The sequence below is a fragment of the Streptomyces kanamyceticus genome, assembly GCF_008704495.1.
Taxonomy (GTDB): Bacteria; Actinomycetota; Actinomycetes; order Streptomycetales; family Streptomycetaceae; genus Streptomyces; species Streptomyces kanamyceticus.
This window is the reverse complement of the sequence record NZ_CP023699.1, coordinates 8,390,448-8,448,118: the sequence shown is the minus strand read 5'-3', so window position 1 is coordinate 8,448,118 and position 57,671 is coordinate 8,390,448. Positions and strand designations below refer to the sequence as shown.

The 57,671-nt window shown below is 71.3% G+C and carries 20 protein-coding genes and 3 pseudogenes (2 of these 23 cut by a window edge); 10 read left to right on the top strand and 13 right to left on the bottom strand.

The features are described 5' to 3' along the window. Together CP970_RS36710 and CP970_RS36705 are read right to left on the bottom strand one after the other, a co-directional pair. On the bottom strand, positions 1 to 514 hold the 5' portion of the coding sequence (locus CP970_RS36710) for a VOC family protein (RefSeq protein WP_055547757.1). Its footprint begins 8 nt before the window's first position; 514 of the gene's 522 nt are visible here — the first part of the coding sequence; it begins with the start codon at positions 512 to 514; its stop codon lies beyond the left edge, outside the window. Continuing rightward, positions 514 to 1,353, bottom strand: coding sequence for an SDR family NAD(P)-dependent oxidoreductase (locus CP970_RS36705; protein ID WP_063806093.1), 840 nt, complete (start codon positions 1,351 to 1,353; stop codon positions 514 to 516). Before CP970_RS36705 ends, CP970_RS36710 begins: the two co-directional genes overlap by 1 nt. Positions 1,354 to 1,452: 99 nt before the next feature. On the opposite strand from CP970_RS36705, the gene CP970_RS36700 reads away from it, so the two are divergent. Next, the gene (locus CP970_RS36700; protein WP_055547761.1) at positions 1,453 to 2,067 is read left to right on the top strand and encodes a TetR/AcrR family transcriptional regulator; all 615 of its coding nucleotides are present in this window, start codon (positions 1,453 to 1,455) and stop codon (positions 2,065 to 2,067) included. 15 nt (positions 2,068 to 2,082) lie between these two features. On the opposite strand, the gene CP970_RS36695 is transcribed toward CP970_RS36700, so the two are convergent. Next, positions 2,083 to 3,609, bottom strand: coding sequence for an FAD-binding oxidoreductase (locus CP970_RS36695; protein WP_063806094.1), 1,527 nt, complete (start codon positions 3,607 to 3,609; stop codon positions 2,083 to 2,085). A 197-nt stretch (positions 3,610 to 3,806) separates the two neighbouring features. Here CP970_RS36695 and CP970_RS36690 point away from each other — a divergent pair, with 197 nt between their 5' ends. Continuing rightward, positions 3,807 to 4,901 (top strand): alpha/beta hydrolase, encoded by a 1,095-nt coding sequence (locus CP970_RS36690; RefSeq protein ID WP_055547765.1) that lies wholly within the window; start codon positions 3,807 to 3,809, stop codon positions 4,899 to 4,901. 101 nt (positions 4,902 to 5,002) lie between these two features. On the opposite strand, the gene CP970_RS45840 is transcribed toward CP970_RS36690, so the two are convergent. The 7 genes and pseudogenes from CP970_RS45840 to CP970_RS46055 form a co-directional block, all read right to left on the bottom strand. Beyond that, on the bottom strand, positions 5,003 to 9,823 hold the full coding sequence (locus tag CP970_RS45840; protein WP_055547767.1) for a type I polyketide synthase: 4,821 nt from the start codon (positions 9,821 to 9,823) through the stop codon (positions 5,003 to 5,005). A gap of 78 nt (positions 9,824 to 9,901) precedes the next feature. Next, entirely contained in the window at positions 9,902 to 12,838 is a 2,937-nt protein-coding gene (locus tag CP970_RS36680; protein ID WP_150494454.1) for a type I polyketide synthase, read from the bottom strand. A 187-nt stretch (positions 12,839 to 13,025) separates the two neighbouring features. Then, positions 13,026 to 18,680, bottom strand: a complete 5,655-nt coding sequence (locus tag CP970_RS36675) for an SDR family NAD(P)-dependent oxidoreductase (protein ID WP_398657021.1) — start codon at positions 18,678 to 18,680, stop codon at positions 13,026 to 13,028. Between the two features lie 29 nt (positions 18,681 to 18,709). Continuing rightward, complete coding sequence (locus tag CP970_RS36665; RefSeq protein WP_398656424.1) at positions 18,710 to 21,898, bottom strand: type I polyketide synthase; 3,189 nt, start codon at positions 21,896 to 21,898, stop codon at positions 18,710 to 18,712. A 55-nt stretch (positions 21,899 to 21,953) separates the two neighbouring features. Continuing rightward, positions 21,954 to 33,077, bottom strand: a complete 11,124-nt coding sequence (locus tag CP970_RS45610; RefSeq protein WP_398657019.1) for an SDR family NAD(P)-dependent oxidoreductase — start codon at positions 33,075 to 33,077, stop codon at positions 21,954 to 21,956. A gap of 90 nt (positions 33,078 to 33,167) precedes the next feature. After that, positions 33,168 to 35,524: pseudogene (locus CP970_RS46060) on the bottom strand (type I polyketide synthase); the annotation flags it as partial. A 231-nt stretch (positions 35,525 to 35,755) separates the two neighbouring features. Further along, a pseudogene (locus tag CP970_RS46055) lies at positions 35,756 to 39,303 on the bottom strand (type I polyketide synthase); the annotation flags it as partial. Positions 39,304 to 39,552: 249 nt separating this feature from the next. On the opposite strand from CP970_RS46055, the gene CP970_RS36615 reads away from it, so the two are divergent. The 5 genes from CP970_RS36615 to CP970_RS36595 are packed head-to-tail and all read left to right on the top strand — an operon-like array spanning position 39,553 to position 45,110. Beyond that, positions 39,553 to 40,581 carry a 3-oxoacyl-ACP synthase III family protein gene (locus CP970_RS36615; RefSeq protein ID WP_055554369.1) on the top strand — a complete coding sequence of 343 codons (1,029 nt, stop codon included), beginning with the start codon at positions 39,553 to 39,555 and terminating at the stop codon, positions 40,579 to 40,581. A gap of 5 nt (positions 40,582 to 40,586) precedes the next feature. Continuing rightward, positions 40,587 to 42,527 carry an HAD-IIIC family phosphatase gene (locus tag CP970_RS36610; protein ID WP_107099083.1) on the top strand — a complete coding sequence of 647 codons (1,941 nt, stop codon included), beginning with the start codon at positions 40,587 to 40,589 and terminating at the stop codon, positions 42,525 to 42,527. Next, on the top strand, positions 42,527 to 42,754 hold the full coding sequence (locus tag CP970_RS36605; RefSeq protein WP_055554367.1) for a phosphopantetheine-binding protein: 228 nt from the start codon (positions 42,527 to 42,529) through the stop codon (positions 42,752 to 42,754). Before CP970_RS36610 ends, CP970_RS36605 begins: the two co-directional genes overlap by 1 nt. A gap of 50 nt (positions 42,755 to 42,804) precedes the next feature. Continuing rightward, positions 42,805 to 43,584, top strand: coding sequence for a thioesterase II family protein (locus tag CP970_RS36600; RefSeq protein ID WP_157877809.1), 780 nt, complete (start codon positions 42,805 to 42,807; stop codon positions 43,582 to 43,584). Beyond that, positions 43,581 to 45,110, top strand: coding sequence for an FAD-dependent monooxygenase (locus CP970_RS36595; RefSeq protein ID WP_079043927.1), 1,530 nt, complete (start codon positions 43,581 to 43,583; stop codon positions 45,108 to 45,110). Before CP970_RS36600 ends, CP970_RS36595 begins: the two co-directional genes overlap by 4 nt. Here the strand turns inward: CP970_RS36595 and CP970_RS36590 are convergent. Both CP970_RS36590 and CP970_RS36585 read right to left on the bottom strand, forming a co-directional pair. After that, positions 45,026 to 45,973 (bottom strand): AfsR/SARP family transcriptional regulator, encoded by a 948-nt coding sequence (locus tag CP970_RS36590; RefSeq protein WP_055554366.1) that lies wholly within the window; start codon positions 45,971 to 45,973, stop codon positions 45,026 to 45,028. The two genes, CP970_RS36595 and CP970_RS36590, sit on opposite strands and share 85 nt — an antisense overlap. A gap of 370 nt (positions 45,974 to 46,343) precedes the next feature. Next, the gene (locus tag CP970_RS36585) at positions 46,344 to 49,280 is read right to left on the bottom strand and encodes a helix-turn-helix transcriptional regulator (RefSeq protein ID WP_079043925.1); all 2,937 of its coding nucleotides are present in this window, start codon (positions 49,278 to 49,280) and stop codon (positions 46,344 to 46,346) included. Between the two features lie 442 nt (positions 49,281 to 49,722). Here CP970_RS36585 and CP970_RS36580 point away from each other — a divergent pair, with 442 nt between their 5' ends. Next, positions 49,723 to 56,202 carry a type I polyketide synthase gene (locus CP970_RS36580; protein ID WP_150494447.1) on the top strand — a complete coding sequence of 2,160 codons (6,480 nt, stop codon included), beginning with the start codon at positions 49,723 to 49,725 and terminating at the stop codon, positions 56,200 to 56,202. Then, positions 56,138 to 56,314: pseudogene (locus CP970_RS46050) on the top strand (hypothetical protein); the annotation flags it as partial. The gene CP970_RS36580 and the pseudogene CP970_RS46050, both read left to right, overlap by 65 nt. Positions 56,315 to 56,439: 125 nt before the next feature. On the opposite strand, the gene CP970_RS45600 reads toward CP970_RS46050, so the two are convergent. Further along, positions 56,440 to 56,562 carry a hypothetical protein gene (locus tag CP970_RS45600; protein ID WP_263406805.1) on the bottom strand — a complete coding sequence of 41 codons (123 nt, stop codon included), beginning with the start codon at positions 56,560 to 56,562 and terminating at the stop codon, positions 56,440 to 56,442. 122 nt (positions 56,563 to 56,684) lie between these two features. Here CP970_RS45600 and CP970_RS36575 point away from each other — a divergent pair, with 122 nt between their 5' ends. After that, positions 56,685 to 57,671: the beginning of a type I polyketide synthase gene (locus CP970_RS36575; protein ID WP_150494445.1), read on the top strand. The gene runs 4,863 nt beyond the window's last position; the window shows 987 of its 5,850 coding nt (coding positions 1-987); the start codon lies at positions 56,685 to 56,687; its stop codon lies beyond the right edge, outside the window.

Genomic DNA, 57,671 nt, shown 5'->3' with positions numbered 1-57,671 from the left:
CGCCGCTCTTGATCTTGTCGAAGGCGGCGAGGAACTCCGGCGGGCCATAGGCCAGTTCGGTGTAGACACCGAAGAGGTCGACAGTGTCCGCGTAGCTGAACCGGGCGTCTCCCGCCCGGCCGGACATGGCCACCGGGTGCCCGCGGTCCGCCATCGCCTGGACGGCGTCCGTGAAATGACCGCCGTCGGGCATGAGGAAGCACACGTGGTGCAGCCCGGGGCCTCGCTCGTTCAGCCAGTCCTTGAAAATGCTCTCGCCCGAGTCATGCTGGATCAGCTCCACCATGATGTCTCCGGAATAGCCGAAGGCGCAGGAGAACTGGAAATCGGCCTCATCACCGCGATACGTCTTCTCGGTCATTCCGGCCGCGAGGTCCCGCCAGATGTAGAAGCTGGGCACTCCGAGCGTTTCCTTGAATTTCTGCACGGCGTCGTCAAGGTTCTCGACGACGTAGCCGAGCTGCTGTAGCTGACCGTCCGGAAAAGCCGGTATCGCAGGCATGCCCGCCACCATTATCGCGTCCCCACCAGTTCTTCCGTCACCAGTTTGAGGCGGCGCGCATCGGCAAGGTCGAAGGCCTTGTTGCCCTGGAGCTTCACGGGCTTCTTCTTCCAGTGCGCCGTGAAGGTCTCGCGCGGCGGATTGTCGAGCAGCTCCACCATGGGGAGGACCGCCTTGCGCACCGGCGTGGCCGCGATGGCGAAGGTCGCCTTCGTCATGATCTTCAGCGGCAGCGGCAGCGAGTTCGGCATCCCCGTGGAGACCACTCCGGGGTTGTAGCCGATGTAGGAGACCGAACCGCTCGCGTTCTCCTCGGCGAAGGCGACGCCCAGCAGGTCGTTGGCCCGGAAGGACTGCAGCGTGGCCTTGTTGCCGTTGTAACCCCGCTCCAGCTGCAGGTCGTCCCATTGGATCTTGCCGAGGCCGATCCCGGGCGTGCCCACATTCATGATCACTGGCTGCTTGGTGCAGCGCAGCGCGTCCAGCAGGCCGTAACTGAGGACGAAGCGGCTGAGGTAGGCGAGGGCGAAGCTGTGCTCATAGCCCTCCGGGGTCACCGAACGCTTCCCGAAGAGGCGGTAGCGCTGCGCGCAGAGGATCAGCTTGTCCACCGACGCGTACGTGTTCTCGATCTCCTCGACCAGGCGGCGGGTCGAGGCGACCGAGGTCAGATCGGCCCGCAGGAAATGCACCTGCCCCTCCGCCGACAGCTTCTTGGCCTCGGCGACAAGAGCCTCACCCTTTTCGGGTGTACTCCCGATCGCGATCACCCTTGCACCCTCATTGAGGTAATGCAAAGCCAGGCCACGACCTAGGCCGTCAGTTCCACCTGTAATGACAACGGTCTGCATTCCGAACCCTTTCAGAATGGTAAGTCACCCGATGATGACTCGCTCAGCGTAGGAGCCCTGAGCTAGCATGTCAACAGTTGATGACATAAGGAGCCGACGATGGCAACCGACCAAGAGCCGACCGTGCAGAAGCGGGATCGCGCCAACACCCGCGCCGCACTCCTGAACGCGGCCCGCATCCGATTCGCACAGTTCGGCTACGACGGGACCACCGTGCGGGACATCGCCCACGACGCCCACGTCGATCCCGCTCTCGTGTTCCGGTACTTCGGCTCCAAGCGCGCCCTGTTCGAGGAGGCGTGCGTCGACCACGAGGTGCTCGGGCAGGTGATGTCGGGGCCGCTCAGCGAACTGCCCGCCGGCATGCTCGAATCAGTCGTCTTCCAGGACTGGTCCCAGTTCGCCGGCGAGCATCCGCTCGTCATGCTGTTGCGCTCGCCCTCGCACGGCCCGGCCCGGCAGAGCCTCGAACGCCAGGTGGACGCGGGCCACATCGAAGGACTCATCAAGCAGGTGCACGGCCAGGACGCGGCACTGCGCGCGGAGATGCTGGTGGCCTGTCTGCTCGGCATGGGCATCATGCGCACGGCTCTGCACTCGACCGCACTCACCTCGGCCACGCTGGAGGACGTGCTGCCCTACTTCAGCGGGATCACCAAGCTGCTGCTCGAAGGCGACGGCGTGCCGCCGCAGCAGCACCCGGAGCAGGGCTGAGCGGCCCCGACGGACTCACTGGATGGCCTGGGCGAAGCAGAAGAAGCCGTTCGGGTCGTAGGCCCGCTTGATGTCGGCGAGGCGCGCGTAGTTCTCCGCGTAGTACGAGGTCTTCCAGTCCCGCAGCTCCGGATCGATGTAGTTCTGGTACGTCTCGCGCAGCGAGAACGGGTCGACCGCGTCGAAGCCTCCCTTGATCCACGCGCGTGCCGCGTCCCGGTCCTCCTGCACGGGGGTCGCGTCCACCGTGCCGACGGTCCAGTTCAGGGTGAATTGGGCGGTGCGGTGAACGTACGCGGTGTCGGTGCGGCCCACCGTGTTGGCCTTGCCCCCGAGCGCAAGGGCCTGCACGAAACGCAGCTGGCCCGCGCGCGGCGAGGCGGTGAACGCCGCGAGCAGCTGGCTGATCGCGCTCTTCGACAGGCCCTGGGAGAAGAGCCTGCTGCGGTCCACGATGAAGTTGTTGCGCGGCATGACGGCGTCGGGCGAGTACCCCTCCGTGTGGCACTGCGCGACCGTCTTGCCCGAGCAGCCGAACCAGTCCAGCATCCCTTCCAGGAAGCTGAATCGGGTGCTGGAGCGGGTGTCGGGCGCCCGCCCCACCGCGGCCGCGAGATCGTCCAGGAGCGGCGCGAGCGCCTCCGGCGTGCCGAGGAACGAGCCGTCCACCCACACGATGGGCTCGGGCGCGCCCGGCGATGTGTCCAGCTGGGACACGATCCAGCGCGAGCCGAGCGTCCACGGCGTGGTCGGCGCCCACTGCTGCCAGGCCTCGATGACGCGCTCCACGTCGCTCCAGGCCCACGCCAGCTTGAAGTTGACCATGGTGGAGGCCTTGGCGGGCCGCCGTTCGTAACGGGTGACGATGCCGAAGTTGCCGCCGCCTCCGCCGCGCAGCGCCCAGAACAGATCGGGTTCGCTGTCCTTGGAACAGGTCACCACCCGGCCGTCGGCGAGCACGACCTGTGCCGAGACGAGCGCGTCGCTGGCCACGCCGAAGGAGCGGGTCTGCCAGCCTATGCCGCCGCCGTGCACGAACCCGCCGGCCGCGACGGAACCGTGCAGGCCACCGGCGAGCGCGAGGCCGTGCCCGGCCAAGGCGTCCAGGGCGTCGACCGTCTGGACTCCCGGGCCCAGGACGGTCGTCGAGCCGCCGACCTGGATGCCGTTGAGCCGGGACACGTCGATGACCAGGCCGGTGGTCGTGGAGAAGCCACCGAAGCTGTGGCCGCCGGAACGGGGCACCGCCGCGATGTCGTTCTGCTGCGCGAACGCCAGGCACAGCTGGACGTCGGCGGCGCCTTGGCAGTACGCCACCGCCGCCGGTGAGGTGCTGTCGTACATGCTGAAGTGCAGCTTCTTGGCCTGCGCGTAGCCGCTGTCCGAGGGCAGGATCAGATCTCCCTCGAGCCCGGCGGCCAGCTTGTTCCAGTCCACCGCCGTGACGGCGCTCGCACCGCCGGCCCATCCGAGCATGGGGGCGGTCGCCGCCAGAGTGATGCCCGCCGTCGCGCCGCGCAGGACTTGCCTTCGTGTTGCCATGTGCTGTGGTTCTCCCCTCGAAGACGTGGGGCCGCGGGTGCCGCCGGCCCCAAGTCGGGTGAACCTCTCACGCGTTGGTAAGTCCGCTCTAAACCCGCCGGAGGGGCCTGCGGTAAAGGGTGAGTCCAGCCCGGCTTTAGACGGGCGCCGGATGCTGGGGCGTTGACGGCCATCCCGGCGAGAAGAGGAGCGTACGGATGACACAGCAGCCCGGTCGGGGTGCGGCGCGGAACGACGTGGACGAGCTCAAGCAGTTCATCGGCGTCCACGCGCGCGCCCAAGGCCTGCCCGACGAGCTCTGTTCGCGGGTTCTGCGGCGCATCACGCACGACGGCGAGGGTCCCGGTTCGTGGAGCGGTGAATGGTCGGTGGCGGCAGCGGAGTTGGCGGCTCAGGGGCAGCTCCTGGCGGCCTGTCAGTGCTGGAACACGGCCCGCTTCCCGTTCGTCGACGGCCCGGCGCGCGCCGAGGCGCACGCCCGTTGCGTCGAGACGTTCGGACGCTGGAGCGCGGATCACCCGGGCATCGAACGCATCGAGATCACCGTGGACGGCGGACCGGGCGCCGAGACCCGGCCCGACGGCGGCAAAGGCACGTTCACCGCGCTGACCGCGGGCCTCTCGGCCACCGAGCCCCGGCCGTTGCTGCTCGTCATGGGCGGGATCGTCAGCCTCAAGGAGCAGTGGGCGCCGGCGCTGCTCGGCGCCGAGCAGCTGGGCATGGCGATGGCCGTCACCGAGATGCCCGGGGTCGGCGAGAACACCCTCACGTACGGGAACGACGGCGGGCGCATGCTGTCGGCGCTGCTCGACGCGCTCGCCGACCGCGCGGACGTGACCAAGACGTACGCGTCGGCGATGAGCTTCAGCGGACACATGGCACTGCGGTGCGCGCTGACGGACCCGCGCATTCGCGGCGTCGTCACGGCGGGCGCGCCCATCAGCGCGTTCTTCACCGACCGCGCGTGGTACGACGCGACGGTGCCGCGCATCACGAAGGACACGCTGGCGCAGCTGACGGGCCTCGGCGAGGACGCGCTCTTCGACGACATGCGCTCCTGGGGCTTCACGGCCCAGGAGCTGGCCGGGCTGGCCATCCCGGTCGGGTACACGGTGAGCCTGCGGGACGAGATCATCCCGCAGGAGGACGCGCGGTTCCTGCACCGGCACGGGCGCGACGTGGCGCTCAAGGAGAACGACGACGTGCACGGTTCGCCCTCGCACGTCGAGGAGACGCGCGCCTGGGCGGTGCAGTCGGTGCTCGCGATGCGGCAGCGGGCCGAGAGCACCTGACGCGCCCGGCCTCCGGCCGGCAAAGGATCGACGACGGCGGCCCGTGCCCCCCCTTCCGGGGTGCACGGGCCGCCGTTCTCGTACGGTCCCGCCGGTTGCGGTCAGCCGGTCAGCGCCTGCTTCAGGTAGCGCAGCAGGTCGCCCGGCGTCGGGTGGTCGAAGACCGCGGTGGCGGGCAGCGCGACGCCGGTGGCACGGTGCAGGCCGTTGCGCAGCTCCAGGGCCGTGAAGGACGAGAAGCCGATCTCCAGGAACGAGCTGGACTCGTCGAGGTGCTCGGCCGAGTCGTGGCCGAGGACCAGCATCATCTGGTCGCGCAGCAGCTCGGAGAGGAGGATGCCGCCCTCCTCCTCGGTCGACTCGGCCAGTTTGCGGCGGAGTTCGGCGGGCGCCTCGGCGTCGTCGTCGGACGCCTCGCGGTCCGCGCCGTGCGCCAGGTGGCTGCGGACGTCGGGCAGCGCCCGGTGCAGGGCGCCGGAGCGGATCCTGGCGTCGTGGGCGGTGCGGCGTTCCCAGTCCACGTCGGCGATGCCGAGCACCGGCACGGTCGGGTCGGATTCCGCCCGGGTGGAGAGCAGGTTCGGCAGGCAGGCCAGGGCGCGGATCGGGTCGAGGGCGCGCAGGCCGTGTGCCGGTTCAGCCGCTTCCGGGGTGCCGGTGGCCTCCGGGGCGAGCCGGCCCCAGGCGATGAGGGTGGCGGGCAGCCGGTGGGAGCGCCGGTAGCGGGTGAGGGTCTCCGCGTAGGCGGCGTGCACGACGCTCTCCCAGGAGGTGGCCCGCCCGCCGGTGAGGCCGTCGTACCCGGTGAAGACCGTGAACGCCGACAAGGGGAGATCCAAGGTGAGTTCGTGCAGGTTGTGCAGCGCGGCGGTGGCGTCACCAAGACCGGTGAGGCCCGCTGCCGCGTCACCGGCGTGCCACTGCGCGTGTACGACGGCGGTGAGCGGCGCGTCGTCGCCGAGGCCCGCGAGGACTTCGGCGAGCGCCTGCCGGTCGGCCGGGTCGGTCGCGCTGACCTCCACTTCCACGCCGAGCGCGACGAGTTCGGCGGTCAGGGTCGCCGCCGCGCCCGCCTCGCTCTCCGGCGCGAGGAGCAGCAGGCGCCGGACGCCCCCGCGAGCCAGGGAGAGGGCGGCGTGCCGGCCCGCGGTCGCGGTGGCCCCGGTCAGCAGGACGGTTCCGGCGAGCGTGGTGTCGTCCGGCTCCCGCGGGGTGGGCCAAGGGACGCGGACCAGGCGACGGACGTAGCGGCCCGAGGCGCGGACCGCGATCTCGTCCTCGCCCTGCGGGTCCGCGAGGAAGCGGGCCAGGTGCGTGGCCCAGCCGCCCTGGGACGCGCCCGCCTCGGTACCGGTCGCGGCAGTCCCGACGGCCTGGTCGAGGGCGGCCGGCAGGTCGACGAGTCCGCCCCAGGCCGCGGGGGCCTGCGCGGCGACCGTGCGACCGAGGCCCCACAAGTGCCCTTGTGCCGGATCGTGCGCCTCGGGGTCCTGGCCGACGGCCAGCGCGCCACGGGTCAGGCACCACAGCGGCAGCCGCATGCCGATGCCGCCCAGCGCCTCGACCAACTGTGTGGTGAGGGCGAACCCCAGGGAGATCGCGGGATGTTCGGGGTGCGCGCCCTTGACGAAGCCGAGGGCGGAGAGCACACCGGACGGCTGCGTGCCCGGGGCCCGTCCCGCCAGGGTGGACTCGATGCGCGCCGCGATCGCCTCGGCCGTGTCGTCGGACCGTACGCCGAGTGGCACGACGTCCAACCCGGCCGCTGTCAGGGCCCGTTCGAGGGCCGAACCCTCGGTCGGCTGCCCGTCGTCCGAGAGGTCGGGCTCCACGAGGAGCCAGCTCCCGCCGTCGGTGGTGGCCCCGGCGTGCAGACCGGTCCGGGTCTCGGGCAGCCGCTTCCACTCGACGCCGTAGGACCAACTGCGCTGCCTGCGCCAGGCGGTGAGCGCGGGCCGCAGTCGCAGCAGGAGCTGCTGCTCCTCGTCGGTCGCGCCGTACGCGCGGGCCAGGGTGTGCGGGGCGCCGAGCTCCAGGGCGGTCAGGAAGTCCTGGTCGTCGAGCGCCGATCCGCCCTGGACCAGGGCTACCGCCGTCCGTTCGGGGGTGCCGGGGGCGTCGTCGGCGTCGTGCAGCCAGTAGCCCTGGTGCTGGAAGGCGTACGGCGGCAGGGTGACGCGGCGCGTGTCGGATCCGGCGAGCAGGGCACGCCAGTCCACCTCCCGGCCGTGCGCCCACACTCCGGCGAGACCGAGCAGCAGCGTCGGGCACTCGGGCTTGTCGCGCCGGAGCGTGGGGGCGAGCAGGAGCGGCTCTTCGGTGAGGCAGTCGCGGGCCATCGCGGTGAGGACGGCGTCGGGCCCGATCTCGACGAACTGCCGTACGCCGTCGTCCTCCAGGGTGCGTACGCCGTCGTGGAAGCGGACGGCCTCGCGGATGTGCCGGGCCCAGTAGTCGGGCGACATCAGCTCGGCGGCGGTGGCCAGGCGTCCGGTCACGTTCGACACGACGTCGATGACGGGCTCGGCGTACGTCACCTTGGCGGCCACGGCGCGCAGTTGGGCGACCGCCTGCTCCATGTGCGGGGAGTGGAAGGCGTGGCTGACCCGCAGCCGCTTGGTGCGGTGCCCCTTCTCCCGCCAGCCCTTGGCGACCTCGGCCGCGGCATCCGCGTCACCTGAGACGACCGTCGCGACGGGTCCGTTGGCGGCGGCCACGACGACCCGGCCCGCGTGCGCGGCGAGCGACTCGACGACCTCGGCCTCCGGCGCCTGGATGGCGATCATGGCGCCGCCCGACGGCGCGGCCTGCATGAACGTGCCACGCGCGGCGACCAGCGCGACGGCGTCGTCGAGCCCGAAGACCCCCGCGACGTGCGCGGCGGCGAGCTCTCCGATGGAGTGGCCCATGACGATGTCGGGCCGCACACCGAAGTGTTCGACGAGCCGGAAGAGGGCGACCTCGACGGCGAACAGCGCGCACTGGGTGTACAGCGTCTCGTCGAGGAGCTTGGCCTCGGCGGAGCGCGGCTGCGCCATCACGACGCCGTGCAGCGGGTGCTCCAGATACCGGTCGAAGCGGGTGCACAGATCGGCCAGGGTCTGCGCGAACAGCGGGAAGGCCGCACTCAACTCACGGCCCATTCCCGCTCGTTGGCTGCCCTGCCCGGCGAAGAGGAAGGCGAGTCGGCCGCCTTCGGGGACGCCGCTGACGACGGCCCCCGCACCGGCATCACCGCGCGCCAGAGCGGCCAGGCCCCGCTCCAGGTCTTCGCGCCCCTCGGCGACGACGGCGGCCCGGTGACCGAAGGAAGTGCGCAGCGCCAGCGAGTGGGCGATGTCGGCGGGCCCGGCCGCCCGTGCCGCACCGTCCGCCGCCCGCAGGTGGTCGAGGAGGGTGCGCGCCTGTGCGCGCAGCGCCGCGGGACCGCGCCCGGACAGCACCCAGGGCACGGCGGGCAGCTCGGCCGCCGCCGCGACGGCGAAGGCCGGGCCCTCCTCCCCCTCACCCTCGCCACCGTCGATCAACTCGCCTGGTTCCGGAGCCTGTTCGAGGATGACGTGGGCGTTGGTGCCGCTGATGCCGAAGGAGGAGACCGCCGAGCGGCGCGGTCGGTCGAGCTCCGGCCACGGCGTGGTCTCCGTGAGGAGCGAGACGGCACCCGACTCCCAGTCGACGTGCGGGCTCGGCTCGTCGACGTGCAGCGTCTTGGGCAGCACGCCGTGCCGCATGGCCTGCACCATCTTGATGACGCCCGCGACTCCGGCGGCGGCCTGGGTGTGCCCGATGTTGGACTTCACCGAGCCGAGGTGCAGCGGCTGTCCGGCGCCGCGCTCCTGCCCGTACGTCGCCAGGAGCGCCTGTGCCTCGATGGGGTCGCCGAGGGTGGTGCCGGTGCCGTGCGCCTCGACCGCGTCCACGTCCGACGGGGTGAGCCCCGCACCGTCGAGTGCCTGCCGGATGACGCGTTCCTGCGCGGGGCCGTTGGGGGCGGTCAGGCCGTTGCTCGCACCGTCCTGGTTGACGGCGGTGCCGCGTACGACGGCCAGGACGGGATGTCCGTTGCGGCGCGCGTCGGAGAGCCGTTCCAGGACGAGGACGCCGACGCCCTCACCGAATCCGGTGCCGTCGGCCGCAGCGGCGAACGCCTTGCACCGTCCGTCGGCGGCGAGCCCGCGCTGCCTGCTGAACTCGACGAACACGCCCGGCGTGGACAGGACCGTCGCGCCGCCCGCGAGCGCCATGCCGCACTCCCCGCCGCGCAGCGCCCGCACCGCGAGGTGGAGCGCCACCAGCGACGACGAGCACGCCGTGTCGATGGAGACGGCGGGGCCGCGCAGCCCGAGCGCGTACGAGACGCGCCCCGAAGCGACGCTCGCCGCGCTGCCGTTGCCCAGGAACGGCTCGTATTCCTCCGGTACGGAATGCAGTCGCGCCGCGTAGTCGCTGTACATGATCCCGGCGAAGACGCCGGTGTCGCTGCCGCGCAGCTCGACCGGGTCAAGTCCGGCGTCCTCGAACGCCTCCCAGGAGGCTTCGAGGAGCAGCCGGTGCTGCGGGTCCATGGCGGTCGCCTCGCGCGGACTGATGCCGAAGAACGGGGCGTCGAACTGGTCCGCGTCGTGCAGGAATCCGCCGTGCCGGGTGTAGAAGGTCCCGGCCTTGTCCGGGTCCGCGTCGTACAGGTGGTCCAGGTCCCAGCCTCGGCCGACGGGAAAGTCACCGATCCCGTCCGCGCCGGAGCGGACCAGTTTCCACAGGTCGTCGGGGGTGCGCACGCCGCCGGGGTAGCGGCAGCCCATGCCGATGACGGCGATGGGCTCGCGGTCGGCGGCCTCGGCCTCGGCGAGCCGGCGCCGGGTCTTGTGAAGGTCGGCCGTCACCCACTTGAGGTACTCGGTGAGCTTCTCTTCGTTCGACATCCTGTTCTCTCCGTTCGCGGGCTCCCTTGCGGGCGATCCCGAATCCGTGTCCGTGACCGACGTCCGGTCGGAGCGGGGTCAGCCGGCGCTGCGGCCCAGTTCCTTGTCGATGAAGTCGAAGATCTCGGAGGCCGATGCCGTCTCGATGCGTTCGACGGCGTCCGCGTCACCGGCCCCGTCGTCGCCCGCCGCGTCCCCTCCTTGATCCGCGCTCTCCGCGCCCTCCCAGTCGGCTAGCAGCCCGCGCAACCGTTCGGTGACCGCCGAGCGGATCACGCCGTCCCCATCGGCCGCCCGCCCGAGGACGGCCTGCAGCCGGTCGAGCTCGACGAGCAGCGAAGACGAGCGCTCCCGCTCGGTCTCCGCCGTGACCTGGCCAAGGAGGTGGTCGGCGAGTTCGGACAGGGACGGGTGGTCGAAGACGAGGGTCGCGGTCAGCCGCAGTCCCGTCGCGGCGTTGAGCCGGTTGCGCAGTTCGACCGCGGTGAGCGAGTCGAAGCCCAGTTCCTTGAAGGACTGGTGCACATCGAGCTCGTCCGGCGTGCCGTGGCCGAGGACGGCCGCGACGGCTCCCCGCACGAGGTCGAGGACCACGGTCCGGTGCTCGGACTCGGGCCGGGCCGCGAGCCTGGCCACGAGCGACTGCTCGGCTCCGCCGCCCGTTTCCCGGCGCCGCACCGTCCGCACGAGCCCCCGCAGCACCGGGTTGAGCAGTCCGGCACGGTCCTGTGTCCGCAGCTCCGCCGCGTCGGTGCGCAGTGCCCCCAGTACGGGATGCCGCTCCGTCGCGGCCAGCGCGGCGTCGAAGAGGGCGAGCCCCTCCTCTTCCGCCAGCGCCACGAGCCCGCTCCGGCTCAGCCGGTTCGACTCCGCCTGGGACGTGACGTGCTGGGTCATGGTGCTGGTGGTGTTCCAGAGTCCCCAGGCGAGGCTGGTGGCGGGTTGGTTGTGGGTGTGGCGGTGGTGGGCGAGTGCGTCGAGGAAGGTGTTGGCGGCGGCGTAGTTGGCTTGTCCGGCGTTGCCGGTGAGGCCTGCTGCGGAGGAGTAGAGGATGAAGTGGGTGAGGGGGAGGTGGCGGGTGAGTTCGTGGAGGTTCCAGGCGGCGTCGGCTTTGGGTCGTAGGACGTCGGTGAGGGTGTCTGGGGTGAGGGTGGTCAGGGTGGCGTCGTGGAGTGTGCCGGCGGTGTGGATGACTGCGGTGAGGGGGTGGTTGGTGGGGATGGTGTTGAGGAGGTTGCTGAGGTCGGTGCGGTTGGTGGTGTCGCAGGCGGCGATGTGTACGTCCGCTCCGGCGTGGGTGAGTTCGGTGGCCAGTTCCGCTGCGCCGGGGGCTGCTTGACCGTGGCGGCTGGTGAGGAGGAGGTGGCGTACGCCGTGGTGGGTGATGAGGTGGCGGGCGATGATGCGGCCGAGGGTGCCGGTGCCGCCGGTGATGAGGATGGTGGTGTTGGGGTCGAAGGGGGTGGGTGAGGTGGTGGGTTGGGTGATGGGAGAGGTGGTGGGGGTGAGTTGGGGGGTGTGGAGGGTGTTGTTGTGGTGGGCGAGTTGGGGTTGGTGGGTGTGGTGGGTGGTGTTGAGGAGGGTGGTGGTGAGGAGGGTGGTGGGGTTGAGGTCGAGGAGGGTGATGCGGTCGGGGTGTTCGGTTTGTGCGGTGCGGGTGAGGCCCCAGATGGTGGCGTGGGGGAGGTTGGGGGGTGTGTGGGTGGTGGTGGCGTCGCGGGTGATGAGGGTGAGGTGGGTGTGGGTGAATTCTTCGTTGGTGAGCCAGTGTTGGAGGAAGGTGAGGGTGTGGGTGGTCAGGGTGTGGGTGGCGGGGATGGGTGAGTCGTCGTCACCGTCATCGGTGGTGGGCAGGATCAGGGCGACGTGGTCGGGTGCGGGGGCGCCGTCGGCGAGGGCGGCGCGGAGGGCATCCAGGTCCGGGTGTACGGGGATGTCTGCCGGGAGCGTGCCGGCTGGCTGCGGGGTGGGACTGATGAAGGCCCATACGGGATCGGTCCCCACCACCGTGGGTTCCGGCAGCGGAACCCACTCGACCGCGAGCAGCGGGGCGCGGGTCGCCGACACCCGGCTGAGGGCGGCGAGTTGGCCTTCGTCGACCGGGCGCGTGGTGAGCGCGTCGATGGTCGCGAGCAGCTTGCCCGAGTCGTTCGTCAGGGTCAGCCGGGCACTTCCGTCCGCGGCGGGTGAGGCGATGACACGGGCCGCCGGTGCGCCCGTCTCGTGCAGGCGTACGCCGCTGAAGTCGAACGGCAGCCGCAGCTCGGCGCCGTCGGACGGGCCGTCAGGGCCGATCGCTCCCGAGGCCGCCGCCAGGGTGTGCAGGGCGGCGTCGAGGAGTGCGGGGTGGATGCCGTATCCGGTGACGTCGGTGTCCTGGGGCAGGGCGACCTCCGCGTACACGTCGTCGCCGACGCGCCAGGCGGCCTCCAGGCCCTGGAACAGCGGCCCGTACTCATAGCCGAGGTCCGCGAAGGCGTCGTAGAAGCCGTCCAGGTCGAGCGGTTCGCCGCCGACGGGTGGCCAGGCCACCGCGGCCTCGGGCACCGCGGAGGCACCCGCCGCCGTGGGGTCGGCACTGAGCGTGCCGGTCGCGTGCCGCACCCAGGGGCCGGGGGTGTCCTCGCTGTCGTACGCCCGTGAGTGGAGTTTCAGTTGACGCCGTCCGGCCTCGTCGGGCTCGCCGACGGACAGCTGGATACGGACGGATTGCTCGTCGGTGAGGGTGAGCGGCGCCTCCAGGGTGAGGCCTTCGAGGTGCTCACTGTTCACGTACTCCCCCGCGTGCAGGGCGAGTTCGACGAAGGCGGTGCCGGGGACCAGGACGGTGCCGTTCACCGCGTGATCGGCCAGCCACGGATGCGAGGCCAGGGAGAGACGTCCGGTGAAGACCGTCGCCGCGTCGTCCGCGAGCGTGACCGCCGCGCCGAGCAGGCCGTGCCCGGTGGGGGTCTGACCGAGGCTGGTCGCGTCGCCCGAGCCGCCTCCCGCGGGTGCGTCGAGCCAGTAACTCACCCGCTGGAAGGGGTAGGTGGGGAGGTCGATGTGGGTTTGTGGGGTGTCCCAGTGTGGGGTGAGGCCGTGGGTGTGGGCGGTGGCGAGGGCTTGTGTGAAGGTGTGGGTGTCTGTGGTGTCGCGGCGGAGGGTGGGGTGACGGTGTAGGGGGTGTTGTGGGGTTCGAGGGTGTTGTGGAGTCCGATGGTCAGGACGGGGTGGGGGCTGGTTTCGATGTAGTGGGTGTGTCCGTCGTTGTGGAGGGTTTCGGTGGTTTGTTGGAAGAGGACGGGGTGGCGGAGGTTGTTGATCCAGTAGTCGGTGGTGAGGGTGGTGGTGTCGGTGATGTGGGTGGCGTGGAGGGTGGAGTAGAAGGCGATGGTGGGGTCGGCGGGTTGGGGGTGATGTGGGCGAGGCGTTGGGTGAGTTCTTCGCGCAGGGTTTCGACGTGGTGGGTGTGTGAGGCGTAGTCGACGTCGATGGCGCGGGCGCGGATGTCCTGGGCGCGGCAGGCGGTGACCAGGGTGTGGATCTGGTGGTGGTTGCCGGCGATGACGGTGGTGGTGGGGCTGTTGTGGGCGGCGATGTGGACGTCGTCGAGGTGGTGTGTGGTGATGAGGTCGCGGGCCTGGTCGGCGTCCAGGGGCAGGGAGGCCATGGTGCCGGTGCCGGCCAGGCGGCGCAGGGTGCGGGCGCGCAGGGCGACGATGGCGGCGGAGTCCTCCAGGGTGAGGGCGCCGGCGATGTGGGCGGCGGCGATCTCGCCCTGGGAGTGGCCGATGACGGCGTCGGGGTGGATGCCGTGGTGCTGCCAGAGCCGGGCCAGGCTGATCATCATGGCCCACAGGGCGGGCTGGATGACGTCGACGCGGTCCAGGCCGGGGGCGCCGTCGTGCTGGTGGATGACGTCGATGAGGTCGAAGTCGGTGTGCGGGGCCAGGGCGGTGGCGCAGGCGTCCAGCTGGGCGGCGAAGACGGGGGAGGTGGTGTAGAGGTCGCGGCCCATGCCGGCCCATTGGGAGCCCTGGCCGGGGAAGACGAACACGGTCTTGCCGGGCAGGACGCTGCCGGTGGCCAGGGTGGGGTGTTCGGCGCCGGTGGCCAGGGCGTCCAGCCCGGCCAGCAGGTCCTGGCGGGTGGTGGCGGTCAGCGCGGCCCGCTCCTCGAAGTGGGTACGCGAGGTGGCCAGCGCCCGCGCCACATCCGGCAGGTCCACCTCCCCGGCCGACTCACGCACGAACACCGCCAACTGAACAGCCCGCTCCCGCAACGCGTCCACGGACTTGCCCGACAGCGGCCACACGACCACACCGTCACCGACCGAGCCGTCGACCGTGGTCCGTTCTCCGTCGAGCGGCGCTCCCGGCTCGCCCCGCGCCGCCGTCTCCTCGGCGGGAACCTCCGGCGCCTGCTCCAGGATCACGTGCGCGTTGGTGCCGCTGATGCCGAACGAGGAGACCGCCGAGCGGCGCGGCCGGTCGAGCTCGGGCCACGGGGTGGCCTCGGTCAGGAGGGAGACCGCGCCGGACTCCCAGTCGACGTGCGGGGTCGGCTCGTCGACGTGCAGCGTCCTGGGCAGCACGCCGTGCCGCATCGACTCGACCATCTTGATGACGCCCGCGACTCCGGCCGCGGCCAGCGTGTGGCCGATGTTGGACTTCAACGAACCGAGCCACAAGGGCTGTTCGGCGTCGCGGCTCTTGCCGTACGTGGCGAGCAGCGCCTGCGCCTCGATCGGGTCACCCAGCTTGGTCCCGGTACCGTGCGCCTCGACCGCGTCGACGCCGGAGCCGTCGAGCCCGGCGCTGGCGAGCGCCTGCCGGATCACGCGCTCCTGGGAGGGGCCGTTGGGGGCGGTCAGGCCGTTGCTCGCACCGTCCTGGTTGATGGCCGAGCCCCGCACCACGGCGAGGACTCGGTGGCCTCGGCGCCGCGCGTCGGAGAGCCGTTCCAGGACGAGGACACCGACTCCCTCGCCCCAGCCCGTGCCGTCGGCCGATGCCGCGAAGGCCTTGCAGCGGCCGTCCGGGGAGAGCGCGCGCTGTCGACTGAACTCGATGAAGTTCGTCGGCCCGGACATGATGGTCGCGCCGCCGACGAGGGCTTGTGAGCACTCCCCGTTGCGCAGCGCCTGCGCGGCGAGGTGGAGAGCCACCAGCGACGACGAGCAGGCCGTGTCGACGGTGACGGCCGGGCCTTCGAGACCGAAGGCGTAGGCGAGGCGGCCGGAGGCGACGCTGGTGGTGTTGCCGGTGGAGATGTAGCCCTCGTATCCCTCCGGGATCGCGCTGAGGCGCGAGGTGTAGTCGCCGAAGATGACGCCCGCGAAGACGCCGGTGTCACTGCCGCGCCGCGTCTCCGGATCGATGCCCGCGTGCTCGAACGCCTCCCACGTCGCTTCGAGCAGCAGTCGCTGCTGGGGGTCCGTGGCGATGGCCTCACGCGGGTTGATGCCGAAGAACGCGGCGTCGAAGCGGTCGGCACCCTCGATGAACCCGCCCTGTCGGACATAGGACGTGCCGGAGGTGTTCGGGTCCGGGTCGTAGAGACGGTCGAGGTCCCAGCCGCGGTCCGTAGGGAAGTCCCCGATGGCGTCGGCGCCTTCGGACAGGAGCCGCCACAGGCCCGCGGGCGAATCCACGCCGCCGGGCAGGCGGCAGCTCATGCCGACGATGGCGATCGGGTCGTCGGCCGTGGCGGTGGCGGATGCGGGAGGGGCCGCCGTGCCGGAGGCCGCGAGGTCGCCGCAGAGTTCCTTGCGCAAGTACGTGGCGAGTGCGCCCGGCGTCGGATGGTCGAAGACGAGGGTCGCGGGAAGCCGCAGACCCGAGACGGCGTTCACCCGGTTGCGGAGCTCGACGGCGGTGAGCGAGTCGAAGCCCAGGTCCTTGAAGGCGCGGGTGGGTTCGAGCGTGCCGTCGGCGCCGCGGCCGAGGACGGCGGCGACCTCGCCGCGCACCAGGTGGAGGAGGTGCCGCTGCTGTTCGTCGGCGGTGAGCGCGGCGAGCCGCTCCACCAGCGAGCCACCGGCCGCCGTGGCCCCGGCGGCGACGCGTCGCCCGCCACCGCTGCCGCCGCCCACCAACCCCTGCAGGACGGGCGGGAGTTCGGCTCGGTCGGCGCGGGCCAGCAGCGCCTTCACGTCGATGCGCGTCGGCACGAGGGCGCCGCGGCCCGACGCCACCGCGGCGTCGAACAAGGACAGGCCATCGTCGGCCGCGAGCGGCACGAAGCCGCTCCGGGCGATGCGTTCGAGGTCGGCCCGGTCGAGGGCGCCGCCCATGCCGGTGCCGCCCGACTGGTCCCACAGTCCCCACGCCAGCGACGACGCGGGCAAGCCGGACGCCCGCCGCCGCTCGGCCAGCGCGTCCAGGAAGGCGTTCGCCGCCGCGTAGTTGCCCTGCCCCGGACTGCCCACCACACCGGCCACCGACGAGAACACCACGAACGCTCCCACGTCCAGGCCGAGTTCGCCCGTCAGCTCGTGCAGGTTCCAGGCCGCGTCCACCTTCGGACGCAGCACCCGCGCCAGCCGCTCGGTGCTCAGCGCGTCCACCAGACCGTCGTCCACCACCCCCGCCGTGTGCACGATGGCGCCCAGCGGACCGTCCGCGGCGATCGACTCCAGCAACTCGCGCAGCGCCACGCGATCGGCCACATCGCACGCGGCCACCCGCACCGACTCCGCGCCCGCGGCCGACAGCTCCGCCACCAACTCGGCGGCCCCCGGGGCCGACTCGCCCTGACGACTCGTCAACACCAGACGGCGTACGCCGTGCTCGGTCACCAGGTGCCGGGCGAACAGACCGCCCAACGCACCCGTACCGCCCGTCACCAACACCCATGCGTCCGACGACACTTCGGCGAGTGACGTCGGGACGGTCAGGACGACCTTGCCGGTGTGCTTGGCCTGGCCGAGGTGGCGGAAGGCGTCGGGTGAGCGGCGGATGTCCCAGGCGGAGACGGGCAGCGGGCGCAGCGCGCCGCTCTCGAAGAGCGCGAGCAGTTCGACGAACATCTCCTGGATGCGGTCGTGTCCCGCGTCCATGAGGTCGAAGGCCCGGTAGTCGATGTCCGGGTGGTCGGCGCGCACCGCCTCGGGTTCGCGGATGTCGGTCTTGCCCATCTCCAGGAACCGGCCTCCCCGCGGCAGCAGCCGCAGAGAGGCGTCGACGAACTCGCCGGAAAGCGAGTCCAGGACGACGTCCATGCCACGCCCCCCGGTGCGCTCAAGGAACGCGGCCTCGAAGTCGAGGGTGCGGGAGTTGGCGAAGTGGGCGTCGTCGAGACCCTGTTGGCGCAGCACGTCCCACTTGCCGGGGCTCGCGGTGCCGTAGACCTCGGCACCCGCGTGCCGGGCCAGCTGGACGGCCGCCATGCCGACGCCGCCCGTCGCGGCGTGCACCAGTACGGACTCCCCCGACCGCAGACCGCCGAGGTCGAACAGGCCGTAGTAGGCGGTGAGGAAGACGATCGGCGTCGCGGCCGCCTGCGCATAGCTCCAGCCGCGCGGAACGCGGGCCAGATAGCGCTGATCGGTGATCGACACCGGGCCCGCACCCTCGGTGAGCAGACCCATGACGCGGTCGCCCGGCTTGAGTCCGGTGGCCCCCGCCACGTCCTGGCCGACCTCGATGACGACACCCGCGCCCTCGCTGCCGATGGGCGCGTCACCCGGGTACATGCCGAGCGCGATGAGGACGTCACGGAAGTTCAGCCCGGCGGCGCGCAACGCGACCCGGACCTCACCCGGCGCGAGGGGACGCTCCGCGCTCGGGTTGGCGACCAGGGCGAGGTTCTCCAGGGTGCCCTTCTCCGTGACGTCGACACGCCACGGCCCGGGACCGGACGGCAGCGCGAGCTCGGCCGTGGAGTCGGCGGAAGCCAGGCGCGCGAGGTGCACGGCACCGTCACGGAACGCCAACTGCGGTTCACCGGAGGCCAGTACGCCGGGCAGGTCACCGAGCGACCCGCCACCGTCCACGTCGAGGAGCGTGAAGGAATCGGGGCTCTCGGCCTGGGCCGCGCGGACCAGGCCCCACAACGCGGCCCCCGGCAGATCCCGCGCCGAGTCCCCCGCCCCGACGGCCACGGCACCGGAGGTGACGACGACCAGCCGGACCGCGGCCAGACGGCTGTCGGCACGCCAGCTCTGCAGCAGCGAGAGGAGGCCGGCCGTACGGGCGTGGGTAGCCTCGACCGCGTCCTCGGCCACGGCGATCGGCAGGCAGGGGAGGAAGACGGCCTCGGGCAGCTTCTCCCCCGCGTCGACGGCAGCGGCGAGGGCGACGAGGTCCGGGTAGGCGGGGAGCGTGTCCAGAGGGGCGGGGATGACAGCGGAGGCGTGCCCCAGCACGGCCCAATGCGGCGCCGCAGTGGTGGCTTCGACGGCCGGAGCGGGCTGCCAACTCAGCTGGAACAGCGCGTCGTTGACCGCGTTCTCGCCTGCCGCTGCCAGTTGCTCGGTTGTGAGGGTGCGCAGGGTGAGGGTGTCGATGTGGGCGACGGGGGCGCCGGTGGGGTCGGCGAGGGTGAGGGTGACGCTGTCGCCGGTACTGGTGTGGGGGGTGACGCGGACGCGGAGGCTGGTGGCGCCGGTGGCGTGGAGGGTGACGCCCGAGAAGTTGAAGGGCAGACGGACCTCCTGGACGCTCTCGTCGGCGGCACCCAGGGTGTGGAGGGCGGCGTCGAGGAGGGCGGGGTGGATGCCGTATGGGGTGACGTCGGTGTCGGGGGGCAGGGTGATGTCGGCGTAGAGGGTGTTGGTGTGGGGGTCGTGCCAGGCGGTGTGGAGGCCTTGGAAGAGGGGGCCGTAGTGGTAGCCGCCCTGGGCGAGGCGGTCGTAGAAGTCCTCGACGGGCAGGGGGGTGGTGTCGGTGGGTGGCCAGGTCGTCAGCTCGGGTTCAGGGGTTGTCCCGTGGGGGTGGGGGTGAGGGTGGCGGTGGCGTGGCGGGTCCAGCCGGTGCCCTCGCCGGTGTGGGAGTGGATGGTCAGGGAGCGGGAGCCGTCGGGATTATCGGCTCCGACCAGGACTTGGATGGTGGCGGGGTTGTCGTGGGTGAGGGTGAGGGGGGTTTCGATGGTGAGGTCGTCGAGGTGGGGGGTGTGGGTGTGGTGTCCGGCGTGCAGGGCCAGTTCCACGAAGGCGGTGCCGGGCACCAGGACGGTGTCGTTCACCGCGTGGTCGGCCAGCCACGGATGCGAGGCCAGCGAGAGGCGGCCGGTGAACACGGTGGTGCCGTCGGCGGCCAGGGAGACCGCGGCGCCCAGCAGGCCGTGCCCGGCCGGGACCTGCCCCAGACTGGCCACATCCCCCGCCGGCGGGTTGGCGTGCAGCCAGTAGCGGTCCTGCTGGAAGGGGTAGGTGGGCAGGTCCAGGTGGGCGGTCGCGGGTGGCCAGGTGAGGGGGATGCCGTGGGCGTGCGCGGTGGCCAGGGCCAGCGCGATGGCCTGGGGGTCGGGGGTGGTGCGGCGCAGCAGCGGGATCCGCACCGCGTCCTCGGGGGTGAGGGTGCTCAAAACCGCGTCCGGGCCCAGCTCCACGAACCGGGTCGCGCCGAGCTCCTGGGCGTGGCGGAGGCCGTCGGCGAAGCGGACGGTGCCCCGCAGCTGGCGCACCCAGTAACCCGGATCGGCCAGCTCCTCGTCCGTGGCGGTCTGGCCGGTGACGTTCGAGATCAGTGGCAGGGTCAGCGGCTGAGGGGTGACCTGGCGGGCCGCCTCCTGGAAGCCGGGCAGGGCGCTGTCCATGTGGGCGGAGTGGAAGGCGTGACTGACATGCAGGTGCTTGACCCGCCGTCCCAGCTGGGCGAAGTGTGCGGCGATCTCGGCCACCGCCTCCGCCTCCCCGGAAATCACCAGGGAGTCCGCACTGTTCACCGCCGCCAACCCCACATCGCCGCGCCCGGCCAGCAGCGCCAGCACCTCCTCCTCACTCGCCGCGATAGAGGCCATCGCGCCGCCGGTGGGGGCGGCCTGCATCAGCCGTCCGCGCGCCGCCACCAGCGTGCAGGCATCTTCCAGCGACCACAGCCCCGCCACATACGCCGCCGCCAGCTCCCCGATCGAATGCCCCAGCACCACATCCGGCCGCAGCCCGCGATGCTCCGATAGCCGGAACAACCCCACCTGCACCGCGAAGAGCCCGGCCTGGGCGTACTGGGTCTGCTCCAGCGCCTCCGCGTCGTCACCGAAGACGACCTCCTTCAACGGCCGCGGCAGACCCGCATCCAGCAGGACGCACACCTCATCGAACGCGGCCGCGAACACCGCCGAGGAGTCATACAACTCCCGGGCCATGCCGGGGCGCTGGCTGCCCTGCCCGGTGAACAAGAACACCGTCCGGCCCGGAGTATCGATACCCGTCACCAGACCCGGATGCGACTGGCCCGCGGCCAGTGCCTCCAGCGCCTCCGTCAGCTCCTGCGCATCCGATCCGACCACGACCGCGCGGTGCTCGAACTGTGAACGGGCCCCGGCCAGCACACCACTGACCACAGCAGCATCCAGACCCGCACCGGACTCCCGGACGAACGAGGCCAGCTGCGCGCCCTGCGCCCGTACCGCCTCCACCGACTTACCCGACACCGGCCACAACACCGGCCCCTCAACCGGAACAGCCTCAGCCCGGGTCTCGTTCTCGGTCTGCGGCGCCTGCTCCACAATCACATGCGCATTCGTCCCACTGATACCGAACGACGACACACCCGCCCGACGCGGCCGATCCCCCTCGACAACCCACTCCCGAGCCTCCGTCAGGAGAGAGACTGAGCCATCGGTCCAATCCACCTGGGACGTCGGTTCGTCGACGTGCAGTGTCTGGGGCAGCACCTCGTGCCGCATCGCCTGGACCATCTTGATGACACCCGCGACACCGGCCGCCGCGTTGGTGTGGCCGATGTTGGACTTCACCGACCCCAGCCACAACGGACGACCCGGCTCCCGCCCCTGCCCATACGTCGCAAGCAGCGCCTGCGCCTCGATCGGGTCACCCAACCTGGTGCCCGTGCCATGAGCCTCCACCGCATCCACATCCGCCGCCGACAACCGCGCACTCGCCAACGCCTGACGAATCACCCGCTCCTGCGAAGGACCGTTCGGAGCGGTCAGACCATTGCTCGCGCCGTCCTGATTGACCGCCGAACCCCGCACCACCGCCAGCACGCGATGACCTCGGCGCTGGGCGTCCGAGAGGCGTTCGACGACGAGGACGCCCGCGCCCTCGCCGAAGCCGGTGCCGTCCGCCGATGCCGCGAAGGCCTTGCACCGGCCGTCCATCGACAGTCCGCGCTGCTTGCTGAACTCCACGAAGAGGCGGGGGGTGGGCAGCACGGTGACGCCGCCCGCGAGGGCCAGCGAGCACTCGCCGTTGCGCAGTGCCTGCACTGCGAGGTGCAGGGCGACCAGTGAGGACGAGCAGGACGTGTCGACCGTGACCGCAGGGCCCTCGAAGCCGAAGGTGTAGGCGAGTCGGCCGGAGGCGACGCTGGTGGTGGTGCCGGTGAGGACGTAACCCTCGTACTCGGCGGGCAGGGCGCTGCCGCGTGGTGCGTACTCCTGGCCGATGGCGCCGATGAAGGCGCCGGTCCGGCTGCCCTTGAGCGCGTCGGGCGCGATGCCCGCGTGTTCGAAGGCCTCCCAGGCCGCTTCCAGGAGCACCCGCTGCTGCGGGTCCATCGCCTCGGCCTCGCGGGGGCTGATGCCGAAGAAGTCGGCGTCGAAACGGTCGGCGTCGTGCAGGAAGCCGCCCTTGGTGACGTAGGCGGTGCCGGGGTGCTCCGGGTCGGGGTGGTGGACGTTGTCCAGGTCCCAGCCGCGGTTGACGGGGAACTCGGAGATCGCGTCGCCGCCCCCGCTGACCAGCTGCCACAGCTCGTCCGGCGAGGAGATGTCACCGGGGTAGCGGCAGCCCATGCCGACGATGGCGATCGGCTCCTGCTCGCGGGCCTCGGCCTCGTGCAGCCGCCTGCGCGTCTGGCGCAGGTCGGCGGCGGTCCGCTTGAGGTAGTCGCGGAGCTTGTCCTCGTTCTCGTTGTTGGACGTGCTGCCCGTGCTGGCGGTGTTCGCCATGTGTTCTTCCACCCCTGGGTACGACAGATTCGGCGGATGCGCGTGGTTGACGATTGGTTGCTGCGGTTCAGGAACTGCCGAGTTCCTGATCGAGCGCGTCGAAGAGTTCGTCGTCGCTCGCCGTGCCGAAGTCCTGTGACCCGTCGTCGGATGCTTCGGTGTGGCCGTGGTGCGTGTGGTGCAGGTCGTTCCACTTCCAGAGAAGTGCTTGCAGGCGACTGGAGATCTGTGGGTACGCCTCGTCGTCCGGGTCGATGCCCTGGCCGATACCGGCGAGTTCCGCGTCGAGCTGGTCGAGTTCGCCCAGCAGGCGCGTCACCGGGTCGGCGTCCTCCGGAACCAGCGCGGTGCGCAGGTGCGCGGCGAGCGCGGTCGACGTCGGATGGTCGAAGACCAGCGTGCCGGACAGGCGCAGGCCGGTCGCCTTGCCGAGCCGGTTGCGCAGTTCGACTGCGGTGAGCGAGTCGAAGCCCAGATCCTTGAAGGCCCGGTCCACGCCGATGCCGACGGCGTCGCCGTGGCCGAGTACGGCCGCGGCCTGGCCGCGTACCAGCTCGATGAGGAGTTCCAGCTGGGCGTCCGCGGTGCGACCGGCGAGCCGGTCGGCCCAGCTCTGCTCGCCGACCGCTCCTTGCTGTGCGGCGCTCCTGCGCCGCACGGAGCGGCGGGCGCCACCCGCCGCGTCGACGAGGCCCCGCAGGATCGGCGGGATCTCGGCGGCACCGTCGGCCGCCTCCGCGGCGGTGGCGCGCAGCGCGGCGATGTCCAGCTCGATCGGCACGAGGGCCGCTTCGCTCGCCCGCAGCGAGGTGTCGAGGACCGCCATGCCCGTGTCGATGGTCAGCGGGCTGACGCCGGAGCGGCCGAGGCGGCTGCGGTCGGCACCGTCGAGCGCGCCCGCCATGCCGCCGGCCTGCTCCCACAGGCCCCAGGCCAGTGAGACCGCGGGCAGTCCCTGGGCGCGCCGGTGTTCGGCGAGCGTGTCGAGGAAAGTGTTGGCGGCCGCGTAGTTGGCCTGGCCCGCGGCGCCCATGATGCCGGCCGCCGACGAGAACAGGACGAAGGCCGCCAGGTCCAGCTCACGGGTCAGCTCGTGGAGGTTCCAGGCGGCGTCGACCTTCGGGCGCAGCACGTCGGCGAGGCGTTCCGGTGTGAGTGCGGCCAGGGTGCCGTCGCGCAGCACGCCCGCCGTGTGGATCACCGCGGTCAGCGGGTGCGCATCGGGTACGGAGTCGAGGAGCGCGGCCAGCGCCGCACGGTCGGCGGCGTCGCACGCGGCGATCCGCACGTCAGCCCCGGCCTCGGTGAGCTCGGCCGCCAACTCCGCTGCCCCAGGCGCCGATTCACCCTGACGGCTGGTCAGCAGGAGGTGGCGTACGCCGTGTTCGACGACGAGGTGGCGGGCGACGAGACGGCCGAGCGAGCCCGTCGCGCCCGTGATGAGTGCCGTGCCTTCGGGGTCGAGGGAGCGGGGCACCGTCAGGGCCAGCTTGCCGGTGTGGCGGGCCTGGCTGAGGAAGCGCATCGCGTCCGGCGCCCGGCGCACGTCCCACGCCGAGACGGGGATCGGCTGGATCGCACCGGCCTCGAAGAGCTTCACCAGGTCCGCGAGCATCGCCTGGATGCGGTCCGGGCCCGCGTCGAGGACGTCGTACGCGACGTACGTGACGCCGTCGTGCTCGGCGGCGACCCCGTCGGCGGACCGCTTGTCGGTCTTGCCCATCTCCAGGAAACGGCCGCCGGGGCCCTGAAGCCGCAGCGAGGCGTCCACGTAGTCGTTCGCGAGGGAGTTGAGGACGACGTCGATACGCCGCTCCCCCTCTCCGCCCGCCGCCTCCGCCGCCTCCGCCGACTCCGCCGACTCCGACAGCGACTGGAGCGTCGTACGGAACTTCTCCTCGAAGTCGAGGGTACGGGAGTTGCCGATGCGGCTGTCGTCGATGCCCTGGCCGCGCAGGACGTCCCACTTGCCGGGACTCGCGGTGGCGAAGACCTCGAGCCCCCAGTGGCGGGCGAGCTGGAGCGTCGCGGTGCCGACGCCGCCAGTGGCCGCATGCACGAGGAGGGTCTCCCCCGCACGGATGCCCGCGAGGTCCCGCAGCCCGTAGTAGGCGGTGAGGAAGACGACCGGCACTCCGGCGGCCTCCGCGAAGGTCCAGCCCTCCGGCATCCGCGCCACCAGCCGCGCGTCGGTCACGGAGACCGGCCCGGTGCCCTCCATGAGGACACCCATCACGCGGTCGCCGGGACGGAGGTCCGTCACGTTCGCGCCGACGTCGAGCACGATGCCCGCCCCCTCACCCGCGACGGCGCGGGTGTCCCCCGGGACCATGCCGAGCGCCGTGAGGACGTCGCGGAAGTTCAGGCCGGAGGCGCGCAGCGAGATCCGCACCTCGTCCGGGGCGAGGTCGCGCAGCGCTTCCTCGCACGGCTCGAGGGCGAGCTGGTCGAGGGAACCGGTGCCTTCGAGCGCGAGCCGCCAGGCAGTCGTGCCGGACGGGACGGCGAGTGTGCCGCCCGTACCGTCCGGCGCCCGGCGGACGAAGCGCGGCACGTGCACGACACCCTGCCGTACGACGAACTGTCCATCACCACCCGGCAGTTCACAGGCCGCTCGGACCGCCGACGCGAGCGCCGCGGGCGAGTCCTCGTGCCCGTCGAGGTCGGCCAGCAGGAACCTGTCCGGGTTCTCGCTCTGCGCCGACCGGAACAGACCCCACAGCGGAGCCTGCGCCAGGTCACGCGCGGGCTCGCCCGCCGAGGCCCCGATCGCGTCACGCGTGCAGAGCATGAGCCTGGACAGGACCAGCCTGTCGTCGTCGATGCCGAGCCAGTCCTGCGCCAGGGCTAGCGCACGCCCGGCGACGTCATGAACAACTCCGGGGAGCGGCGCGTCGGCGGGGTACGGATTGGGTACGGCGGCCACCACCACGTCCGGCGCCTCCTCACCCGCGTCCAGCGCGGCCCGCAGCGAAGGAAGGTCGGGGTAGGCGGCCACGGAGACCCGGGCCGCGGTCAGCGCGTTGGTGAGACCGAGCACACCCGCGCCGAGCAGAGCCCAGCGACGCCCACCGGACGCGGCCTCCGCGAGGGGCGCAGGGACCCATTCGGTGACGTACAGGGGGTCCTTCGATTCGGGTGTTTCCGCGTTCTTGCCTGCCGCTGCCAGTTGCTCGGTTGTGAGGGTGCGCAGGGTGAGGGTGTCGATGTGGGCGACGGGGGCGCCGGTGGGGTCGGCGAGGGTGAGGGTGACGCTGTCGCCGGTACTGGTGTGGGGGGTGACGCGGACGCGGAGGCTGGTGGCGCCGGTGGCGTGGAGGGTGACGCCCGCGAAGTTGAAGGGCAGACGGACCTCCTGGACGCTCTCGTCGGCGGCACCCAGGGTGTGGAGGGCGGCGTCGAGGAGGGCGGGGTGGATGCCGTATGGGGTGACGTCGGTGTCGGGGGGCAGGGTGATGTCGGCGTAGAGGGTGTTGGTGTGGGGGTCGTGCCAGGCGGTGTGGAGGCCTTGGAAGAGGGGGCCGTAGTGGTAGCCGCCCTGGGCGAGGCGGTCGTAGAAGTCCTCGACGGGCAGGGGGGTGGTGTCGGTGGGTGGCCAGGTCGTCAACTCGGGCTGGGGGTAGGTGTGGTGGGGGGTTGAGGTGAGGGTGCCGGTGGCGTGGCGGGTCCAGTGCGACTCGTCGCCGGTGCGCGAGTGGAGCGTGAACTCCCGGCGTCCGGACTCGTCGAGCTCAGTGGTGGTGAGCTGGATGGTGGCGGGGTTGTCGTGAGTGAGGGTGAGGGGGGTTTCGATGGTGAGGTCGTCGAGGTGGGGGGTGTGGGTGTGGTGTCCGGCGTGCAGGGCCAGTTCCACGAAGGCGGTGCCCGGGACCAGCACGGTGTCGTTCACCGCGTGGTCGGCCAGCCACGGATGCGAGGCCAGCGAGAGGCGGCCGGTGAACACGGTGGTGCCGTCGGCGGCCAGGGACACCGCGGCGCCCAGCAGGCCGTGCCCGGCCGGGACCTGCCCCAGACTCGCCACATCCCCCGCCGGCGGGTTGGCGTGCAGCCAGTAGCGGTCCTGCTGGAAGGGGTAGGTGGGCAGATCGAGATGGGCGGTCGCGGGTGGCCAGGTGAGGGGGATGCCGTGGGCGTGCGCGGTGGCCAGGGCCAGCGCGATGGCCTGGGGGTCGGGGGTGGTGCGGCGCAGCAGCGGGATCCGCACCGCGTCCTCGGGGGTGAGGGTGGTCAGGACCGCGTCCGGGCCCAGCTCCACGAACCGGGTCGCGCCGAGCTCCTCGGCCTGGCGGAGGCCGTCGGCGAACCGCACCGTGCCCCGCAACTGCCGCACCCAGTAACCCGGATCGGCCAGCTCCTCGTCCGTGGCGGTCTGGCCGGTGACGTTCGAGATCAGCGGGAGGGCCAGCGGCTGGTAGGTGACCTGGCGGGCCGCCTCCTCAAAGCCGGGCAGGGCGCTGTCCATGTGGGCGGAGTGGAAGGCGTGACTGACGTGCAGGTGCTTGACCCGCCGTCCCAGTCGCCCGAAGTGTGCGGCGATCTCGGCCACCGCCTCCGCCTCCCCGGAGATCACCAGGGAGTCCGCGCTGTTCACCGCCGCCAGGCCCGCATCGCCGCGCCCGGCCAGCAGCGCCAGTACTTCGTCCTCGGACGCCGCGATAGAGGCCATCGCGCCGCCGGTGGGGGCGGCCTGCATCAGCCGTCCGCGCGCCGCCACCAGCGTGCAGGCATCGGCAAGCGACCACAGCCCCGCCACATACGCGGCGGCCAGTTCGCCGATGGAGTGGCCCAGCACCACATCCGGCCGCAGCCCGCGATGCTCCGATAGCCGGAACAGCCCCACCTGCACCGCGAACAGTCCGGCCTGGGCGTACTGGGTCTGCTCCAGCGCCTCCGCGTCGTCACCGAAGACGACCTCCTTCAACGGCCGCGGCAGACCCGGATCCAGCAGGACGCACACCTCGTCGAAGGCGGCCGCGAACACCGCGGAGGAGTCGTACAGCTCGCGGGCCATGCCGGGGCGCTGGCTGCCCTGCCCGGTGAACAAGAACACCGTCCGGCCCGGAGTATCGATACCCGTCACCAGACCCGGATGCCGCTGCCCGGCGGCCAGCGCCTCCAGCGCCTCCGTCAGCTCCTGCGCATCCGATCCGACCACGACCGCCCGGTGCTCGAACTGGGTCCGCCCGCCCGCCAGCACACCACCGACAGCACCAACATCCAGACCCGCAGCCGACTCCCGGATAAACGAGGCCAGTTGCGCGCCCTGCGCCCGCACCGCCTCCACCGACTTACCCGACACCGGCCACAACACCGGCCCCTCAACCACCACATCAGCCTCAGACTGAGGAGCGGCCTCAACCACCGGCGCCTGTTCGAGGATGACGTGGGCGTTGGTGCCGCTGATGCCGAAGGAGGAGACCGCCGAGCGGCGCGGCCGGTCGAGGTCGGGCCATGGGGTGGCCTCGGTCAGGAGCTCGACCGCTCCTGCCGACCAGTCCACGTGCGGGCTGGGCTGATCCACGTGCAGCGTCCGGGGCAACACCCCGTGCCGCATCGCCTGGACCATCTTGATGACACCCGCCACACCCGCCGCCGCCTGAGTGTGACCGATGTTGGACTTCACCGAACCCAGCCACAACGGACGACCCGGATCCCGCCCCTGCCCATACGTCGCAAGCAGCGCCTGCGCCTCGATCGGGTCACCCAACCTGGTGCCCGTGCCATGAGCCTCGACCGCATCCACATCCCCCGGCGACAGCCGCGCACTCGCCAACGCCTGACGAATCACCCGCTCCTGCGAAGGACCGTTCGGAGCGGTCAGGCCGTTGCTCGCGCCGTCCTGATTGACCGCCGACCCCCGCACCACCGCCAGTACTTGGTGGCCGTTGCGGCGGGCGTCGGAGAGGCGCTCCAGGACCAGCAGACCGGCGCCCTCGCCCCAGGCGGTGCCGTCGGCACCGTCCGCGAAGGCCTTGACGCGGCCGTCGGGAGCCAGACCCCGCTGACGGCTGAACTCCACGAATGTCGTGGGCGCCGCCATCACGGTCACACCGCCCGCCAGGGCGAGCGAGCACTCGCCGTTGCGCAGTGCCTGAGCCGCCAGATGCAGCGTGACCAGCGAGGACGAGCACGCCGTGTCGACCGTCACCGCCGGACCCTCAAGCCCGAAGGTGTACGAGAGGCGGCCCGACAGGACGCTGCCCGCGCTGCCCGTACCCAGGTAGCCCTCAAGGTCCTGGGGGGCATGGGTGACGCGGAGCCCGTAGTCGTCGTACATGACGCCCGCGAAGACGCCCGCGTCGGTGCCGCGTACGGACTCCGGGTCGATGCCCGCGTGTTCGAAGGCCTCCCACGCGGTCTCCAGGAGAAGACGCTGCTGAGGATCGGTCGCCAGCGCCTCACGCGGACTGATCCCGAAGAACGCCGCGTCGAACTCATCGGCGTCATGCAGGAAACCACCCTCGGTGACATACGCCGTACCGGGATGATCCGGATCCGCGTCGTACAACGACGCCAGATCCCAGCCACGATTGTCCGGGAACGACGAGATCGCATCCCCACCCTCGGCCAGCAACGACCACAACTCACCCGGCGAACCCACACCACCCGGCAGACGGCAGCTCATCCCCACGATGACCACCGGATCATCCACCACACCCAACCCCGCACCAACCCCACCGGACACCAACTCACCTGCCGGTGACGTCTGTTCGCCGACCAGTTCCTTGATGAGGTGAGTGGCGAGGGCCCCGGGTGTGGGGTGGTCGAAGACGAGGGTCGCTGGCAGGCGCAGGCCGGTCACCGTGTTGAGGCGGTTGCGGAGTTCGACCGCCATGAGGGAGTCGAAGCCCAGGTCCTTGAAGGCGCGGCTCGGTTCGAGGCTGTGCGCGGAAGCGTGACCGAGGATGGCCGCGACCTCCCCGCCGACCAGTTCCAGGAGCGCCTGTACGCGGTCGTCGACACCGAGTGCCGTGAGCCCGGCGACACGGGCTGCCGACTGACCGGCCACGGCCGCCGAGCCGCCGCTCGCCGTGGCGACGGACTTGCGTCCGGCGCCCGTACGGCGGCGGACGAGGCCTCGCAGCGTCGGGGAGAGCAGTCCGGCGTCGGCCTGCCCGCGCAGCGCCGTCTCGTCCAGAGAGGCCGCGACCAGCACGGCGGCCCGCTCGGACCGGTCCCGCGCCTCGGGATCGGCGTGCCGCGCCGCGAGCGCGGCATCGAAGAGCGCGATGCCCTGGCTCTCCGACATGGGCAGAAAGCCGGTGCGGGCGATGCGGTCGCGGTCGCTCTGCTCCAGGGCCCCGGCCATGCCGCTGCCGCCGGTCTGGTCCCACAGTCCCCAGGCGATCGAGGTCGCGGGCAGCCCCGAGGCGCGCCGGTGTTCGGCCAGCGCGTCCAGGAAGGCGTTGGCGGCGGCGTAATTGGCCTGCCCCGGACTGCCCACCACTCCGGCCACCGACGAGAACACCACGAACGAACCGAGCTCCACGCCCAGTTCGCCCGTCAGCTCGTGCAGGTTCCAGGCCGCGTCCACCTTCGGACGCAGCACCCCTGCCAACCGCTCGGCGCTCAGCGCGTCCACCAGACCGTCGTCGACGACCCCGGCGGTGTGCACCACCGCTCCCAGCGGCCGCTCCGCCACGATCGACTCCAGCAAGCCGCGCAGCGCCACGCGATCGGCCACATCGCACGCGGCCACGCGCACCGACTCCGCGCCCGCGGCCGACAGCTCCGCCACCAACTCGGCGGCCCCCGGGGCCGACTCGCCCTGACGACTCGTCAACACCAGGTGACGTACGCCGTACTCGGCCACCAGATGGCGGGCGAACAGACCGCCCAACGCACCCGTGCCGCCCGTGACCAGCACCGCCGAACCGGCCGCATCCGGCACCACGGACGGAAGGCGGTCCGGACTCGCGGACGGAGAATCGCCTGCCGTGGCATCGGCCGCACGGAGGAGTCGGGGAGCGTAGAAGCGGCCGCCGCGGAAGGCGAGTTGAGGTTCGTTGCTCGCCACGGCCGCCGGGGCCTGGTCGAGGAACGCCGCCATGTCGTCGCAGTCGACGAGCACGACACGACCGGGGTACTCGGACTGGACCGTACGGATGAGGCCCCAGACCGCGGCGCCGGGCAGTCCCGCCGCCCTCTCTTCGCCGGAGAGGGTCCGCGCGTCGCCGGGCACGGAGACCGCGGCCCTGGTGACGACCAAGAGGTGCGTCCGCGCGTGGCTCTCGTCGGCCAGCCACTCCTGCACCTGCGTCAGCGCGTGCGCCGTCAGAGTCCGCGTCGCCTGCGCCACGGACTCGGCGGGGGCGTCCTCCTGGGCGAGGGAGAGCACGAGGAAGCCAGGAGCTCCGCCGCCGTCCGCGTCCTGCGTCGTGGCGGTGGCGAGCAGCGTGGCGGTGTCCGGAAACGTCACGGGCGTCCACTCGGTACGGAACAGCGCGGCACCGCCGCCGCGCCGCCCGAGAGCGGCCAGGTTGTCCGGCGCGGGGCGCAGGGAGAGCGCGTCCATGGCGAGAACCGGGGTGCCGACCGGGTCCGTGGCCGTCACACGGGCCGCTTCGGACGCGCCCGACGCGTCCGCCGCCGACCAGTGGACTCGCAGCGCGGTGGCGCCGGTGGCGTGGAGGGTGACGCCCGAGAAGTGGAAGGGCAGCCGGAGCTCGTCGTCGGCCTCACCCGCTGCGGCGAGGGGGTGCAGCGCCGCGTCGAGGAGAGCGGGGTGGATGCCGTACGTCGATACATCGACACCGTCCGGCAGGGCGATCTCGGCGTAGAGATCGTCGCCCGCGCGCCACACGGCCCGCAGGCCCTGGAAGACGGGGCCGTATCCGTAGCCCAGATCGGCGAGACGCTCGTAGAAGTCGGCCGTGTCCAGCGGCACGGCGTCCCGCGGAGGCCAGGCACGCTCGGCGTCGCCGTCGGGTACGGACCGCATCGCGGTGGCGACCGGGGTCAGCCGACCCACGGCGTGCCGCTCCCAGGGCTCCTCCTCGTCGGTACCGGCTTCCGGCCGCGAGTACACGTGCACGATCCGGCCATCGGCCTCGTCGGGTTCGCCGACGAAGACCTGGACCTGGACGGGGTTGTCGTGGGTGAGGGTGAGGGGGGTTTCGATGGTGAGGTCGTCGAGGTGGGGGGTGTGGGTGTGGTGTCCGGCGTGCAGGGCCAGTTCCACGAAGGCGGTGCCCGGGACCAGCACGGTGTCGTTCACCGCGTGGTCGGCCAGCCACGGATGCGAGGCCAGCGAGAGGCGGCCGGTGAACACGGTGGTGCCGTCGGCGGCCAGGGACACCGCGGCGCCCAGCAGGCCGTGCCCGGCCGGGACCTGCCCCAGACTCGCCACATCCCCCGCCGGCGGGTTGGCGTGCAGCCAGTAGCGGTCCTGCTGGAAGGGGTAGGTGGGCAGATCGAGATGGGCGGTCGCGGGTGGCCAGGTGAGGGGGATGCCGTGGGCGTGCGCGGTGGCCAGGGCCAGCGCGATGGCCTGGGGGTCGGGGGTGGTGCGGCGCAGCAGCGGGATCCGCACCGCGTCCTCGGGGGTGAGGGTGGTCAGGACCGCGTCCGGGCCCAGCTCCACGAACCGGGTCGCGCCGAGCTCCTCGGCCTGGCGGAGGCCGTCGGCGAACCGCACCGTGCCCCGCAACTGCCGCACCCAGTAACCCGGATCGGCCAGCTCCTCGTCCGTGGCGGTCTGGCCGGTGACGTTCGAGATCAGCGGGAGGGCCAGCGGCTGGTAGGTGACCTGGCGGGCCGCCTCCTCAAAGCCGGGCAGGGCGCTGTCCATGTGTGCGGAGTGGAAGGCGTGACTGACGTGCAGGTGCTTGACCCGCCGGCCCAGTCGCCCGAAGTGTGCGGCGATCTCGGCCACCGCCTCCGCCTCCCCGGAGATCACCAGGGAGTCCGCGCTGTTCACCGCCGCCAGGCCCGCATCGCCGCGCCCGGCCAGCAGCGCCAGTACTTCGTCCTCGGACGCCGCGATAGAGGCCATCGCGCCGCCGGTGGGGGCGGCCTGCATCAGCCGTCCGCGCGCCGCCACCAGCGTGCAGGCATCGGCAAGCGACCACAGCCCCGCCACATACGCGGCGGCCAGTTCGCCGATGGAGTGGCCCAGCACCACATCCGGCCGCAGCCCGCGATGCTCCGATAGCCGGAACAGCCCCACCTGCACCGCGAACAGTCCGGCCTGGGCGTACTGGGTCTGCTCCAGCGCCTCCGCGTCGTCACCGAAGACGACCTCCTTCAACGGCCGCGGCAGACCCGGATCCAGCAGGACGCACACCTCGTCGAAGGCGGCCGCGAACACCGCGGAGGAGTCGTACAGCTCGCGGGCCATGCCGGGGCGCTGGCTGCCCTGCCCGGTGAACAAGAACACCGTCCGGCCCGGAGTATCGATACCCGTCACCAGACCCGGATGCCGCTGCCCGGCGGCCAGCGCCTCCAGCGCCTCCGTCAGCTCCTGCGCATCCGATCCGACCACGACCGCCCGGTGCTCGAACTGGGTCCGCCCGCCCGCCAGCACACCACCGACAGCACCAACATCCAGACCCGCAGCCGACTCCCGGATAAACGAGGCCAGTTGCGCGCCCTGCGCCCGCACCGCCTCCACCGACTTACCCGACACCGGCCACAACACCGGCCCCTCAACCACCACATCAGCCTCAGACTGAGGAGCGGCCTCAACCACCGGCGCCTGTTCGAGGATGACGTGGGCGTTGGTGCCGCTGATGCCGAAGGAGGAGACCGCCGAGCGGCGCGGCCGGTCGAGGTCGGGCCATGGGGTGGCCTCGGTCAGGAGCTCGACCGCTCCTGCCGACCAGTCCACGTGCGGGCTGGGCTGATCCACGTGCAGCGTCCGGGGCAACACCCCGTGCCGCATCGCCTGGACCATCTTGATGACACCCGCCACACCCGCCGCCGCCTGAGTGTGACCGATGTTGGACTTCACCGAACCCAGCCACAACGGACGACCCGGATCCCGCCCCTGCCCATACGTCGCAAGCAGCGCCTGCGCCTCGATCGGGTCACCCAACCTGGTGCCCGTGCCATGAGCCTCGACCGCATCCACATCCCCCGGCGACAGCCGCGCACTCGCCAACGCCTGACGAATCACCCGCTCCTGCGAAGGACCGTTCGGAGCGGTCAGGCCGTTGCTCGCGCCGTCCTGATTGACCGCCGACCCCCGCACCACCGCCAGTACTTGGTGGCCGTTGCGGCGGGCGTCGGAGAGGCGCTCCAGGACCAGCAGACCGGCGCCCTCGCCCCAGGCGGTGCCGTCGGCACCGTCCGCGAAGGCCTTGACGCGGCCGTCGGGAGCCAGACCCCGCTGACGGCTGAACTCCACGAATGTCGTGGGCGCCGCCATCACGGTCACACCGCCCGCCAGGGCGAGCGAGCACTCGCCGTTGCGCAGTGCCTGAGCCGCCAGATGCAGCGTGACCAGCGAGGACGAGCACGCCGTGTCGACCGTCACCGCCGGACCCTCAAGCCCGAAGGTGTACGAGAGGCGGCCCGACAGGACGCTGCCCGCGCTGCCCGTACCCAGGTAGCCCTCAAGGTCCTGGGGGCATGGGTGACGCGGAGCCCGTAGTCGTCGTACATGACGCCCGCGAAGACGCCCGCGTCGGTGCCGCGTACGGACTCCGGGTCGATGCCCGCGTGTTCGAAGGCCTCCCACGCGGTCTCCAGGAGAAGACGCTGCTGAGGATCGGTCGCCAGCGCCTCACGCGGACTGATCCCGAAGAACGCCGCGTCGAACTCATCGGCGTCATGCAGGAAACCACCCTCGGTGACATACGCCGTACCGGGATGATCCGGATCCGCGTCGTACAACGACGCCAGATCCCAGCCACGATTGTCCGGGAACGACGAGATCGCATCCCCACCCTCGGCCAGCAACGACCACAACTCACCCGGCGAACCCACACCACCCGGCAGACGGCAGCTCATCCCCACGATGACCACCGGATCATCCACCACACCCAACCCCGCACCAACCCCACCGGACACCAACTCACCTGCCGGTGACGTCTGTTCGCCGACCAGTTCCTTGATGAGGTGAGTGGCGAGGGCCCCGGGTGTGGGGTGGTCGAAGACGAGGGTCGCTGGCAGGCGCAGGCCGGTCACCGTGTTGAGGCGGTTGCGGAGTTCGACCGCCATGAGGGAGTCGAAGCCCAGGTCCTTGAAGGCGCGGCTCGGTTCGAGGCTGTGCGCGGAAGCGTGACCGAGGATGGCCGCGACCTCCCCGCCGACCAGTTCCAGGAGCGCCTGTACGCGGTCGTCGACACCGAGTGCCGTGAGCCCGGCGACACGGGCTGCCGACTGACCGGCCACGGCCGCCGAGCCGCCGCTCGCCGTGGCGACGGACTTGCGTCCGGCGCCCGTACGGCGGCGGACGAGGCCTCGCAGCGTCGGGGAGAGCAGTCCGGCGTCGGCCTGCCCGCGCAGCGCCGTCTCGTCCAGAGAGGCCGCGACCAGCACGGCGGCCCGCTCGGACCGGTCCCGCGCCTCGGGATCGGCGTGCCGCGCCGCGAGCGCGGCATCGAAGAGCGCGATGCCCTGGCTCTCCGACATGGGCAGAAAGCCGGTGCGGGCGATGCGGTCGCGGTCGCTCTGCTCCAGGGCCCCGGCCATGCCGCTGCCGCCGGTCTGGTCCCACAGTCCCCAGGCGATCGAGGTCGCGGGCAGCCCCGAGGCGCGCCGGTGTTCGGCCAGCGCGTCCAGGAAGGCGTTGGCGGCGGCGTAATTGGCCTGCCCCGGACTGCCCACCACTCCGGCCACCGACGAGAACACCACGAACGAACCGAGCTCCACGCCCAGTTCGCCCGTCAGCTCGTGCAGGTTCCAGGCCGCGTCCACCTTCGGACGCAGCACCCCTGCCAACCGCTCGGCGCTCAGCGCGTCCACCAGACCGTCGTCGACGACCCCGGCGGTGTGCACCACCGCTCCCAGCGGCCGCTCCGCCACGATCGACTCCAGCAAGCCGCGCAGCGCCACGCGATCGGCCACATCGCACGCGGCCACGCGCACCGACTCCGCGCCCGCGGCCGACAGCTCCGCCACCAACTCGGCGGCCCCCGGGGCCGACTCGCCCTGACGACTCGTCAACACCAGGTGACGTACGCCGTACTCGGCCACCAGATGGCGGGCGAACAGACCGCCCAACGCACCCGTGCCGCCCGTGACCAGCACCGCCGAACCGGCCGCATCCGGCACCACGGACGGAAGGCGGTCCGGACTCGCGGACGGAGAATCGCCTGCCGTGGCATCGGCCGCACGGAGGAGTCGGGGAGCGTAGAAGCGGCCGCCGCGGAAGGCGAGTTGAGGTTCGTTGCTCGCCACGGCCGCCGGGGCCTGGTCGAGGAACGCCGCCATGTCGTCGCAGTCGACGAGCACGACACGACCGGGGTACTCGGACTGGACCGTACGGATGAGGCCCCAGACCGCGGCGCCGGGCAGTCCCGCCGCCCTCTCTTCGCCGGAGAGGGTCCGCGCGTCGCCGGGCACGGAGACCGCGGCCCTGGTGACGACCAAGAGGTGCGTCCGCGCGTGGCTCTCGTCGGCCAGCCACTCCTGCACCTGCGTCAGCGCGTGCGCCGTCAGAGTCCGCGTCGCCTGCGCCACGGACTCGGCGGGGGCGTCCTCCTGGGCGAGGGAGAGCACGAGGAAGCCAGGAGCTCCGCCGCCGTCCGCGTCCTGCGTCGTGGCGGTGGCGAGCAGCGTGGCGGTGTCCGGAAACGTCACGGGCGTCCACTCGGTACGGAACAGCGCGGCACCGCCGCCGCGCCGCCCGAGAGCGGCCAGGTTGTCCGGCGCGGGGCGCAGGGAGAGCGCGTCCATGGCGAGAACCGGGGTGCCGACCGGGTCCGTGGCCGTCACACGGGCCGCTTCGGACGCGCCCGACGCGTCCGCCGCCGACCAGTGGACTCGCAGCGCGGTGGCGCCGGTGGCGTGGAGGGTGACGCCCGAGAAGTGGAAGGGCAGCCGGAGCTCGTCGTCGGCCTCACCCGCTGCGGCGAGGGGGTGCAGCGCCGCGTCGAGGAGAGCGGGGTGGATGCCGTACGTCGATACATCGACACCGTCCGGCAGGGCGATCTCGGCGTAGAGATCGTCGCCCGCGCGCCACACGGCCCGCAGGCCCTGGAAGACGGGGCCGTATCCGTAGCCCAGATCGGCGAGACGCTCGTAGAAGTCGGCCGTGTCCAGCGGCACGGCGTCCCGCGGAGGCCAGGCACGCTCGGCGTCGCCGTCGGGTACGGACCGCATCGCGGTGGCGACCGGGGTCAGCCGACCCACGGCGTGCCGCTCCCAGGGCTCCTCCTCGTCGGTACCGGCTTCCGGCCGCGAGTACACGTGCACGATCCGGCCATCGGCCTCGTCGGGTTCGCCGACGAAGACCTGGACCTGGACGGGGTTGTCGTGGGTGAGGGTGAGGGGGGTTTCGATGGTGAGGTCGTCGAGGTGGGGGGTGTGGGTGTGGTGTCCGGCGTGCAGGGCCAGTTCCACGAAGGCGGTGCCCGGGACCAGCACGGTGTCGTTCACCGCGTGGTCGGCCAGCCACGGATGCGAGGCCAGCGAGAGGCGGCCGGTGAACACGGTGGTGCCGTCCGCGGCCAGGGACACCGCGGCGCCCAGCAGGCCGTGCCCGGCCGGGACCTGCCCCAGACTCGCCACATCCCCCGCCGGCGGGTTGGCGTGCAGCCAGTAGCGGTCCTGCTGGAAGGGGTAGGTGGGCAGATCGAGATGGGCGGTCGCGGGTGGCCAGGTGAGGGGGATGCCGTGGGCGTGCGCGGTGGCCAGGGCCAGCGCGATGGCCTGGGGGTCGGGGGTGGTGCGGCGCAGCAGCGGGATCCGCACCGCGTCCTCGGGAGTGAGGGTGGTCAGGACCGCGTCCGGGCCTAGCTCGACGAAGCGGGTGGCGCCGAGTTCCTGGGCGTGGCGGAGGCCGTCGGCGAAGCGGACGGTGCCCCGCAGCTGGCGCACCCAGTAGCCGGGATCGGCCAGCTCTTCGTCCGTGGCGGTCTGGCCGGTGACGTTCGAGATCAGTGGCAGGGTCAGGGGCTGGTAGGTGATCTGGCGGGCCGCCTCCTCAAAGCCGGGCAGGGCGCTGTCCATGTGTGCGGAGTGGAAGGCGTGACTGACGTGCAGGTGCTTGACCCGCCGGCCCAGCTGGGTGAAGTGTGCGGCGATCTCGGCCACCGCCTCCGCCTCTCCGGAGATCACCAGGGAGTCCGCGCTGTTGACCGCCGCCACCCCCACCTCCGTGCGCCCGGCCAGCAGCGCCAGCACCTCGTCCTCGGTGGCGGTGAGGGTGGCCATCGCGCCGCCGGTGGGGGCGGCCTGCATCAGCCGTCCGCGCGCCGCCACCAGCGTGCAGGCATCGGCAAGCGACCACAGCCCCGCCACATACGCGGCGGCCAGTTCGCCGATGGAGTGGCCCAGCACCACATCCGGCCGCAGCCCGCGATGCTCCGATAGCCGGAACAACCCCACCTGCACCGCGAACAGTCCGGCCTGGGCGTACTGGGTCTGGTTGACCAGCTCCGCATCCTCACCGAACACGACCTCCTTCAACGGCCGCGGCAGACCCGCATCCAACAGGACGCACACCTCATCGAACGCGGCCGCGAACACCGCCGAGGACTCGTACAGCTCGCGGGCCATGCCGGGGCGCTGGCTGCCCTGCCCGGTGAACAAGAACACCGTCCGGCCCGGAGTATCGATACCCGTCACCAGACCCGGATGCCGCTGCCCGGCCCCCAGCGCCTCCAGGGCCTCCGTCAGCTCCTGCGCATCCGCACCCGTCACGACCGCCCGGTGCTCAAAGTGTGAACGGGCCCCGGCCAGCACACCACTGACCACAGCAGCATCCAGACCCGCACCGGACTCCCGGACGAACGAGGCCAGTTGCGCGCCCTGCGCCCGCACCGCCTCCACCGACTTACCCGACACCGGCCACAACACCGGCCCTCAACCGGAACAGCCTCAGCCCGGGTCTCGTTCTCGGTCTGCGGCGCCTGCTCCACAATCACATGCGCATTCGTCCCACTGATACCGAACGACGACACACCCGCCCGACGCGGCCGATCCCCCTCAACAACCCACTCCCGAGCCTCCGTCAGAAGTTCGACCGCCCCTGCCGACCAGTCCACGTGCGGGCTGGGCTCGTCCACGTGCAGCGTCCGGGGCAGCACCCCGTGCCGCATCGCCTGGACCATCTTGATGACACCCGCGACACCCGCCGCCGCCTGAGTGTGGCCGATGTTGGACTTCACCGAACCCAGCCACAACGGACGACCCGGCTCCCGCCCCTGCCCGTATGTGGCAAGGAGCGCCTGCGCCTCGATCGGGTCACCCAACCTGGTGCCCGTGCCATGAGCCTCCACCGCATCCACATCCGCCGCCGACAACCGCGCACTCGCCAACGCCTGACGAATCACCCGCTCCTGCGAAGGACCGTTCGGAGCGGTCAACTGGCTGCTCGTACCGTCCTGATTGACGGCCGTGGCACGGACCACGGCGAGGATCCGGCGGCCGTTGCGGCGCGCGTCCGAGAGCCGTTCGAGGACGAGGATGCCCGCGCCCTCGCCGAGGCTCGTGCCGTCCGCGGCGCCCGCGAAGGCCTTGACGCGACCGTCGGGGGCAAGGCCCCTCTGACGGCTGAAGTCCTGGAGCGTGCTGGGTGTGGCCATGACCGTGACGCCGCCCGCCAGGGCCAGCGAGCACTCGCCACCGCGCAACGCCTGGGCCGCGAGGTGCAGGGCCACCAGCGACGACGAGCACGCCGTGTCGACCGTCACCGCCGGACCCTCAAGCCCGAAGACGTACGAGAGGCGGCCGGAGGCGACGCTTCCCGCGCTGCCGTTGACGACGTAGCCGGCGATGCCGTCGGGCAGGTCGGAGGAGTGGAGGCGCACGCCGTAGTCGTCGTACATGACGCCCGCGAAGACACCCGCGTCGGTGCCGCGTACGGACTCCGGGTCGATGCCCGCGTGTTCGAAGGCCTCCCACGCGGTCTCCAGGAGAAGACGCTGCTGAGGATCGGTCGCCAGCGCCTCACGGGGGCTGATGCCGAAGAAGTCGGCGTCGAAACGGTCCGCGCCGTGGAGGAAACCGCCGGTGCGCGCATAGCAGGTGCCGGAGCTGTCGGGGTCCGGGTCGTAGAGGGCGTCGAGGTCCCAGCCCCGGTCGTCGGGGAACGGCGAGGTGACGTCGCTGCCCTCGGTGAGCAGCGACCACAGCTCGTCGGGCGAGGTGACGCCGCCGGGCAGGCGGCAGCTCATGCCCACGATGGCGATCGGCTCGCTCTCGCGGGCCTCCGCCGCGCGCAGCCGAGCCCTCGTCTGATGCAGGTCGGCCGTGACGCGCTTGAGGTAGTCGCGAAGCTTGTCTTCGTTCGTGTTCGGCATCTGCAGCCATTCCTCGGGGCGAACCGGAAGTTCGATCGGGCCAGGGGGTTCCAGCGGACCTCCAGCAACGTCGCCGAGCCTGCTAAGGACGCTCTATGGGTGGTCTAAAGCCCAGGTGGCGCTTAGCGAGGCTTTAGAAGGGGTCCCGAGCATGGGCGCGGCAGCGGCTCCCGCCGCCGCAGGCGAGCTACGCCCGACGCAGGCCTGATCGCAGGACCCGCGTTCGCCCGTACACCCGTTGTGGGAGAGGACCGCATGGACGCCGCGGACATTCGCATTCTTTCCGTAGGGACGGCCCTGCCAGGCCCGCTCCTCGACAATGCCGCCCTGGCGCGGCGGTTCGGCATGGACGAGCTGTGGCAGCAGTGGATCGACACGTTCATCGGCAGCAGCACGCGGCATCTCGCCGTGGATCTGGAGAGCGGCGAGGTGGTGTCCTCGCTCGTCGATCTCGGCACGGCGGCGGCGCGCCGTGCGCTGGACAACGCCGGTCTCGAGCCGGGTGACATCGATGTGATGGTGCTCGGCACCGCGATGCCGGATCAGCTGATGCCGACGTCGGTGAACATGATCGCCGACCGGCTCGGCATCAACAACGTGCCGACGTTCCAGCTCCAGTCGGGCTGCACGGGTGCCGTGCAGGCGATGGACCTCGGGCGGCAGCTGCTCCTCAACGGTGGTCGGCACGCACTGGTGATCGGTGGTGAAGTCTGCGCCAAGCACTACGACTTGACACTCGACGTGAAGAAGATGGCGCCGGACGAGCTGGTGAACCTGCTGCTGTTCGGCGACGCGGCCGGTGCCGCTGTGCTGACGTCCGACGACGTCCCGGACACGCTGTCGCTGCGCCTGCTGCTCAACCGCCTCACCGGGCTCGGCCGTCCGCCGGGGCAGAGCGTGGACTGGTTCGGGCTGATCGACCGGGCCTCGGCGCGGCAGGCGGTGAGTGAGGACTACAAGGCGATCGAGGAGTCCGTTCCCGTCATGTCGTCGGAGATCCTCGACGAGATGCTCGCGGACCTGGAGTGGTCGCGGACGGACGTCGACTACCTGTTGCCGCCGCAGCTGTCGGTGAAGATGACCGACCGGATCGTGGAGCGGCTCAACGTGCCGGGCGCCGAGGAGATCTCCTGTGTGTCGGAGATCTCCAACACCGGCAACGCCCTGCCGTTCTTCCAGCTGGAGCGCCTGATTCCGCAGATGGCCGAGGGAGACCGGGCCATCGGCATCGCCGTCGAGTCCAGCAAGTGGATCAAGGCCGGTTTCGCTCTGGAGAAGGTCTGAGCCCCATGACGACTACGCCCTCCCCCTCTCTCGGCGGCCCCTCGGCCGCCGCCTCCGAGGCATTCACCACGCTTCGCGCGCTGCAGGCGGACGGACTCCTCCTCAAGGAATTCCCGCGCGCGCTGGCCCTGTTCGGGGGTCTGACCGATGCCGAGCTGCCTCGTGCCGGGCGCCTCCTTGGCTCGGTCGACACCGACGAGCTGTCGCGCTCGCACCCCGGTCTGCCCACCGTCAAGGTATCGATCACCGGGCACAGCACGGTCAGCGCGCTCGTCCCCGCGCTGACGGCGCAATTCGCCCGGCACGGACTCGTCGCCCTGCCACAGCTCGCGGACTTCGACAGCTACGTGTTCGAACTCAGTGATCCGCGCAGCGAGTTGTACGCCTACGAGCCCGATCTCGCGCTCTGCGTCCTGGACGCGGAGGTCGTCCTCGACGAGCTGCCGAGTCCGTGGACGGTCCGCGACCTGGAGGATGTCCTCGGCGCCAAGGCCGAGATGATCGAGCGGATCGTGGCACGCTTCGAGGACACCGCGCGCGGCACACTCGTCCTCAACACGCTGCCGCTGCCCCACACGCTGCTCGCGCAGCTCGTCGACCTGCGTTCGCGGGCCAGGGCCGGGGCGGCCTGGCGGGAGGCCAACGCGCGGCTGCTGCGCCTCGCCGAGGCGCACCCCCAGCTGGTCGTCCTCGACCTCGACGCGGTGACGGCCGCGGAGCGCGAGGTGAACACGTCGGCGGATCCCCGGATGAGCCGGTACGCGAAGGTCCATCTGTCGCCCGAGACGCTCGGCGGGTACGCGCGCGAGGTCGGGCATCTGGCCCGCATGGTCGCCGGGCGCGGCCGCAAGTGCCTCGTCCTGGACCTGGACAACACGGTCTGGGGCGGCATCCTCGGCGACGACGGCCTGGACGGCATCCAGGTCGCGGAGTCCTACGTCGGCGAGGCGTTCCGTGCCTTCCAGCGGGTGGCACGGCAGATCGCCTCGCAGGGCGTGCTGCTCGCCGCGGTCAGCAAGAACGATCTGGATCCGGTGCGCGAGGTGCTGCGGGACCACCCGGACATGACGCTGCGTGAGGCGGACTTCGTGCGGATCGTCGCCAACTGGCGGCCCAAGCACGACAATCTGCGCGAGCTCGCGTCGGACCTGAACATCGGTGTGGACAGCCTCGTCTTCGTCGACGACAGCCCTTATGAACGCGGTCTCGTGCGCGCCGAGCTGCCGGAGGTGGCGGTCGTCGACATCGACGACGAGCCGGCGCTGCACATCGAGCGGCTGCTGCGCGACGGCTGGTTCACGGTGCGGGAGCTGACCGCCGAGGACCGGGGACGCCCCGGGCTCTACCGCGAGGAGCTGGAGCGCCGCGACTTCCTCAGCGGCTTCGACTCCATCGAGGGCTATCTGCGGGAGCTCGACATCCAGGTGCGGCTGTACGAGGCCGAGGAGCGCGATGTGCCCCGGGTCTCCCAGATCACCCTGCGCACCAACCAGTTCAACATGACGGGCCGCCGACTCCAGCCCGACGACGTGCGCGCGCTGCGCACCGATCCGCGCGCGCTGCCGCTGGCCATCCACGCCAGCGACCGCTTCGGCGACAACGGCACGGTGGGCGTCGTCTTCCTGCGCTTCGACGGCGACACGGCCGTCATCGACAACTTCCTGCTGAGCTGCCGGGTCTTCTCGCGCGGTATCGAGCAGGCCTGCCTCTCGGCGGTCCTGCGGTACGCGAAGCGGCGCGGCGCGACAGCGGTGACCGGCACGTACGCGCGTACCGCGAAGAACGCCAAGGTGGCCGACCTCTACACCCGTTCGGGCTTCGAGGCGGTGGGCGACGCGCCGGGCGAGGGTCCCGCGGTGTTCCGGCATCAGCTCGGGGAGCTGCCGGAGGCGCCCGGCCATGTGCATCTGACAGAAGAGTTCGGCGACACCGGAAGGTTTTCCTGATGCAGGATCTCGACGATTTCGTCTTTCTGGTCAGCAGCGAGATCGGCATCCCGGTCACGCGCGACAACGTCGGCGCGTCCTTCGACGAGCTGCCGAGGTGGGATTCGATGCTGATGCTCGCGCTGCTCGTCATGCTGGAGCGCGAGACGCAGCGCCGCATCGCCGTGCCGGACGCCCTGGAGTCCACGAGCCTGCTCGACCTGTACGAGCTGGCGGTCGCGCCGTGACTCCGCCCGGGAGCACCCTCGCCGAGCAAACCAGGAGCCTGTCCCGCTATGTGACGCAGCGGCCGGCACCCGAGGCGGCGCTGCGACTGTTCTGTCTGCACCACGCGGGCGGCGCGGCCTCCTCGTTCCGGGGCTGGCAGGCGCAGTTGGGCCCGCGGGTGCAGGTCGTGCCCGTGCAGCTGCCGGGCCGCGAGACCCGGGTGCGCGAGCCCCGCCCACGCACCATGGACGCCCTCGTCCACGAGCTCGACCAGGCCCTCGACCCGTTCCTTTCCGACAGCGCCCTGCAGCCGTACGCCTTCTACGGGCACAGCATGGGCGCGCTCATCGGCTACCGGCTGGTGCGCCACCGGGCGGCCATGGGTGCCTCGCTGCCGTCGATGCTCCTGGTCGGCGCGCATCCGGCGCCGCACCGGCCGCACCCGCTCCGGGGAGTGCCGGATGTGCCGCAGAAGGAGCTCGCGCGGTGGCTGAGCGACATCGGCGGGCTCTCCCCCCAGCTGCTGCGGCACCCCGAGTGGCTGCGCTGGGCCGTCGACCTGGTCCGTGACGACCTGACGCTCACCGCGAGCCACCGCGTGCACGCCGTGGGTCCCGTGCCGTGCCCCATCCATGTGTTCGCCGGGTCCGACGATCCGCTGGTGCCGCCGGCGGAGGCCTCGGCATGGGCGGAGCACTCGCTGTCGTCGTGCGAGGTCCACACGATCCGCGGCGGCCACTTCTTCACCCGTGACCACGGCATGACCGACTTCTTCGACCGCCTGGCAGGCGTCCTTCACAAAGGCGCGTACCTGCACAACCGTTCTCTCCTGGGAAGGACCCCTCAATGAGTACCCCCACCACCACGTCCGAAGGTTCCGGCGAAGCCCCGGGCACCCCGGAGCGCAGGGTCATCATCGCGGGCGGCGGCCCGACCGGTCTGATGCTGGCCCACGAGCTGGGCCTCGCGGGCGTCCCCGCGATCGTGCTGGAGCGCGACACGGCCATCGGCGAGAATTCGCACAACCTGGGCGTGCACCCGCGCGCCGTCGAGGCGTTCCGGCAGCGGGGCCTGCTCGACGACCTCGGCAAGGAGTTCGAGCCGTGGCCGCGGCTGCACTTCTCCATGCTGTGGCTCGATGTGCCGCGCTCCGGCGACGACTTCACGGTCCTGATCGAGCAGCGGCTGCAGCAGGAGGTGCTGACGCGGCGCTCGGCGGACCTGGGCGTGCAGGTGCGCCGCGGCCACGAGGTGGTCGGCGTCGCGCAGGACGACGCCGGTGTGACGGTGACGGTGCGCGGTTCCGACGGCGCCGCGTACGAGCTCGCGGGCCGGTATCTGGTGGGCGCCGACGGCGGGTTCAGCGCGGTGCGGGAGCTGGCCGGGTTCGCGTACGAGGAGAGCCCGCTGTCGTACTACGGCATCTTCGGCGACGTCGAGCTGCCGGAGGGCGAGACCGCCACCTTCGTCACCGATGTCAATGAGCGCGGGATCTTCTGCATCTGGCCGTTCCAGGAGAACGTCATCCGGGTCATGTCGATCGAGTTCGACGCGCGGCCCGACGGCGCGGAGGTGCCGGTGACGCTGGAGGAGCTGACAAGCAGCATCCGCCGTGTCACGGACAAGGAGATGAAGTTCCACGGGCTGCGGTGGGCCCACCGCTACGGCGGCACCACGCTGCATGCCGAGGACTACCGCAACGGCAACGTGTTCCTCGTCGGAGACGCCGCGCACCGGCACTTCGTGCACGCCAACCACGGCCACAACACCGGCATCCACGACGCGGTGAACCTGGCCTGGAAGCTGGCCGCCGACCTCTCCGGCCGGGCGCCGGAGGGGCTGCTCGACAGCTACAGCGCCGAACGTCGGCCGGTGGGCGGCCGAGCCTGCGGGCACGGGCAGGCCCAGCTGGAGATCATGCAGTCGATGGAGCGCTCACCGGGGCTGCGCCAGCTGGTCGGCGAACTGATCGAACTCGACGACGCCAACCGGCACTTCGTGACGCGGGTGACGAACGTCCGCTATCCGCTGACGGCTGCCGAGGACGCGGCGGAGGCGCACCCGCTGCTGGGTGCGCGGGTGCCCAACGAACTGCTCGACACCGAGGCCACCGGCCTCACCACGCACCCCCTGCACACGGCGCGCGGCGTCCTGTTCGACCTGTCGGGGCCGGGTACGACGCGAGGCTCCGCGGCGACTGCCGCGGAGCCCTGGGCGGACCGGGTGTCCGTGGTGACCACGGACGCGCCCCCCGGTGCGGACGCGACCGCGCTGCTGGTGCGGCCCGACGGTTACGTGGCGTGGGTCGGTGTCGGCGCCGATGACACGGCGGGGCTGACCGCGGCGCTCACCACGTGGTTCGGAACGCCCGCCTGATCCCTGGCGGGCCCCGATGCCCGGTGGATCCAGCGGGGCGTCGGCTCGAGGGACCGTCCGGCTGCCGACCGCGCAGGTCGGTGCCTGGACGTCCCGCCGGGCAGGCCGCCCGAGCTGATGGCGGGTGGAGCCGGGCGGTCCGACGGCTGCTGGAGTTCGTCGGCGAGCACGGCCCTGTGCAGGTCTCGCAGTGACTGGCAGGGTTCGAGGCCCAGTTCGGCGCGGAGCACCTCGCGTGCCTGCTGGTACACGGCCAGCGCTTCGGCGCGCCGGTCGGAGCGGTAGAGGGCGATCATCAGGTAGCGGTAGAACGCCTCACGGAGCGGGTTGTCGGCTGCCAGCGCGTAGAGGCGGCCCACCACCTCGCGGTGTCGCCCGAGTGCCAGGTTCGACTCCAGGAGCAACTCGGTGCACTCCAGGCGGATTTCGTTCAGCCGCGCCGCGTACCCGTAGATGATGGGCCCGTCGCAGAGTTCGAGCAGCGCCGGGCCCTGCCAGAGCGCGAGCGCGGACTCGAAGTGTTCGACCGCCTCGACGTGACGCTGCTCCCGGGCGAGGCGTCGGCCCGTCTCGACGGTCAGCTTGAACTCACTGGCGTCGATCTCGTCACCCGCGAGCATCAGCATGTAGCCCTGCGGCCGGGTGATGATCGGGCTGCCCGGGGCGCCCAGGTGCCGCAGCGTCTTGCGCAGTTGAGAAATGTAGACGTGCAGCGCGGCACTCGCGCGCCGCGGCACCTCGTCCCCCCACAGTTCGGCGATCAGTCGGGACGACGGCACGGTCTCGTTCGCATTGGCGAGCAGTGCCATGATCAGAGTTCCGACTTTCGGCGCGCCGATCGTGGCGTACTCCGAATTGTTCACTATGCGAAGCGGACCCAGGATTTCGTAACGCACATCGCCCCCACGAATCGTGCACATCGGTGTCTGTCATCCATCAAGCAATCAGGAACACCTCCATCCTCGTTCAAGCCCCTCCCGGAACCAACCCCAGACCCCACCCCTAGCCGACCCCTGATTGCAGGTTGCATCAATATTTCCAGACCAATAATGTCCGGCTACACAAGGTGTTTCATTCCCTCCTGACATCCATGTAACACGGAATACACGGGGAGGGAACGCAAAAACGGCTGACACTCCCTCACGGGAATGTCAGCCGACGGCTCACGCCGTACCACCAAGGAGTACAAGAAGACTCAACAGAGGCGCACGCGACGTGCACTCACGTTACTCGTCAGGCAACATCCTCCATGCACATCTTCAATTGCGGCGGCAGGTCCTGCCGCCGCGTGACATTGAGCTTCCGGTAAACCCGCGTCAAATGCTGCTCCACCGTGCTCACAGTGACGTGGAGTTCCGCCGCTATCTCACGATTCGTATACCCGAAGGCCGCGAGCGATGCCACTCGGCGTTCCGACTGGGAAAGCGTGGACCCCTCGTCGACCTCACCGGCGAAGCCCGTGGCGTAACCGGGCCGCAACTCCTCGCACAGCTCGGCGGCACCGCACTCGTCGGCCATGCGCCAGGCACGCTGCAGCATCGACTCGCCCAGCTCGCGCTCACCCAGCTCCTTGTGGGTGCGGCCCAGGTCCGCGAGGGCCCGCGCGAACTGATACATGTCCCCGGACCTACGCAGTTCGGTGACGGCGCGCGGCAGGATGCGCCGCCGCATGGGCAGTTCCGCGGTGGCGGCGCGCAGCCGCAGCGTCATGCCGCGGGTGCGGGCATTGCTGACGTCGACAGCGGCGGCCTGCTCGGCGATGAGCCGGTCCGCCTCGTCCGTCTCGCCGAGCCGCAGCAGCGCCTCGGCCGCGTCGACGCGCCAGGCGATCAGGCCCGGCCGGTCGATCCGCCACTCCGCGGCGAGCCGGCCCATGTGCAGGAAGTCGTCGAGCGCGGCCCGCAGATTGCCGGTCGCCAGCTGGTAGTGGCCGCGGGCCCGGAGGTAGCCGAGTCCGTCGACGCTGCGGAACAGCCGCTCGGGAAAGCGCCGGCCCAGATGCCTGGCGGCCTGCTCGTACCGCCCGGTGGCGATGCAGGCGAGCACCTGGCAGGCGACAGGGCCGGCCGCGAACGCGCTGTCGGCGCCCGTCGGCACGCCCGCCACGGCCTGCGCGGCGCACGCCTCGGCCTGCGCGAAACGGCCCTGGACCAGGAGGACTTCGGCGAGCACGGCGCGCACCGAAGCCTGCCAGCCGTCGAGGCCACGCCACTCGGCCTCGTCGGCCAGGGCCTCGCACCAGCGCACGGCTTCGTAGGTGCGGTCCGCGAACGCGAGCGCCTTGATGGCGTTCAGAGCACCGGGCAGCTTGAGGTCACTGAGCCAGCCCGCAGAGGCCCCGCTCGGCTTCGTGGGGATGGCGGAGGTGTCCACGCCCCGCTGGTCCGGCAGTGTCCACAGCACGGTGGTGGCGAGCAGCGCGGGCTGCGCCGCGGGGTGCGAGAGGCCGACGCGGTAGACCTGTTCGGCTTGGTCGGCGGCGGTCACGCGACCGTTCTCCGGCGAGGCGCCGATGCGCGCCGCGCCCCGTTGTCGCGGCACGTCGCGGTAGGACGGGAGGCTTCTTTGCGGCGGTCCTTGCTGCGGTCCTTGCTGTAGTCCCTGCTGCGGTCCCTGCTGCGGTCCTTGCGTCAGGGCCCCGGGCAGCTGCTCGGTGAAACTGCCGCGCCCCACAGTGCCGCCGCCGCTGGACCGCACCGCCTTCGCGGCCTCCCACAGCCGCCCGGCAACGGCTTCGCCCTCGGCTACATAGCCGCGCATGCGGACCAGGCGCACCAGTCGCTCCAGCGTCAGCACGGGCAGCTTGCCGCTGTCCGCCGCGGACAGGACCCCGTCGAGCACCGGCTCCACGTCGGTCGGGTCGACGCGGCCCGCGACCTCGGCGAGCTGCACGGTGATGGCGGCGCGCTCCACGCCGTCGGTCGACTGGCTGAGAGCCAGCTCCAGGTAGTGCATGGCGGTCTGGGGTTGGTCGGTCAGGAGCGCGGATTCGGCGGCCTCGGCGAGGACCTGCAGGCCCCATGCGTGCTTGACCGTGCCGCAGCCGACGAGGTGGTCGGCGATGAGCGCGGCGGGTTCGCCCTCGTCCCGCAGGAGTTCCGCGGCCCGTTCGTGCAGCCGAGACCGCTCCCCCTCGTCCAGGCCGCCGAGCACGGCAGTACGGATCCCGGGGTTCCGCAACTCGGTGCCCACGGCCAGGCCGGCCGCACGCAGTCCGACGCCCCGCAACTCGGCCGCTTCGGGGGTGACGCCGAGCAGTCGCCCCAACCGGTCCGCGGTCGCCGCCGGGCCCAGCACGGCCATCCCCTCGGCCATCTCCAGGAAATCCGCACCGCTGGAGGTGAGGCAGGCGCGGACGGCCTGCGTGAACGGGCCGTCCGGGCGCGGCTGCCAGTCGGCGGAGCCCTGCTCCTGCTCCGGCCCTTGGGACGGCCTCATACGCCGCTCGTCGCAAACCGCCCGCAGCAGCAGGGGATTTCCGCCGCTGAGCTCATACATCTCGTCGGCCTGCCGCTCCCCCGGCACCCCTCCGTGCCAACTCCGCAGACGGCGCACGCCGTCCCTGCTGAGCCGGCCGACGGACAGTCGCTGGAACGCCGGATGCCTCAGCAGCTCGGTCTCCAACAGCTGAGCCTTCGACTGCTGGTATAACGACGCCGTGAAGACGAAGGACAGGCGGATGCTGCGCGAGCGCCGCACCAAGTACTTCAGGAACTGAACGGAGGAACTGTCGGCATAATGCAGGTCGTCAACGGCTATCACCAAGGGCCGGACTGCCGACATCTCACTCAGCGAGACAAACACTTCATGCATCACGCTGGGCCAGCGCGGATCGGCGGCGGAGGCATTACAGTTATCTATCTCCGCATACCCTTTGACCGATTCCAGAAGTTCCCGCAAATGCCGCCCGACATCTTCCGGGAAAGCGAGATTGCTCAGCAATTGCCGCATTATCCCAACGGGAAGGCTGCTCTCCAGGAACGCCCCGGCCGCTTGCAGCACCAATGCGCCCTCGGCCGCCGCCCGTTGCACCCCGAACTGCAGTATCTCGCTCTTGCCGCAGCCGCCCGGACCCTCGATCAGTACAGCCGATGTCGCGTGGGCGAGGCGGGAGGACCTGAGCGCCTCCCCTAGTGCTTCCATCTCGGCTTCGCACCCAATGAGCAGCATTAATGCGTCCCTCCGCGGTACAAGTCCGTGGATATCCCCCCACGCAACAGCGCCCAGTCGCCCGGACGTCCCGCAGCAACGTACCACGAAGATCTGTCAGGCGATGACAAAAGTCTGACCGAAGCCTCTCTGTGCAATCAAACGCTCACTTAGTGAAGGTTTACCGGAGGTTAACCTTCCCTATATTCGCGACATTCCCCTCGCCGCCGGAGGTACGGGGAAGGGCGGTACAGGGAAGGGCGGAGAGGCTCGGGCCGGGCCGGGCCCGCGCCTCCGGGCGGGCAGTCGGCGACGGCCACCCCCAACACCCCCGCACCCACCCGCCTTTAGACACCGTGAAGGTGGTCTTTGGGGCTGCGCCTGACGCTGCTGACTGGCCGGCCGTCTGTCCCGCAGCGGCCCGCGCACGCAAGTCTCTTCCTCACGACAAGGGCGGTTGAGCGTGAACCCCAGTGTGTCCGGATCCCCTGCCATCGAGACCACCGAGTCCGGCACGGCCGCGGCAGCCTCCGCGCGGTCCGCGGTGGCCGCCACGGAATCCGGGGTGGCCCGCGACGACGAGCGGGCCATCGCCGTCATCGGGATGGCCTGCCGACTGCCGGGCGCCCGCGACCTGGACGCCTTCTGGCGGCTGCTCGACTCCGGCAGTCACGCCATCACCGAGACTCCGGCCGACCGTTGGGACGCCGCGGCGCTCTTCGACAGCGACGTGTCCGCACCGGGCAAGGTCACCACCCGCTACGGCGGCTACCTCGACGATGACGACGTGCGCGGCTTCGACGCGGCCTTCTTCGCCATCGGCCCCAAAGAGGCCACGGCGATGGACCCGCAGCAGCGCCTGGTGCTCGAACTGGCCTGGTCCGCACTGGAGAACGCCGGAATCGTCCCGGCCGCCCTGCGCGACAGCGCCACCGGTGTCTTCGTCGGCGCCATGTGGGACGACTACACCACCCTCGTGCGCCGCCACGGACTCGACGCGATCGACCGGCACAGCCTGGCCGGTACTCAACGCACCATTCTCGCCAACCGCGTCTCCTACAGCCTCGGCCTACGCGGTCCGAGCATCGCCGTCGACAGCGGCCAGTCCTCCAGCCTCGTCGCCGTCCACCTGGCCGTCGAGAGCCTGCGCCGCGGCGAGTCCGAACTCGCCCTCGTCGGCGGCGTCAGCCTCAACCTCGTACCGGACAGCCACGTCACCTCCGGCAAGCTCGGCGGCTTCTCCCCCGACGGCCGCTGCTACGCCTTCGACGCCCGCGCCAACGGATACGTACGCGGTGAGGGTGCCGGTGTCGTTGTCCTCAAGCCGCTCGCCAGGGCTCTTGCCGACGGCGACCCCATCACCTGTGTGATTCGCGGCAGCGCCGTCAACAACGACGGCGGCGGCAGCGGCCTCGCCACCCCCCGGGCGGCCGCCCAGGAAAGCGTCCTGCGCCAAGCCCGCGGCGACGCCGGCGTCGCCGCCGACCAGGTCCAGTACGTCGAACTCCACGGCACCGGCACCCCGGTCGGCGACCCGGTCGAAGCCGCCGCACTCGGCGCGGCCTTCGGCACGGCACGCGCGGCGGACGACCCGCTGCTCGTCGGCTCGGTCAAGACGAACATCGGCCACCTTGAAAGCGCCGCCGGCATCGCGGGCCTCATCAAGACGGCCCTCAGTCTCCACCACCGCACACTGCCCGCAAGCCTCAACTTCGAGTCCCCCAACCCGAACATCGCGCTCACCGAACTCGGCCTCAAGGTGCGCACAGAGTCCGGCACTTGGCCCCATCCGGAGCGGCCACTGGTGGCCGGGGTCTCGTCGTGGGGCATGGGCGGGACGAATGCGCATGTGATTGTGGAGCAGGCGCCGGTGGTTGAGGCCGCTCCTCAGTCTGAGGCTGATGTGGTGGTTGAGGGGCCGGTGTTGTGGCCGGTGTCGGGTAAGTCGGTGGAGGCGGTGCGGGCGCAGGGCGCGCAACTGGCCTCGTTCGTCCGGGAGTCCGGTGCGGGTCTGGATGCTGCTGTGGTCAGTGGTGTGCTGGCGGGGGCTCGTTCGCAGTTCGAGCACCGGGCGGTGGTGACGGGTGCGGATGCGCAGGAGCTGACGGAGGCGCTGGAGGCACTGGCCGCCGGGCAGCCGCACCCGGGCCTGGTGACCGGTATCGATACTCCGGGCCGGACGGTGTTCTTGTTCACCGGGCAGGGCAGCCAGCGCCCCGGCATGGCCCGGGAGTTGTACGAGTCCTCGGCGGTGTTCGCGGCCGCGTTCGACGAGGTGTGCGTCCTGTTGGATGCGGGTCTGCCGCGGCCGTTGAAGGAGGTCGTCTTCGGTGACGACGCGGAGCTGGTCAACCAGACCCAGTACGCCCAGGCCGGACTCTTCGCGGTGCAGGTGGGGCTGTTCCGGCTATCGGAGCATCGCGGGCTGCGGCCGGATGTGGTGCTGGGCCACTCCATCGGCGAGCTGGCGGCGGCGTATGTGGCGGGGCTGTGGTCGCTTGCCGATGCCTGCACGCTGGTGGCGGCACGCGGACGGCTGATGCAGGCCGCCCCCACCGGCGGCGCGATGGCCACCCTCACCGCCACCGAGGAGGAGGTGCTGGCGCTGCTGGCCGGGCGCGGCGATGTGGGGGTCGCGGCGGTCAACAGCGCGGACTCCCTGGTGATCTCCGGGGAGGCGGAGGCGGTGGCCGAGATCGCCGCACACTTCGCCCAGCTGGGCCGCCGGGTCAAGCACCTGCACGTCAGTCACGCCTTCCACTCCGCCCACATGGACAGCGCCCTGCCCGGCTTTGAGGAGGCGGCCCGCCAGATCACCTACCAGCCGCTGGCCCTCCCACTGATCTCGAACGTCACCGGCCGGACCGCCACGGACGAGGAGCTGGCCGAGCCCGGCTACTGGGTGCGCCAGCTGCGGGGCACCGTCCGCTTCGCCGACGGCCTCCGCTACGCCCAGGAGCTCGGCGCGACCCGCTTCGTGGAGCTGGGCCCGGACGCGGTTTTGAGCACCCTCACCCCCGAGGACGCGGTGCGGATCCCGCTGCTGCGCCGCACCACCCCCGACCCCCAGGCCATCGCGCTGGCCCTGGCCACCGCGCACACCCACGGCATCCCCCTCACCTGGCCCCGCCCACAGACCCACCTCGATCTGCCCACCTACCCCTTCCAGCACACCACTTACTGGATCCAGGGCACGACTGCGGCCGAAGGGACGACAGCTTCCATACCTATAGGTCCCGCTGCCGGAACGGGCCCCGAGCCGAAGACGAGCACACCCGTATCGGCGCCCGAATCCGTCCTCGCGCAGCAACTCGCGGCCGAACCGTCGTCCGAGGAGCAGGACCGCGTCCTCCTCGACCTCGTTCGTACGCAGATCTCCATCGTCCTCGGCCACGCCACGGCCGACACCGTCGCTTCTCACCTCCCCTTCAAGGAGCTGGGGTTCGACTCGCTGGCCGCCGTCGAGTTCCGTGACCGCCTCAACTCCGTGACGGGCCTCGTCCTGCCCTCCAGCCTCACCTTTGATCACCCGACTCCGACCGCCGTGGTGGGCCACCTGCGCGCCGAACTGCTCGGAGAGGACTCTCATCGCGCGGGCGATGACGGCCTGCTGCTCTCCGGTGGGGTTGGTGCGGGGTTGGGTGTGGTGGATGATCCGGTGGTCATCGTGGGGATGAGCTGCCGTCTGCCCGGTGGTGTGGGTTCGCCGGGTGAGTTGTGGTCGTTGCTGGCCGAGGGTGGGGATGCGATCTCGTCGTTCCCGGACAATCGTGGCTGGGATCTGGCGTCGTTGTACGACGCGGATCCGGATCATCCCGGTACGGCGTATGTCACCGAGGGTGGTTTCCTGCATGACGCCGATGAGTTCGACGCGGCGTTCTTCGGGATCAGTCCGCGTGAGGCGCTGGCGACCGATCCTCAGCAGCGTCTTCTCCTGGAGACCGCGTGGGAGGCCTTCGAACACGCGGGCATCGCCCCGGAGAGGCTGCGCGGGAGCCGCACCGGCATGTTCGTCGGCGCGACCTCTCTCGACTACGGCCCCCGCCTGCACGAAGGCGCTCAAGACCTGGACGGATATCTACTCACCGGCAGTACCACCAGCGTAATATCCGGCCGCCTCGCCTACACCTTCGGGCTTGAGGGTCCGGCGGTGACGGTCGACACGGCGTGCTCGTCCTCGCTGGTGGCCCTGCACCTCGCGGCCCAGGCGTTGCGCGGTGGCGAGTGCTCGCTGGCCCTGGCGGGCGGCGTCACGGTCATGGCCACGCCGGGCATGTTCGTGGAGTTCAGCCGTCAGCGAGGTCTGGCTCCCGACGGCCGCGTCAAGGCCTTCGCGGACGGTGCCGACGGCACCGCCTGGGGCGAGGGCGCCGGTCTGCTGGTCCTGGAGCGCCTCTCCGACGCCCGCCGCAACGGCCACCAAGTACTGGCCGTGCTGCGGGGGTCGGCGGTCAATCAGGACGGCGCGAGCAACGGCCTGACCGCGCCGAACGGCCCCTCCCAAGAACGCATGATTCGTCAGGCGTTGGCGAGTGCGCGGTTGTCGGCGGCGGATGTGGATGCGGTCGAGGCTCATGGCACGGGCACCAGGTTGGGTGACCCGATCGAGGCGCAGGCGCTCCTTGCCACATACGGGCAGGACCGTGCCGAGGACCGTCCGTTGTGGCTGGGTTCGGTGAAGTCCAACATCGGCCACACTCAGGCGGCGGCCGGTGTCGCGGGTGTCATCAAGATGGTCCAGGCGATGCGGCACGGGGTGCTGCCCCGGACGCTGCACGTGGATCAGCCCAGCCCGCACGTGGACTGGTCGGCAGGAGCGGTCGAGCTCCTGACCGAGGCCACCCCATGGCCCGACCTCGACCGGCCACGCCGCTCGGCGGTCTCCTCCTTCGGCATCAGCGGCACCAACGCCCACGTCATCCTCGAACAGGCGCCGGTGGTTGAGGCCGCTCCTCAGTCTGAGGCTGATGTGGTGGTTGAGGGGCCGGTGTTGTGGCCGGTGTCGGGTAAGTCGGTGGAGGCGGTGCGGGCGCAGGGCGCGCAACTGGCCTCGTTCGTCCGGGAGTCCGGTGCGGGTCTGGATGCTGCTGTGGTCAGTGGTGTGCTGGCGGGGGCTCGTTCGCAGTTCGAGCACCGCGCGGTGGTGACGGGTGCGGATGCGCAGGAGCTGACGGAGGCGCTGGAGGCACTGGCCGCCGGGCAGCCGCACCCGGGCCTGGTGACCGGTATCGATACTCCGGGCCGGACGGTGTTCTTGTTCACCGGGCAGGGCAGCCAGCGCCCCGGCATGGCCCGGGAGTTGTACGAGTCCTCGGCGGTGTTCGCGGCCGCGTTCGACGAGGTGTGCGCGCTGTTGGATGCGGGTCTGCCGCGGCCGTTGAAGGAGGTCGTCTTCGGTGACGACGCGGAGCTGGTCAACCAGACCCAGTACGCCCAGGCCGGACTCTTCGCGGTGCAGGTGGGGCTGTTCCGGCTATCGGAGCATCGCGGGCTGCGGCCGGATGTGGTGCTGGGCCACTCCATCGGCGAGCTGGCGGCGGCGTATGTGGCGGGGCTGTGGTCGCTTGCCGATGCCTGCACGCTGGTGGCGGCGCGCGGACGGCTGATGCAGGCCGCCCCCACCGGCGGCGCGATGGCCACCCTCACCGCCACCGAGGACGAGGTACTGGCGCTGCTGGCGGGGCGCGGCGATGTGGGGGTGGCGGCGGTGAACAGCGCGGACTCCCTGGTGATCTCCGGGGAGGCGGAGGCGGTGGCCGAGATCGCCGCACACTTCACCCAGCTGGGCCGGCGGGTCAAGCACCTGCACGTCAGCCACGCCTTCCACTCCGCACACATGGACAGCGCCCTGCCCGGCTTTGAGGAGGCGGCCCGCCAGATCACCTACCAGCCCCTGACCCTGCCACTGATCTCGAACGTCACCGGCCAGACCGCCACGGACGAAGAGCTGGCCGATCCCGGCTACTGGGTGCGCCAGCTGCGGGGCACCGTCCGCTTCGCCGACGGCCTCCGCCACGCCCAGGAACTCGGCGCGACCCGCTTCGTGGAGCTGGGCCCGGACGCGGTTTTGAGCACCCTCACCCCCGAGGACGCGGTGCGGATCCCGCTGCTGCGCCGCACCACCCCCGACCCCCAGGCCATCGCGCTGGCCCTGGCCACCGCGCACACCCACGGCATCCCCCTCACCTGGCCCCGCCCACAGACCCACCTCGATCTGCCCACCTACCCCTTCCAGCAGGACCGCTACTGGCTGCACGCCAACCCGCCGGCGGGGGATGTGGCCAGTCTGGGGCAGGTCCCGGCCGGGCACGGCCTGCTGGGCGCCGCGGTCTCCCTGGCCGCCGACGGCACCACCGTGTTCACCGGCCGCCTCTCCCTCACCTCGCATCCGTGGCTGGCCGACCACGCGGTGAACGACACCGTCCTGGTCCCCGGCACCGCCTTCGTGGAACTCGCCCTGCACGCCGGACACCACACCCACACCCCCCACCTCGACGACCTCACCATCGAAACCCCCCTCACCCTCACCCACGACAACCCCGCCACCATCCAAGTCCTGGTCGGAGCCGATAGTCCCGACGGCTCCCGCTCCCTGACCATCCACTCCCACACCGGCGAGGGCACCGGCTGGACCCGCCACGCCACCGCCACCCTCACCCCCACCCCCCACGGGACAACCCCTGAACCCGAGTTGACGACCTGGCCGCCCACCGACACCACCCCCCTGCCCGTCGAGGACTTCTACGACCGCCTCGCCCAGGGCGGCTACCACTACGGCCCCTCTTCCAAGGACTCCACACCGCCTGGCACGACACCACCACCAACACCCTCTACGCCGACATCACCCTGCCCCCGACACCGACGTCACCCCATACGGCATCCACCCCGCCCTCCTCGACGCCGCCCTCCACACCCTGGTTCTCTCCAGCCCGGCCGCCGCTGACGGAGAAATCACCGAACGTCTCACCCCCGTCACCTACAAGGGCATCGAGCTCTCCGCGACGGAAGCGACGGCCGTCCGGGTGAGCTGCTCCTTCGTCGACGGCGCCGCGAAGCTCCTGCTGGCGGACCCATCGGGCCGGCCTGTGCTCACGGTCGAACGCATCACCCTGGGCTCCGACACCAGCGCGGCCGATCTCCAAGCGCTCTCTTCAGCGAACTCCCGTTCCACCAGCGGGCCTTACGCCGTCGAGTGGGTCGCGTTGCCGGAGCTCTCCGGCACCGACGCCCGGACCACCACACCCCACACCGACACCGACACCGACACCGACACCGACGACATCACCTGGGCACTGATCGGCACCGGCCCGAACCTGCCCCAGGACATCCCCACCTACCCCGACCTGGATGCCCTCCGCGCCGCCCTCGCCGACGGCGCCCCCACACCCGACCACGTCGCCCTGATCCTGCCCACCACCGATGACGGTGACGACGACTCACCCATCCCCGCCACCCACACCCTGGCCACCCACACCCTCACCTTCCTCCAACACTGGCTCACCAACGAAGAGTTCACCCACACCCACCTCACCCTCATCACCCGCGACGCCACCACCACCCACACACCCCCAACCTCCCCCACGCCACCATCTGGGGCCTCACCCGCACCGCACAAACCGAACACCCCGACCGCATCACCCTCCTCGACCTCAACCCCACCACCCCCTCACCACCACCCTCCTCAACACCACCCACCACACCCACCAACCCCAACTCGCCCACCACAACAACACCCTCCACACCCCCCAACTCACCCCCACCACCCAACCCACCACCCAACCCACCACACCCCCCACCCCCTTCGACCCCAACACCACCATCCTCATCACCGGCGGCACCGGCACCCTCGGCCGCATCATCGCCCGCCACCTCATCACCCACCACGGCGTACGCCACCTCCTCCTCACCAGCCGCCACGGCAAAACAGCACCCGGCGCAGCGGAACTGGCCACCGAACTCACCCACGCCGGAGCGGACGTACACATCGCCGCCTGCGACACCACCAACCGCACCGACCTCAACAACCTCCTCAACACCATCCCCACCAACCACCCCCTCACCGCAGTCATCCACACCGCCGGCACACTCCACGACGCCACCCTGACCACCCTCACCCCAGACACCCTCACCGACGTCCTGCGACCCAAAGCCGACGCCGCCTGGAACCTCCACGAACTCACCCGCCACCTCCCCCTCACCCACTTCATCCTCTACTCCTCCGCAGCAGGCCTCACCGGCAACGCCGGACAAGCCAACTACGCCGCCGCCAACACCTTCCTCGACGCACTCGCCCACCACCGCCACACCCACAACCAACCCGCCACCAGCCTCGCCTGGGGACTCTGGAACACCACCAGCGGCATGGGTGGTTCGCTCGCGGACGAGGACGTGGCCCGCTGGGCGCGGCACGGC

Excerpts from the sequence above, each read along its gene's own strand:
- CP970_RS36705 (WP_063806093.1), bottom strand. The coding sequence starts at position 1,353 with ATGCAGACCGTTGTCATTACAGGTGGAACTGACGGCCTAGGTCGTGGC.
- CP970_RS36700 (WP_055547761.1), top strand. The coding sequence starts at position 1,453 with ATGGCAACCGACCAAGAGCCGACCGTGCAGAAGCGGGATCGCGCCAAC.
- CP970_RS36695 (WP_063806094.1), bottom strand. The coding sequence starts at position 3,609 with ATGGCAACACGAAGGCAAGTCCTGCGCGGCGCGACGGCGGGCATCACT.
- CP970_RS36690 (WP_055547765.1), top strand. The coding sequence starts at position 3,807 with ATGACACAGCAGCCCGGTCGGGGTGCGGCGCGGAACGACGTGGACGAG.
- CP970_RS45840 (WP_055547767.1), bottom strand. The coding sequence starts at position 9,823 with ATGTCGAACGAAGAGAAGCTCACCGAGTACCTCAAGTGGGTGACGGCC.
- CP970_RS36615 (WP_055554369.1), top strand. The coding sequence starts at position 39,553 with ATGGACGCCGCGGACATTCGCATTCTTTCCGTAGGGACGGCCCTGCCA.
- CP970_RS36610 (WP_107099083.1), top strand. The coding sequence starts at position 40,587 with ATGACGACTACGCCCTCCCCCTCTCTCGGCGGCCCCTCGGCCGCCGCC.
- CP970_RS36605 (WP_055554367.1), top strand. The coding sequence starts at position 42,527 with ATGCAGGATCTCGACGATTTCGTCTTTCTGGTCAGCAGCGAGATCGGC.
- CP970_RS36595 (WP_079043927.1), top strand. The coding sequence starts at position 43,581 with ATGAGTACCCCCACCACCACGTCCGAAGGTTCCGGCGAAGCCCCGGGC.
- CP970_RS36585 (WP_079043925.1), bottom strand. The coding sequence starts at position 49,280 with ATGCTGCTCATTGGGTGCGAAGCCGAGATGGAAGCACTAGGGGAGGCG.